The sequence below is a fragment of the Rhizobacter sp. genome (assembly GCA_021153565.1).
In the GTDB taxonomy this organism is placed as follows: Bacteria; Pseudomonadota; Gammaproteobacteria; order Burkholderiales; family Burkholderiaceae_C; genus Albitalea.
The window spans coordinates 1-51,015 of sequence record JAJKJU010000127.1 but is presented as its reverse complement, the minus strand read 5'-3'; the positions used below and the strand labels follow the sequence as shown (position 1 = coordinate 51,015).

Here is a 51,015-nt window from a genome sequence, read left to right as displayed (position 1 = left end):
GCTATGGCGAGCATTTGCAACGACGAGCAGGGGGCTTTTGGCGTGATGAGCGGGCATGATCGAAATACTCTCAGCCGCTGAGCACGGTCGGCGTCAACTTCGACGTCACCGAACGCGTGAGGGCACAGCAAGGACCCGCCGCCCTCAATGTGCAGATCGAGAGTCGCATCAAGGAGCGCAACGCGCAGCTCGTCACAGTCATGACGCAGCTCGCGAATGCGCGCGACGACGCCGAATCGGCCAGGCGAGCGAAGAACGAGTTCCTTGCCAACCTGAGCCACGAGATCCGCACGCCGATGAATACGATCCTCGGCATGACCGACCTTGCACTGCGCAGCGAAATGACGGCCCGGCAACGCAGCTATCTCAAGAAGGCCCGCACGGCGGCCGACTCCTTGCTGATCATCAGCAACGACATCCTCGACTTCTCGAAGATCGAGGCCGGCAAGCTCGACATGGAAGCCAGCGAATTCTCACTGCAAGCCGTGCTTGACCGCGTCACTGCGATCGTGGCCATGAAGGCGCAGGAGAAAGGACTCGAGCTGCTGCTGAACACCTCCGACGATGTGCCGCCCCGGCTCATCGTCGACTCGTTGCGGCTGGAACAGGTGCTGATGATCACCAGCGCCTTCGGGGCCGAAGCCACGGCACCTGCGCGTCACGGCGCATTGATCGACCTGGATGGCACACCGATGGTCTTGCGCGGGCGCCGTGTCCTGCTCGTTGAAGACAACGAGTTCAACCAGATCGTCGCCACGCAGCTGCTGTCGGATGTGGCCGGCATGGTGGTGGTCCTCGCCGTCAACGGCGAAGAAGCCGTACGGCGCATTTGGTCAGAGAGCTTCGATGCAGTGCTGCCGAGGCTCTGTCCGACGCGGCCCGCGACTTGCAACTCGCCATCGATGCCGGCGAAGGCTATCGTTTGTCTAATCTTGTCGATGTCTTTGCTCAACGCCACGCGGCTGTGGGCGTGGAATTAAGAGCGTACTTTGAGCACCAGAGAAGCGCGTGACCCAGGGGCTGAGAGGCCCCCCTTTCAAGGTCAGTATTGGCTCCTCTCCCCTCTGGGGAGAGGTTGGGTGAGGGGCTGCGGTGATGGCAACCCATGGCCTCATTCACCGCCCACAGCCCTCACCCCAGCCCTCTCCCAGAGGGATCCGGGAGGAATGGCGGCGGTGGTTGCTGAGCCGACGCCGGTGACAGGGTGTCGCCTGGGAATCTGAAGGGTTTTACGCTTGGCGTCGGAATTTTCTGAGGTTTGCGCTTAGAACCCCTTCGTGTTGTTCAAGGGCTTCCTCTTACCACATATTAAGGGTAGAGCTTCGTGCGATAGCCCTGCCGATAACCCCAGTATGGCGAATTGATCTGTTGGGGGTTTGGTATAGCGTCGGGATTCTCGCTATTCCGGTAATTGCTTCGCTTTTTCGCACATCAACAGCGCGCAGCTGCTAGAAAATACTGAAGTCGGCTCGCGCGTCCGATTGACACCAGGGCGGGCTTTTCGATTTCTACTCCATTGAGTTCCAGCAAGCATGGATTGGAAAGTCAATCGCGTGTGAATCCAGTTCTCTCCAGTTTTTAACACACGCAACATACCTAAAACCATAAACGTAAATCAAAATGTACAACCGAAATAGAATCCCAAGCGGTGGCCGTCCCGAAGCCTGGCAAGAGTCAGTGGTCAGCGACCGGGGGGGCGACGCGAGTAGTTCGGCACGATCACGTCCGTTCCCTTCTTCTTCGCTCCCTCCACGTCCGCCAGCTGCACGTCCGCCAGCTGCACGTCCGCCAGCTGCACGTCCGTCAGCTGCACGTCCGTCAGCTGCACGTCCGTCCACTTCAAATCCGTTTACTTCACGTCTGTCCGCCTCACATCCGTTCGCTGCACCTCTGCCCGCTTCAAATCCGTTTACTTCGCCCGCTTCAAATTCGATCGCTTCACGTCTGCGCGCTTCACGTCCGCTCTCTGCGCCAGGAGATGGATCTAGCAGTGACTCATACCACACTGCGAATAATGAGTTCGCAAGAGATGCAACAGCGCCATACGAATCGAGCGGCAGCTCGTCGACTGAATCGTCGTGCGATACATCCTGCCTGACGAGCGAGGAGGACGTCTCTGATCGAAAGAATGCGATGCGGGAATTGCGCGACTTACTTCGGGAGACAGGCTTGAATGTTTATCCGTGAACTCGCGCATCGACTGGCTGTCGAAGATCATTCTTGCGCCGGTTTCGGGATGACAGAGGCTTGAAGGGTCAAGTCGTCCAAGAGGGCGCCGATGGCTGTGTCGTGAGCCGGGTTGGTCATTGCTCTCATTGCTCTCAGCCTCGCCCACCTCGTCACGTCAAGCCTCATCCCTCCTGCTCATACAAGGCGTAAACCTTAAGTTCGGTGGATTGGGCTGCCTGCGCGGCCGATTGACGCGCAGGCTGCCTTTTCGCTACCTACTCCATTGAAGTTCCAATGAAACAAAGGGGTTTCCTCTCGTGTAGATCCATTCATTCGAGCTTTGAAATTCACGCGACCTCAAACAATAATTCTTGAATCTCATAAACCGCAGAAACATAGGCAGTAACCGCCCCTTGGATGCTTGGCAAGAGTCAGTGCTCAACGATCGGGGGGGGCAATGGCAATAGCTCGGGACGATCAAGGCCGTTTCCCTTCGAATGCGCTCCCTCCACGCCCGTTCTCTTCAAATCCACCTGCTTTGCAACCGTCTGTTTCACGTCCAGCCACTTCGCGTCCGCCTGGTTCACGTCTGCCGGCAAATCCGCCGCCTACTACGTCACGAGCGGCTCGGACTCGACATCAGACTCATCAGACACTGCCTCCAGCTGTACATCACTCTTTACCTCTGCGAGCAGTAATATTTATGAGGATGATGAGTTTGAGTTTTGGCAAAGGGTCGAGGTAGAAGGTGAGACCGTGCTTCAATACACACCTCCCGCACGGATTTGATTCTCTAGGGGTTCTAACCATATTTCGCTAGATCTCGGACTTCGTCGGCTTGCCTACCACAATTCAGTGGTTTCCGTCATGCAATCGCCCTGTGTCCACGGGCATGCAGGCGTTCGGCAATAGACACCTTTCAGGTCAACTGTGCCGCAAGCGCGCTGTCGCCCTCCATTTCACATGTTGAGTATGAAGAACGAGGTGCGACGGGGCGCCGCCTCATAGACATCGAGTACGGCCCGGCCAAGCGGACGTTTCAGCCCGCATGGGATGGCGTCCTCGTGCAGGCCTAAGCGGTGACGCCCACCCCTTTCTGCCGAACCACTTCAGGTTCGGAACCGGAGATGCAACCGATCGCTCCGTGGCAAACAGCGGTCGACTCGACGTGGTAGTCGAGTACCCGTTGGTTCCAAGCCTGCCCATCGTTGGCCCTGAGAAGACTCGGCGGTATCTTGCCGAAGGAATTTCGGTCGGCCGTCGCGGGCCAGCGCGGTGAAGTCAAAAACACCGCGAAGCAGCTGGCTGTCTTAAACCAGTCTTAAACCCCCTTACTGCGACCTGTGTCCGCTGCTATCCGAGGACATTACTTCTTCGCCCCCTGCAACTGCGCCTGCGTCGCCTTGCTGCTCGGCGGCCCTTTGGCCGTCTCCGCAGGCGAATGCGCCCCCGCAGCCTCCAAGGGTTTCGCCGCCGATGCCGCCGCCGACACATACGGGCCCGGGTCCGCACAAGCCGGTGTCGGTAAAGGCGCATGCGTCTCCTTGCCCGCACTCTTGGCCGTCTTGAAATAAGCCTGCACCGACCGATCCATCGCCTTGCACAACTGGTAGGCCGAGACCTTGTCAGTCCACGCCGCCTTTGCCTTCGCCTCGTCAGCCTTGATCTGCGCATCGGCGGACAAGGGCGGCAGCTTGGCAAGCGCAAACGGCGCGGCAGCGATGCACATCAGGACCGACGGGGCAAGCAACTTCATCCTGGGTTCCTCGCTAAGGCTGGATGGCGTGCGGCGCGGGCTGCGGTTCGGGCGTTCGCTGCGCAGGAATCTTGCCGTCGCGGATGTCGCGATACCAGAGCTCGTGGTGCTCCGCCGCCCATTCGTCATCGACGACACCGTCTCGCATCGCGCGGTATGCACCGCGCATGCCGATGGTGCCGATGTAGATGTGGCCGAGGAACATCGCAATCATGAGCACCGTGGCAACGGCGTGGATCATGTGCGCGACCTGCATGTCCGGCCGCAGGTAGTCAAAACCCGGCAGCAGCTTGTTCAGGAACAGGCCGGAGGCCACGGCGATGGTGCCCAGGAAGAACACGCCGCCCCAGAACACCACTTTCTCCCCGGCGTTGAAGCGGTGGGACGGCACTTCCTTGCCGCTCAGCATGCCCCCGAACTTCAGCAGCCAAACGATGTCTTCGCGGCGCGGAAAGTTGCTGCGCAAGAAGGTCAGGAAGACGACGAGCAACGATACCGCGAACACCGGTCCAAAGAAGTTGTGCGCCGTCTTGAGCACATAGGTCAGCCAGCCAAAGAGCAGGTGGCCGATGACGGGCAGCAGGAAGAACTTTCCAAAGGCCATCACGATGCCGGAGATGGCCAGCACGCTGAAGGCGATGGCGTTGAGCCAGTGCGCCGCGCGCTCGAAGTAGGTGAAGCGTTCGATGCGCCGCTCGCCCGTGTTGGAGGCATGGCCGATGGGACCCTTGGTGAAGAAAAAGAGCCCGAGCGCGACGATGACGATCAGCACCAGCGAGCCGCCGTAAGGAATGATCCACTGGTTGCGCACCTGCCGCCACGCTTCGCCGGCGTTGGTCATGCGCGAGCCGGGGTACTGCACGAGGGGTTGAACGAGCACGCCTTTTTCCGCGCCGGGGAGGCTGCTGATGCCGGGTTTTCTGCCGGAGTCTTGCACCTCACGCCAGAAGGGCGCGTTGTTGCGCGGCTGGGTCTTGGCGCGGGCGGCGTTGCTGTCTTTCGGGTCGGGCACTGGGGCCGCGGCAACGCTGGCCGGCGGGTCGAAGCGCGGGGCGGCGCTGTCCTGGGCCTGCGCCGTGGTGCACGCAAGAACGAACAAGCATGTTGCGATCAAGCTTCGCATGATCTCTCCTGCATCGCGTTCACTTGGTCTTCACGTATTCGTTCTGTGACTGCGCTCGGGCTCGGGATTGGTCGTCCCACGCAGCCTTGTCGCCCGCCTTGTACCCGGCGGCGGTGAACGTGTTGTCGTTCGATTGCCAGACCTTCTCGTCCGTCTTGCGCGGCGTGGCGGTTTGAACTTTCTCGGTGCAAGCAGCGAGCGGCGCCAGTGCGGCGACAGCAGCAATGAGCAGAACACGGTTCATGATTTTTTCGGCTCCTTGGGCACCGGTTGCGCGGGCATTCCTTGCGTCGGCTTGCCATAAGCCGTGCCCCATCCCCAGACCTCGCTGCCCTTGCCGCGGTTCAGCACGCGGGTGCGGAAGATGTCCGCCAGCACGTCCCCGTCGCCGCCCAACAGCGCCTTGGTCGAGCACATCTCGGCGCAGGCCGGAAGCTTGCCTTCGGACAGGCGGTTGCGGCCGTACTTCTCGTACTCCGCGTCGCTTCCGTTGGCCTCGGGGCCGCCGGCGCAAAAGGTGCATTTGTCCATCTTGCCGCGCAGGCCGAAGGTGCCATTCGTCGGGAACTGCGGCGCGCCGAAGGGGCAGGCGTACGAGCAGTAGCCGCAGCCGATGCACACGTCCTTGTCATGCAGCACCACGCCTTCGTCGGTGCGGTAGAAGCAGTCGACCGGGCACACCGCCATGCAGGGCGCGTCGCTGCAATGCATGCAGGCGACAGAGATGCTCTTCTCGCCCGGAACGCCGTCGTTGAGCGTGACGACACGGCGGCGGTTGACGCCCCACGGCACGTCATGCTCGGCTTTGCAGGCAGTGACGCAGCTGTTGCATTCGATGCAACGTTCGGCGTCGCAGATGAATTTCATTCGGGCCATGTTGGGTTCCTGCTAAATCTTTGGGCTGACGCCAACCTCACTTCGTTTGGGCTGATCCTTCGATACCTTGAGATAGGCACGCCCGCGGCGCATCGAAGCACACGATCGCCCTGAGGTATCGAAGGGTCGGGCTGAGGGCACTTCGATACCTCAGTGCGAACGGGTATTGAAGCCCACCTCTTTCCAGGTCTTCGCTCCCTCTCCCTCTGGTAGAGGGCTGGGGTGAGGGCCGTGGGCGGTGAATAAAGCCATGGGTTGCCATCACCGCAGCCCCTCACCCAACCTCTCCCCAGAGGGGAGAGGAGCCAATACAAGAGAGTATTCGCTCAACCCTTCTTGATTCGCTCGGCAAAGGTCTTCTTGAACTTTTCCACTTTGGGTGCCACAACGTAAGCGCAATAGCCCTGCTCTGGATTGTTGGCGAAGTAGTGCTGGTGATAGGCCTCGGCGCGGCTGTAGTTGGTCAGGGGTTTCAGCTCTGTGACGGCGCGGCCGTTGTGGTGCGCATTCACCTCGTTCAGCACCTCGTGCGACACCCTTTCCTGTTCAGGGTCTTCGAAGTAGATGCCCGAACGGTACTGCGTGCCGACGTCGTTGCCTTGACGGTTGAGCGTGGTCGGGTCGTGGATGACGAAGAAGATTTCCAGGATGTCGCGCAAGCCAATCTTCGCGGGGTCGTAGCTCACTCGAACCACTTCAGCGTGGCCCGTGTTGCCGCCGCACACCTGCTCGTAGCTCGGCCGCTCGACGTGGCCATTGGTGTAGCCCGATTCGACGGCCATGACACCGTCGACCTTCTCGTAAACGGCTTCCAGACACCAGAAGCAGCCGCCACCCAAGGTGATTGTTTCGGTATTCGCAGACATCGAGCGCTCCGGTCTTTGTTCGTCTCCAATGGAGAGATTTTCCGTGCGGAAGCCAAGCCCCCACACGCCTATCATCAGTCGCTCTCACTCAATGAGATTTACATCATGAAAGCAGCTTTTCAATGGGACGACGCGTTTCGTCTTGACGATCAATTGAGCGACGATGAACGGGCTGTGCGCGACGCAGCGCGCCAATATTGTCAGGATCGATTGCAACCGCGCATTCTGATGGCCGCACGCCATGAAAGGTTCGACCGCGAAATCATGAACGAAATGGGCGAGCTCGGCATGCTCGGTTCCACCATTGAGAGTTATGGCTGCCCAGGCGTCAACCATGTGAGCTACGGGCTGGTGGCACGCGAAGTGGAACGCGTGGACAGTGGCTACCGCAGTGCGATGAGCGTGCAAAGCTCGCTGGTCATGCATCCCATCCACGCGTACGGCTCGCAGGCGCAGCGTCAGAAATATCTGCCGCGCCTTGCCACGGGCGAATGGGTCGGCTGCTTTGGCCTGACCGAGCCGAATCACGGCAGCGACCCGGCTGGCATGTTGAGTCGTGCCAAGCCAGTCGACGGTGGATTCCATCTGCGCGGCAACAAGATGTGGATCACCAACTCGCCGATCGCCGACGTGTTCGTGGTGTGGGCGAAGCTGGAGAACGCGGACGGCACAGTTGGTGGGCAGGAAGCGATCCGCGGCTTCATTCTCGAGAAGGGCATGCAGGGCCTGTCGGCGCCAAAGATCGAAGGCAAGATGAGTCTTCGTGCCTCGATCACCGGTGAGATCGTGATGGACAACGTGTTCGTGCCGGCCGAGAACATCCTGCCCAACGTAAGCGGCTTGAAGGGCCCCTTCGGCTGCCTGAACAAGGCGAGGTACGGCATTGCATGGGGAGCGCTCGGCGCAGCGGAATTCTGCTGGCATGCCGCTCGTCAATACACACTCGATCGCCAGCAGTTCGGCCGGCCACTGGCGGCAAATCAACTGATCCAGAAGAAACTCGCTGACATGCAAACCGAGATCACGCTGGGCTTGCAAGGCTGTCTGCGCGTGGGACGTTTGCTTGATGAGGGCAAGGCTGCACCGGAGATGATTTCGCTCATCAAGCGCAACAGCTGCGGCAAGTCGCTGGACATCGCTCGCACGGCACGCGACATGCATGGAGGCAATGGCATACACGACGAATTCCATGTCATTCGCCACATGATCAATCTCGAAACGGTGAATACCTACGAGGGCACGCACGACGTGCACGCCCTGATTCTGGGACGTGCGCAGACGGGGATTCAGGCGTTCTGTTGAGCTTCATCGCGGCCATGCGCCGCTTGACCATCCAGCTTTCATCACTCAATAGTTCAGGTCGTCCTTCTCGCGATGCATGTGTGAGAAGCCATAGGCTTGGCCGCCACGTCTGGCAGACGCCGGGTACTTGCCGGAATCGGGGTACTCGGGCAAGGCCATCGAATGCCCTCTGGAAAATGCGACTCGCCGCTTGAAGCAAGCGGTGACGGCTCCGGCACAATCGCGACCCATTGGCCACTGCCTTTCTTCAGGACTCACGTGAATAGCCTGTTCGTTCTGCTTGGTATCGAATCATGGAAGCCCGTCCTCACCGCCCTGCTGCTGCCGCCGGTGCCCTTTCTCTTTCTGATCCTCATCGGGGCACGGCTGATCCTGCCAAGGCGGGGGCTGGGTTGGACCACCGTGGTGTTGAGCGTGGCGGGAATATGGATCACGTCGACCACCGGGTTTGGACGCGCCGTCGAACAGTTCGTCCTGCAGGTGCCGCCGGCCATCAAGATGAATCGCGTCAACGAACTCAAGGCGCAGGCCAAGGGCAATACGAACATGGCGATCGTCATTCTCGGCGGGGGTGTCGAGCCCTTTGCGCCTGAGTACGGCGTGAGCAATCTCGGATTCGCCTCGCTCGAGCGCTTGCGCTATGGCTTGTGGTTGTCGCGCGAAACCGGCATTCCGGTCGCATTCACCGGCGGACTGGGCTGGAATGCGGCGCAAAGCGCCCCCGAAGCCGAGGTCGCCAACCGCATCGCAACGCAAGACTTCAACAGACCTTTGCATTGGACAGAAGACCAATCGCGTGACACACGTGAAAACGCGCAGCGCACGATTCCGATGCTCAAGAAGGCCGGCATCACCCACATCCTGCTGGTGACGCACGGCTATCACATGCCACGCGCACGACGTGCATTCGAGGAGGCTGCACAAGACGGCGGCATCAAGATCGAAGCGGCACCGATGGGCATGGCCGCACGACTGGAGGGCCCAGCCCTCGATTGGCTTCCGACGGGCCTCGGCTACTTTCGGTCACGCAGTGCGATCCGCGAAGGGGTGGCACGCATGTTAGGTGCCTGACTTCACGCCTGCCGCCCTTCTTGGTGGTGGGCGTGTCGCCGAACTGCATGTCGCGCTGTGCCGAGCTTGAAGATCGACCGTCGCTCGGCAATACTGGGTCCCATGAAGCGAGTTTCCCTGCCGTCTGGAGAAACCGTTCCCGCAATGGGCCTGGGCACTTGGCAATTCGGCGAAGACTCGGAACGGCGCGAGGAGGAAATCGCCACGATCCGCCTCGGCATCGATCTCGGCCTGACGCTGATCGATACCGCCGAGATGTATGGCGACGGCCGCTCAGAGATGCTGGTCGGCGAGGCGATCGAAGGCCGGCGCGACGATGTCTTCATCGTCACCAAGGTCTACCCGCATAACGCGTCACGGCGCGCGATGCACACCGCCTGCAATCAAAGCCTGCAACGCCTGCGCATCGACGTGATCGACCTGTACCTCCTGCACTGGCCGGGCGAGGTACCTCTTGGCGAAACAGTACAAGCATTTGAAGATCTGCAGCGCGACGGCAAGATCCGCCACTGGGGCGTGAGCAACTTTGACCTGAAGGTGATGCATGCGCTGCAGTCGACACGGGGCGGCTCTGCGATTCAGACCAACCAGGTGCTCTACAACCTCGCCCGCCGCGGTATCGAATCGGACCTGCTGCCGTGGCTTCGCAAGCAGCGCATTCCCGTGATGGCGTACTCGCCGATCGAGCAAGGTCGGTTGCTGAAAGCGCGTGGGCTGGTCGAATTTGCAAAGCAGCATGCGATGACACCGGCCCAGGTGGCCCTCGCATGGCTGCTTGCGCAGGACGGCGTAATCGCCATCCCCAAGACCGGCAACCGCGAGCGGCTCAAGGAAAACGCCAGCGCCCTCGAGCACCCACTGTCGGCTGCGCACTTGCACGAACTCGATTCGTTGTTCCCGCCTCCGAAGGGTCCGAGCCCGCTCGCGACGATCTGAAGATCAGCCGGACAGCACCGGCTACGACCGTTGCCGCTCCCCCGCCAGCCCGCATCGCCGGTGGTCGCGGCCTGATGCACAGTCGGTGCACCCCGGTGCAACCCGGCACAAGCGCATCAGCCCAGGCTCATCTTCTTCGCGACAAGCCTGTCCTGAGTTTGTCGAAGGGCTCAGAGGCTGAGAGTTTTTCGAGCGTGTCCGAGCAGCGCGTCAAAAGGCGCCTGATCTAGACGCAAAGCGCAGCCATAGCCCGGGCTATGGCGAGCACTTGCAACGACGAGCAGGGGTCTTTTGGCGTGATGAACGGGCATGATCGAAATACTCTCAGCCTCTCAGTACGAATGGACTTTGATGTCGCCAAGGAAAACGCTCAGCCTCTTCAACCGACGTCGGGTTCAAGCGCCGGGACTGCAAGGCGGAGCGCATCGATTTCCGCGCAGGCAGTGTCGATCGCAAGAATTTTGGGCTAGCGCGTCTAGCCGATGCGGAAGCGGCGCGCACTCTCTCGACCTGCCGCCCACTCTCAAGCCGTCGCAGCGAGCCTTTGGCCTCGAGCACGCGTCGCTTGGTAGATAGAAGCCGAGAACACCGCCATTCCGCCAATGGCGAGCAAAGCGCCCACCCAGCCCGTGGCAGTCCAGCCCATACCCGCCGTGATGGCGACGCCGCCCAGCCAGGCACCGAGCGCATTGGCGACGTTGAAGGCAGAGTGGTTGAGCGCGGCCGCCAGCGTTTGTGCATCGCCAGCCACGTCCATCAAACGGATCTGCAAGGCTGGCCCGATCGCGACGATGGTGCCGACAAGAAAGACGTTGATCGAGATTGCCAGCGCATACGGCGCCGTGAACACGACGGCGCCGAGCACCAATGCGTCCCAGACAAGCAATCCTGCAATCGTGCGCATCAGCGACTTGTCGGCGAACCGCGAGCCGACAAGGTTGCCGGCCACCATGCCCAGGCCGAAGAGAGCAAGCACCAGCGGCACCGCACTGACTGGCATGCCCGTTACCTCGGTCAGCAGTGGTTTGATGTAGCTGAACACCGAGAACAAGCCGCCGAAGCCGATGGCACCGATGCCCAGCGTCAGCCACACCTGCGGACGTGCGAGTGCGCCCAGCTCGCGCAGCGGGCTGGCGCCATGGGCGGCCGGCAGATCGGGAACGAAGCGGCGAATCAGCCCGCATGCCATAGCGGCGATCGCACCGACAAGCACAAAGGCTGCGCGCCAGCCAAGGTGTTGGCCGAGCCACGCGGCGAGCGGCACGCCGACAAGCGTGGCGCTGGTCAATCCGAGCATCACGAGCCCCACCGCACTGGCGCGTCGATGAGGCGGCGCGAGCGAAGCAGCCACCAGTGCCGCCACTCCGAAATAGGTGCCGTGCGGAAAGCCGGCGGCAAAGCGGAGCAGTTTGAGCGAAAAGTAGCCGGGCGCCAGTGCGCTCGCGAGGTTACCAACGGCGAACAATGCCATCAGCGCGAACAGCAACGCACGTCGCGGCCTGTGGGCCGCAAGCACCGCCAGCATCGGCGCGCCAATGACGACACCGAGCGCATAGGCACTGATCACATGGCCCGCCTCCGGGATCGTGACATGCAGGTCGCGTGCAACCTCGGGCAGCAATCCCATGATGACGAACTCGCCGGTACCGATCGCGAAACCGCCGACGCCCAGCGCCGCGACCGCCGGTCCGAAGGCCCGATTGCCGGGCGCAATTGCCTGCGGGTCAGAATCGTTGGAAGAAGTGGCTGGGGTCGCAACAGAATTCATGTCACAGGCGAATGGAGGGTCTGGCGGGTCGATCGAATGATTGCGGCGCCAGATGTCAATCGCCGGGCGCTGCTGGTGAGATTGTGCTGCACGCAGCAATTCGTGCTGCGGTCCGGTCTTTCGAGAGGCAACGCTGGATCGCTGGTCGGCGCGAGTCCAACTCAGACGGCACCATCGCGAATGAACTTTCAAGGCGCACACGGCGGCCGCCGATGCAGCGGTGGCCGATCCGCTGGAGCGCACAGTGGCGACCCTGCAATCCAACGCTCATCATCAGCTCACCATCAGCTCGTCGTGCAGCCGGACGCGCCCCGGCGTGAACTGCGGCGACTACGCTTCTGGCCGATCGGACCTACGACGACGACGACGGCCTGCCGGTATCGCGCAAGGTCAAGCGCGCCGAGCACATGAGAAGCCGATTCAATTGCTCGAACGAGTCGGCTTGGCCGCAACTTCCCGGCGCAGTTGCATGCCTGATGAACGCAGGGGAGTCACTGACGGTCAATTTATGAGGTCAAGTTGGCTGACATGACGATGGCTGATTGTGGTCTGGCACATCGGCGCGGCATTCGACATGCGGTGTCACACAGAGTGATGTGATTGTCAGGATGAACCTGAGCAGCGCGCCAGTAGAAGATGAGACGGGGGGCGGGAACTGCTGCTGGCTCATGGCCGGTGACTGGCAGGTTCGGATATGCGACTGGGAGAGTCTACGCGAGACCAGAAATGGAAAAACCCCGGAAAGTCACGCTGGAGTTTCCGGGGTTTTTGGTTGGTGGGCCCTGAGTGACTCGAACACTCGACCAACGGATTAAGAGTCCGCTGCTCTACCAACTGAGCTAAGAGCCCGATTCTGTTTTTACTTGGGCCGTTGGTGGGTCGTGCGTGACTCGAACACGCGACCAACGGATTAAAAGTCCGCTGCTCTACCGACTGAGCTAACGACCCAGCAAGCTTAAGAGTATAGCTTCCTTTTTTCAACGATTGCAACCGTGTCAATCGACTTGCTCAAAGTTGCGAGCAGGTCCCCGGCGGCCACCATGCCGAAGGTCGCAGTGACGGCCACTGTTGAACCGTATCCGTGGCAGTTCAGGCTGCCATCTACGTTGCACGCTTCGGCGTCGGGCGGCGCTTTGACTTCCTCGCGAGAGAACACGCAGCGCACGCCTATGCGACCGCTGCGCGGCGCACCGTGCTGTTTGCGAAGACGCTGGCGCAGCGATGCGATCAAGGGGTCGTGCGTGACGTCGGCAATGTCCTCGACCTGTACGTCTTGCGCGCGCTGCTTGCCACCCGCAGCGCCGGACATCACCAGAGGCGTGCCGCAGGCGAGCGACCAAGCCGCGAGCGCCGCCTTGGCGCGCACGTGATCGCAGGCGTCAATGACAGCGTCGACGGGCTCGACCAGCAACCCGGGCCAGTTGTCCTCGTCGACGAACTCCTCGACCGAATGCACGACACAGCCGGGGTGGATGTCTGCGATGCGCTCGCGCAGCGCCTGCACTTTCGATTGACCGATGGTGGCGCCCAAGGCTTGTATCTGTCGGTTGACGTTGGACTCGGCCACGTGATCGAGGTCGATGAGGGTGAGCGACGCCACGCCGCTTCGCGCCAACGCTTCGACGGCCCACGACCCTACGCCGCCAAGCCCCACCACCGCCACGCGTGCCGCACGAACGCGCGCATAACCTGCATCGCCATAGAGGCGACGCAGTCCGCCGAAACGGCGTTCGATGTCGACGTTATCGAGCAATGCTTATTTCAAAGAAGCGAGCCGTTCGCGGCCTGCCTGGGCAGCTTCGGACTTCGGATAGATCTTGATCAGATCACCGATGGTCTTGCGCGCGCCCTTGGTGTCTTTCAGTTCGACCTGGCAGTTGGCGATCGACAGCAGCGCCTCGGGCGCCCGGACCGCGTCCGGATGCGCGTTCACGAAGGCACGGAAGATCGCGATCGCGTCCTTGAAGTCGCGCTTGCCGTAGTGCGCATTGCCCAGCCAGAACGTCGCCGATTCGTTGTAGCCACTCGCGGGGTAGCGCGCCTGAAACGTGGACAGAGCCGTTGCCGCCGCCGAAAACTCACCGCGGCGAAAGACGCTCATCGCTTCGTCGTACTGCCGCTTTTCGTCTGGGTCGACGGAAAATTCGCGGCCATCGAGGCTGATCTTCTGCGGCTCGAGCTTGCGCATGCGGTCGTCGACGCCCTGCTGCAAGTCCTTCACCTTCCGCTGAAGCTCGGCAACGTCGCGCGTCGTCTGCTCGTCCTGGCCACGCAGCTTGGCATTGTCGGAACGCAGCAACTCGATCTGCGCGTTCAGGTCGAGCAGGCTCCTCTTGAGTTGCGCGATCTGCTCGGCCATCTGGTTGTTGAGTTCGGCCTGCCGGACGCGCTGCGCCTCGTTGCTCTGCTCAAGCTTCTGACGCAAGTCCAGAATGGCCTTGCGGGCTTCATCGTCGTCGAAGATGCCCGCCTGGGCCACTGGTGCGAACAGGGCGCACGCCAGCGTGGCGGAACCTGCCCATCGTTGCAGAGTCATGACTGTCTCTATCAGCGATTGACGAGTTCGGCACGGCGGTTCTTCGCCCAGGCCGTTTCGTCACTGCCCTGAACTGCAGGGCGCTCCTTGCCGAAGCTCACGGCCTCGATCTGCTTGTCGTCGGCGCCCAGCAGCGTCAGCGACTTGACGACCGCTTCGGCGCGCTTCTGGCCAAGTGCAAGGTTGTATTCGCTTCCGCCGCGCTCGTCGGTGTGGCCCTCGACGGCGAGCTTCTTCTTTCGGTCAATGGCCAAGGCCTTGGCATTGGCATCAATGGTAGGTCGGAACTCGTCCTTCACCACGAAGCTGTCGAAGTCGAAATACACCACGCGAGGGAGATTCGAATCGGACGCGGTGCGGTTCTTGGTGGCATCGACCGGCGTGACTTGGGACTGTGCTGCATTGCCGGTGGTGGCTCCCGCATTGCCTGCATTCGAATCCTTGATGTCCTTGGAGACAACTGGCGGCTTGGTGTCGTCAAGCTTGACGCTCGAGCAGCCGGCGACGAGTGCCGACGCGGCAACAACCAGCAGGCTCGAATGAGCGATACGAATGAGTTTCATGGTTCTTTCCTCTCAGTGATGATGCGCCGGTCTGCAAGTTGCCGGCGCCTGTGCTTCAGAGTCTTTCGACCCCAACGAATATCCGGGGACTCTATCGCCCGTACGGCCCCCACACCGGTTCGCGCACGTCGGGCGTGGTGGACGCCAAGCGTGCCTTGATCTTGCCATCGAGCGTAGTGGTCATCAATACATCCCGCCCCGCGGCCCTCGTCGCGTAGATGATGAGTCGTCCATTGGGCGCAAAGCTCGGGCTTTCGTCGTCGCTCGTGTCCGTCAGCGCCTGGACCGCGCCGCTTTGCAGGTCGAGCGTGTGCAGGCGGAAGGTGTTGCCCTGGCGCGATATGAAGGCCATCGTGCGGCCGTCCGGGCTGATCGCGGGGCTGATGTTGTAGCTGCCCGTGAAGGTAACCCGATCGGCGGCCCCACCCGCAGCCGGCATGCGATAGACCTGCGGGCTGCCGCCGCGGTCGCTGACGAAGTACAAGGTGCGGCCGTCGGGCGCAAAGCAGGGTTCGGTGTCGATGGCAGAACTCGTGGTGAGGCGCCTGGGCGTTCCGCCGTTGCGGCCCACCAAATAGATCTGCGAGCCGCCTTCGCGCGACAGCGTGAGTGCCATCGTCTGCCCGTCGGGCGACCAGGCCGGTGCGCTGTTTGAACCGCGGAAGTTCGCAACGACGCGGCGCCTGCCGCTCGCCATGTCCTGCGCATAGACCACGGCCTTCTGGTCCTCGAACGACACGTAGGCCAGTTCCTTGCCGTCGGGCGACCATGTCGGCGAGATGATGGGCTCGGAGCTGTTCAACACGCCTTCGCCGCCCGGCTTGCCGCTCGGGTCGTAGCCGTCGCTGTCGGCCACGCGAAGCAAGAAGTTCGCCTTCCCGGCCTTGGCGACGTAGGCAATGCGCGTCGAGAACACGCCCTTCTCGCCGGTCAGCTTTTCATGCACATAGTCGGCAACGCGGTGTGCCGCGAGCCGCAGGTCGTTGGGATGCACGGTCGCGTTCTGCGCGCCGATCTCGCTGCCCTTGACCACGTCCCAGAGCTTTGCGCGGACGTCGTAGCGGCCATCAGCCAAGCGCGTGACAGAGCCGCCCAGAAGGGCGTCCGCGGCACGGGCTCGCCAGTCCGCCATTTGCGGTTGCGCCAACTCATCGAGCACGCCTGGCGCGTCGATGTTGCGAAAAAGACCGCTGCGCTCAAGGTCCGCACGGATGATGGAAGAGACTTGTTGCGTGGCCTTGTCTTCATCTCTGAATCTCGCCACAACCACCGGCACCTGGGTGGCGCCCACGCCCGAGATCTCGACTCGGAACTGGGCCATCGCAGGCGCGACGGAGATCGCGAATGCGAGGCAGGCAAGGCCGCGCAGAACGAATCGACGAGGAAGGAACGCAGGAGCACAGAGGTTCGCCATCGGCATGGGGCCTTGATATTCAATGAATCGTGGACAATCTGATGATAGAGGAGCGGTCGATCACGCCATGCCAGTGTCCCCCACGTTGACCGTTGTCATCGTCGCAAAGAACGAAGCTCGCAACATCGGCGAGTGCGTGCACAGCGCGTCCTTCGCCGACTCTGTACTGGTGCTCGACTCCGGCAGCACTGACGGCACACCCGCCCTTGCAGAGCACGCCGGTGCGCGCGTGGTACACACCGATTGGCCTGGCTACGGCCTGCAGGTGGCGCGCGGATTTTCCCTCGCCACCACCGACTGGGTCTTGTCGCTCGATGCCGACGAACGCATCACCGACACGCTTCGCGCGCAAGTGCAGGAGGCGATTCGATCGGGGGCACATGACGGTTATCGGATTCCTCGGATGTCGGAGTTCTGCGGCAAGTACATTCGCCACTCGGGCTGGCGGCCGGACCATACCTTGCGATTGGGCCGTCGTGCGCTGTCGGGGTTTACCGACCACTTTCTTCATGCACACATGACGGTCGACGGCAGCATTGGCGAACTCGAGGCCAGCCTCGTCCACTACAGCTACCCCGACATCAACGACGTGCTCGAGAAGCTCAACCGCTATTCGAGCGGCCATGCCCGCGACATGCAGGCACGCGGAAAGTCCGCGAGCGTACACCGCGCCGTCCTGGCGGGGTTGTTCGCATTTGTTCGAACATATTTTTTTCGTCTCGGACTTCTCGACGGACAGCACGGATTGATGCTCGCGATCTACAACGCTGAATACACCTATTACAAGTACATCAAATTGATGTTCCTGCAGAGTCCCGCTCGGCGGCCAGAGTTCCCCGCATGAGTGAAATTTCGACTGAAGGCGCCGATCGCGTTGGCGCTGTCGCCGCACGCACTTTGTTGCAGCGTGTAAAGCGCATCGTTCCATTCTTCGCGACTGCGCGGCGCGGTCTGCTGCTGGCCTTGATCGGCACCGTGATCACGGCTGCCACTGAGCCACTGGTGCCCGAGCTGCTCAGACAGTTGCTCGACCGCGGCTTCGCACAGCATCGCTTTCCACTGTGGCAGGTGCCACTTGCCGTGATCGGTCTCTTCGCAATCCGAAGCATTGCAGGCTTCGTCGCGCAATACGGCCTTGCATGGGCGTCCAACCGCGCCATGCTTGCGATGCGTCGGTCGATGTTCGGGCGCCTCCTGGATGCCCGGCCGGCCCTCTTTGCGCGCAACTCCGCGAGCAGTCTCGTCAATACCATCACGTTCGAGATTCAGAACGGGACACAGCAACTCGTCAACTCCGTGCAGACGCTGACGAGCGATTCGCTCAGGCTCGTCGCGTTGATGGCTTATCTGCTGTGGCTCAACTGGCAGTTGACGCTCTTCGTGGCCATCTTGTTCCCACCGGTTGCACTTGTCATGCAAGTGCTCAGCAAGCGGCTGCATCGCCTCACTGTGCAAGGCCAGCGCGCCGTCGACGACCTCGCCTATGTGGTCGAAGAGAACGTGCTGGCGTGGCGCATCGTGCGTCTGCATGCAGCGGAAGAGACGGAGAAGTCCCGCTTCCAACGCGCAAGCGAGCAACTGCAGCGCGTTTCCGTCAAGGGCGTCGTCTCAGCCGCCGTCATGACGCCGATCACGCAGATCGTTGCGGCCACTGTGCTGTCGGCGGTGATCGTCGCCGCGCTGTGGCAAAGCGGGCATGACCAGAACAGTGTGGGCACGTTCGTCGCGTTCGTGACGACGATGCTTCAACTCATCACGCCGATCAAGCATTTGTCCGAAGTGTCGGGGCCGCTCACACGCGGGCTCGCCGCACTCGACCGCGGCGTGAGCTTCATCGATGAATCGCCCGTCGAAACCGGCGGCAGCTTCGCGCCCTCTCGCACCGCTGGGCGCATCGAGTTGCGCGACGTGTCCTTGCGCTATCGCGACGACCAGCCGCCGGCGCTGGACGGCGTCAGCATGTCGCTGCAGGCTGGAGAAACGGTCGCTCTGGTCGGCCCGTCCGGCGCTGGCAAGTCGACGCTCGTGAATCTTCTGCCGCGATTCCTCGACCCGACGAGCGGTACCGTGTCCCTCGACGGCACGCCGATCCGCGAATGGGATGTCTACGCACTTCGCCGCCAGTTCGCACTCGTCAGCCAGGACGTCGTGCTGTTTAACGACACCGTCGCCGCCAACGTCGCGCTAGGCAACGGAGGCGATCCTGAACGCGTGCGTGATGCGCTGGCCGCGGCGAACCTGCTCGATTTCGTCGAAGGCCTGCCCAAGGGCGTGGACTCGATGATCGGCCACAACGGCAGCCAGCTCTCGGGCGGGCAACGCCAGCGCCTCGCCATCGCGCGGGCCATCTTCAAAGATGCGCCCATCCTCATCCTCGACGAGGCCACGTCCGCGCTCGACAACGAATCGGAGCGGCTCGTGCAGCAGGCGCTCGAGCGCTTGATGCATGGCCGCACCAGCCTTGTCATCGCCCACCGCCTGTCCACCATAGAAGGCGCAGATCGCATCGTGACCATGGACAACGGGCGCGTCGTCGAGCAAGGCACGCATGCGCAACTGCTGGCCCAAGGCGGGCTGTACGCTCGCCTGCATTCGCTGCAATTCAGGAGTTGAATCATGGTGATGCATCCCATCAGCCGCTTTCCCGAGGCCGAGTTGAGCAGCCTGCCGAACGACGAGTTCTACCTGATGGGCCGCGCGCCCAAAGCGGGCCGATGACGTCGCCTGCCAAGGCGAAACGCCGATGGTTGATCGTCTCGTATGCGTACAACGTGGACGGGCGGGCGGAGAGCGTCACCATCACCGACAAGATTCCGCACCTGCTCGCAGCGGGGATCGATCCTGTGGTGCTGAGCAGCGTGATGGGGCTGCCTGACGAAAGCGTTGAACATCGGCAACTGCTGCCTTGGGGCCCCGCCGGCATCCGATTCGACCTTCGGCACGTGCTGCTGCGCAAATGGGGACGAAGCCTCGCGTACCGCATCGTCACAATGCTGATGAGTGTTCTGCTGGCGCCCTTCATTCTGCTCGAGCGGCTGGCATCTGGTGTTCGCAGCCAGTGGTCCTGGGCCTTGCCGGCGGCATTTCATGGCAAGCGGCTCATCGACAAGGGCGATGTCGAACTGGTCTATACCACTGGTGGTGTGTTCTCGGCGCATCTGGCGGGCTATTGGCTCAAGCGATGGACCGGGTGCAAGTGGATTGCCGAAATACACGATCCACTGATCCTCCCAGGTGTTGCGCCACGCAACCGCCACGAGCGATTTCTTGCCAAACTCGAAGGCTACGTTTGCCGTCACGCCGATCTGGCGTGGTGGTTCACCGATGGAGCGCTGGCAGCGGCTCACAGGCGTCATCCAGAACTCGGCAAGCGAGGCATTGTCGTGCTGCCGGGTGCAGAGCCGCCGCTTGTGCGCACCGAACATGTCCGGGGGCCCCATTGCGTCTTTGGTCATTTCGGATCACTCTCGCCCACCCGCAGCTTGGCTCCTGCACTTCGCGCATTGGCGGCACTACTGGCACTGCGGCCCGAGTTGCGCGAGGTCGTGCGTCTGGAGATCTACGGCGGCTCGCTCGACCCGGAGGCTGCGCAGGTCATGCAAGCGCTGCAACTGTCCGAGGTCATCAAGCCCATGGGCCGACTCGAATTCGATCCGCAGACGCGGCTGTCTGGCCGCGCCCGTGTCATCCAGCGCATGCAGCAATGCGACGTTCTGTTGCTGATCCACGGCGAACTGTCGGATTGCCTTGAATACATTCCGTCCAAGCTTTACGACTACTTCTGGTCGCGCCGTCCAGTGCTGGCGCTGACCTACGCCAACCCGCAGCTCGACGCGCTGGTACTCGAACACGACGGCTTCGTCGCACCGAGCAAGGACCAGCCGGCCATCATCGCGGCCTTCGAAGCAGCCATCCAGCGTTGGCGCGACAACGCGCTGCCCGAGGTGACCGTACCGCCAGTGACCGTCGCCGATGCGGTTCGGCAGATCGTGGACGCCGCAAACCATGCCTGAGGCCAAGCGAGACTTCATGCTGGTGTGCAAGTCATACCGTGGCGATGCCGCGCGTGTGAAACGTCTGCTGGGCACGCTGGCTCGACACAATCCGCAGGCGATTCCGATCTTCATCATCGTGCCAAAAGGCGACGTGCCTGTCTTTCGCGAAGTGCTCGCTGGTGAACGGTATGAACTCGTCACAGATGAAGACGTGGTGCGCAGCCATCCGCAGGCCGCATCCGCGAACTTGCTGGATCGACTGAATCGAACGCCTGGCTATCGATCCCAGCAGGTGATCAAGGCTGATGCTTGGCGGCTGCTCGGCTGCGCCAGCTACCTCAGCGTGGATTCGGACACGGTGTTCCTGCGCGACATCGCTCGTGCGAATTTCCTGCACCCTGCGGGCCACCCATACACGCTCATGCACCAGTCGCGCGACTTGCTGCAGCTGGCCATCGACCGCGGGCATTCGAAAGTGGCCCAACATTTCCGCGAAGAAAGCGAACGCATGAAGTCGCTCTTCGAACGTGTCGGCCCCGATTACGACTTCGGACCGCAGCCGCTCATCTGGTCGGCTCGCGTCTGGAGCGACCTGCATGACCGCTTCTTCGCACCGCGCGGATGGACGTTATGGGACGCGATCGACCACATCCCGACCGAGATTCGCTGGTACGGCGAGGCCGTGCTCGCGTACCGCAGCATTCCTGTCGAGCCGATCGAGCCCTTGTTTCGCGTGTACCACCACGACTGGCAATGGCTGGTCATGCGGCGCTTGGGCGAGACGCCTGAGAAACTGGCCGAGCAGTTTCTTGGCGCGTGTTACCAGTCCAACTGGGAGTACGAACTCGACGCACTCGACAGCCGCTCGGCCTTGTCGCGCTTCGCACGACGCATCAAGCGATGGCGTCGTCGCATGGAAGCCATGCGGTGAGCACGGCCGCACCGTTTCTCTCGCTGGTTGTCTTGTCGTTCAAGCGTTTCGACACGACGACCGGGCCATGCCTTCAAACGCTGGCCGATGCGCCGTCGCATCCGCGGGTCGAGTTGATCCTGGTGGACAACAACTCGGACGATGGTGCTGCCGCGCGGTGTGCCGAGGCAGCGAAGAGCGATTCACGCATCGCCTTCCTGCCGCAAGCGAAGAACCTTGGTTTCGCCGGCGGAATGAACGCTGGCGTGGAAGCGGCACATGGCGAATGGGTGTGCCTCGTCAACAGCGACACTCTGTTTCCCCGGGGTGCGCTCGAATCCCTGCTCGCGACGCTTGACGCCGTGCCTGCAAAGGTCGCCATGGTAGGCCCCGTGACCAACGCCGCGGGCAATGGCCAACGACTTCCATTGCCCGACGTGCCGATGGACCGGGTCGCCAGCATCGGCGAAGCGGCCATGCGTTTGCCGACCCGCTTGATCACACCGACCTACCGCAGCGACTTCTTCTGCGTCGCAGTGCGCCGCAGCGTGTGGCAGCACCTGAACGGGCTCGATCCGATATTCGGGCTGGGCTATTACGAAGACTTTGACTTCAGCCTGCGGCTCGCGAAAGCCGGCTTCGACCAGGTGATCGCCGAGGACGTGTTCGTTGCCCACGTGGGCAGCGCCACGTTTTCGGGAATGGGGCGCGAGCAACATGAACTGATGCGCAAAAACCGCAAGCTGATTGCGGCCCGGCATCCCGACATCTGCTTTGAGCACGTGCGCGTGGGCAATGCTCGGGCACTTCGACACCTCATAGAACATGCAAGGCGCTCGGGCTGGACCACCGGCCTGCGCGAGCGCGCCGCTTGGCGATATGCCGCCATGCTATGGGACGAAGCCCGAAGCCCGTTCAAGCGCTGGCGCTGGCGTTGGCACACGCGAGACATTCGTCTTGCATTGGTCGCTGCCGGCATCGATCCGCAATTCCCCGCGCCATCTGCGAACCCCTGATATTTCACGGAGAACCCGATGCCTTCAGTTCCAGACCGGCACCTTGACCTCGGTTGCGGCCTGACGCCGCGAAATCCCTACGGTCGCCGCGCCCTTTGCGGCGTGGACATTCGCCCGCTCCCATCGACACCGCAAGCGGAGTTCCGCTGTGCCAACGTTGTGCTCGACCCTATCCCATACCCGGACAACCATTTCGGCTCGGTATCGGCCTACGATTTCATCGAGCACGTGCCGCGATTGCTGACCACCCCGGACGGCAAGGGGACGTGGTTTCCGTTCATCCACCTGATGAACGAAATCTGGCGCGTGCTGGCGCCGGGTGGTCGCTTGTATGCGTTGACTCCAGCGTATCCAAGCCCGGCTGCATTCGTGGACCCGACACACGTCAACATCATCACCGCGCATTCGCACGAATATTTCTCGGGCGATAAGCCGCTGGGGCACATCTACGGATTCGTCGGTGGGTTCAACGCCCTGCGAACGGAATGGGTGGTGTACCTCGACTCGCTGGCGCCCAAGCCGCTCAGCTGGCGGCAAAAGCTCAGGCTATGGAATCGCGGACGCAGTGGTAAGTTGACGCACTTCCTGTGGGAGTTGGAGGCGGTCAAGTAGCCGCATCCTCGGACTGATCAAGCGCGCAACGGGACAACATTGACTGCAAGCCGCAATGCACCTTCAAGGGCTCACCTGCACCCTGCAGAAAGCAAGCCCAGACTGTGAAGAGGGTGCAGGCATCACGCTTCACACAACTGACGTTCCTATCGGCCTCGCTTGCCCTGACCGTCATGAACGCTTCGCACCTGTGAGCCAGCCGCTGATCACCGCCAAGACGCCGCGAGCGTCATCATTGCAGCGGTTGCTGCCATTCACAGTGACGCAATGAATGGCAGGTTTCCTCCTCAGAGCGCTCGTTTCTCTCAAGCCTGCGACACGGCACGGCGGCCCGATGTCAGGACGCCTGCTCATCACAAGTAGACTCGCCTTGCGAGAGGAATCCGGGAGTGCTTCGAGCTTTCAAGAGCGCGCTAGTCGCGTGTCGCTTCGGCAGGCCTTCAATAGCGATGGCCAAACGACGCGCCAAGCTGGTGCTGATGGCACTTCCTATTCTCCACGTGTGGGAGCGAGCGGGAGCGTCTACGTGAATAAGCATGATCTGAGTGAACGGGACATCTGTACAAAATTCATCACTCCCGCTATCCGGGGCGCCGGGTGGCATCAGACTCAGTTCAGGGAAGAAGTTAGCCTCACAGACGGCCGCGTCATGGTGCGTGGCACGCTTGCCGCCCGCGTGCGTAACCCAGAAGCCAAAGGCGGGCCGAAGCGGGCAGACTACGTCCTCTATGCGCGGCCGAGCGTCCCCCTGGTGGTGGTTGAGGCCAAGCAAGCTCGCTTCCCGGTGGGGCACGGCATGCAGCAGGCGCTGGCCTACGCTGAGATGCTGGACGCCCCCTTCGCGATCAGCAGCAACGGCACTGCATTCTTGCTCCACGACCGAACTGGACTTACCACACCGACCGAGCGTGAAGTACCCCTGGACGCCTTCCCGACGCACGCCGAGCTTTGGGCGCTTTTTCAGCAGTGGAAGGGCCTGACCGAGCCCAAGGCCATCGCGCTCATGGAGCAGCCCTTCTACGCCGACGGCAGCGGCCGGGAGCCTCGCTACTACCAGCGTGTCGCCATCAACCGTGCCATTGAAGCCGTCGCCAAGGGCCAGCAGCGTGTGCTGCTGGTCATGGCTACGGGGACAGGCAAGACTTACACGGCATTTCAGATCATCTGGCGCTTGTGGAAGGCCAAGGCGAAGAAGCGCATCTTGTTCCTTGCCGATCGCAACATCCTGGTTGACCAGACGATGCAGCAGGACTTCGCCCCGTTCGGAGAGGTGATGCACAAGGTCACCAACCGCGAGGTCAAGAAGAACTACGAGGTCTACCTGGCCCTGTACCAGGCAGTGACAGGGCGAGAGGAGTGGAAGCAGATCTACCGGCAGTTTCCCGCCGACTTCTTCGACCTGGTGGTCATTGACGAGTGTCATCGCGGCAGCGCCGCAGACGACTCAGCTTGGCGGGACGTGCTGGACTACTTCAGCGATGCCACGCATCTGGGCCTGACAGCGACACCGAAGGAAACCAAGGAAGCAAGCAACTCCACCTACTTCGGTGACGCGGTCTACACCTACTCGCTGAAGCAAGGCATCGAGGACGGCTTCCTTGCGCCTTACAAGGTAATCCGCATCGCCACAGACGTGGATGCCATTGGCTACACGCCGGAGAAGGGCAAGGTCGACAAGCTCGGCCAAGCGGTGGAGCAGCGACAATACAGCACCAAGGATTTCGACCGCAACCTGGTGCTGGAAAAGCGAACCCGTCTGGTGGCGAGCAAGGTGTGGGAGTACTTGAAGGCCACCGACCCCATGGCAAAGACCATCGTCTTCTGTGACGACCAAGATCACGCCGAGCGGATGCGCCAGGAGCTGGTGAAGATCATCCCTGCCGCGGCCAGCAATCGCCGCTACGTCATGCGCATCACCGGCGATGACAACGAGGGAAAGGCGCAGCTGTCGTACTTCATCGACAACGACGAGCCGTACCCCGTCATCGCCACCACCTCCAAGCTACTCACCACGGGCGTGGATGCCAAAACCTGCAAGCTGATCGTGCTGGACCAGAACATTAATTCGATGACCGAGTTCAAGCAGATCATCGGCCGCGGCACCCGCCTGCGTGAGGACTATCAGAAGCTTTACTTCACCATCATGGACTTCAAAGGCGCCACACGCCTCTTCTCCGATCCTGACTTTGATGGTGAGCCGGTGGTGATCTACGAGCCCAAAGCTGACGAACCCGTGGTGCCGCCCGAATCTCCCCTGCGAACCGGAGAGAACGAGCCGCCCTACGCGGGCGCTGGCTCTCCTGGCGAAGAGCTGACCTCGTCTGGCCTCACCACGGGTGGAGGCGGAGAAGGCCGAGTCAAGTACGTCGTCGACGATGTCAACGTGCGCGTAGCTGTCGAGCGCTCGCAGTACTTGGACGCCGACGGCAAGCTCATCACCGAGGACTACCGCGTCTTGCTCAAGGACGATATCAAGAAGGCGCTGCAAGCCGAGTTCGGCAGCTTGACCGACTTTCTTCGGCGATGGAACAGCGCCGAGCGCAAGCAGGCTGTGCTCGACGAACTGGGTGAACACGGCGTTCCGCTTGAAGTCTTGCAGCAGGCCGTGCCCAATGGGGCCGAGCTCGACGTGTTCGACCTCGTTGCGCACGTCGCCTTTGACCAGCAGCCTCTGACCCGCCGCGAGCGGGCCAACAACGTCAAGAAGCGCGACGTGTTTGGCAAGTACGGAGAGCAGGCGCGCGCCGTGCTCGAAGCCCTGCTGGACAAGTTTTCCGACCACGGCGTACAGAACATCGAAGACGCCAAGGTGCTGGAGCTGCCACCGTTCGACCAGTTCGGCAGCAAGACGCAGATCCGCCGGGGCATCTTCGGCGGCATCGAGCAGTTCACCCAGGCCGTGCGGGCCCTGGAACAAGCCCTCTACGAAGAGAACGACAAGAAACAAGCCTGACCAGTTGGCAGGCCGCGTGATATGAGAACAACGAGATGAACCTCAGCAGCACCATCAAATCCATCCAGGACATCATGCGCAAGGACGATGGCGTCGACGGCGATGCCCAGCGCCTGGGCCAGCTCACGTGGATGCTTTTCCTCAAAGTTTTCGATCAGCGTGAGCAAGAGTGGGAAGACGACGCCAAAGAGAGAAAGAAGAAGTACAAGTCGCCTTTGCCCGAAGAGTACCGGTGGAGGAATTGGGCGGCATACTTGGCTGGCCAAGACGGGAAAACCAAGTCGCAGAAGGCCGGGAGTGAGCTGATCCCCTTTGTCAACAACGAGCTGTTCCCCAAGCTCAAGGAGCTCGACGCAAGCGTCAGCCCTCAGCACAAGGTGATTCGTGGTGTCTTCCGGGATGCCAACAACTACATGAAGTCCGGCACCCAGTTGCTGGCTGTGATCGAGAAGCTGGAAGAGGCCATCAACTTCCACGACTTCAAGACCCGCGCCAACCTGGGTGACGTGTACGAGCAGCTGCTCAACGACTTGCGCGGTGCTGGCAATGCGGGGGAGTTCTACACCCCGCGTGCCATCACCCAGTTCATGGCCGATCGGCTCAACCCCAGCCTGGCCAAACGCGAGATGGTGATGGACCCGGCCTGCGGCACCGGCGGCTTCCTGACTGCCGTCATCGACCACCTGCGGCACCAGGTCACGGGCAAGTCCAGCGCGGCGGAAAAGGCCGCGATCGAGGGCCTGATCCGCGGCATCGAAAAGAAGCAGTTGCCCCACCTGCTGTGCACCACCAATATGCTGCTGCATGGCATCGACGTGCCCAGCCAGATCGAGCACAAGAACACCTTGGGCATCCCCTGGAACGAGTGGGGTGCTCACGAGAAGGTCGACTGCGTCATCACCAACCCACCCTTCGGAGGCTACGAAGAGGATGGCGTGGGCAATACATACCAGGCCGACCTGCGCACGCGGGAAACCGCCGACATGTTCATGGCCCTCATCATCAAGAAGTTGCTGAAGCAAAACGGCCGCGCCGCGGTGGTGCTGCCAGACGGCTTCCTGTTTGGCGATGGCATCAAGGCCACACTGAAGAAGCTGCTGCTGCGCGACTGCAAGCTGCACACCATCGTGCGCCTGCCCAAGGGCGTGTTCGCGCCCTACACCACCATCAAAACCAACCTGCTGTTCTTCACCAAGGGCGCACAGGTGAACGACGGCGACGACCACTTCCACACCGACACCATCTGGTTCTACGAACACCCCTACCCGCCGGGCTACAAAAGCTACAGCAAGACCAAGCCCATTCGCATTGAAGAGTTCAAGCCCGAGCAGGACTGGTGGGGCAGCGAGGCCAATCACTTCGCCGACCGGGTGGAAAACGAGCTCGCTTGGAAAGTGGACTTCAAGACCAAGCGCGAGCAGGCCGAGGCCGCCGCCCAACCGCACTGGGTCCGCGCCGATCAGCTGAACAACCAGGCCAGCGCGCTGGAAGGCCAGATGCGCAGTCTGCGAGAGTCCGTCAAGGGTGTGAGCGATGCTCAACAGCGCAGAGCAGTTGAAGATGAAATTGAAATGCTGCGCCCGCAGAGCGAAGGGCTGCGCCTGCAAGCACGCGACGCCCAGGCCGCTGGCGACCGGCTCTACTGGCCCATCTACAACCTGGACTTGAAGAACCCCAACGCGCCAGAAGAAGAAACCCACGACCCCGACGTGCTGCTGGAAAAGTACAAGACCTTGCTTGGCCAGATCGAAGAGACAGAAAGCCAACTCAAGAGTGAACTCGCCGCCGCGTTGGCGCACCACTTCACCGCTGAGGAGCCTCAGGCATGAGCGGCACACCGGTCGAACCCACGCCACAGCTGCTCGGCGACATCCTCCAGCTCATCGAGCAAAGCCGCCACCAGTTGGCCAGTACGGTCAACAGCACGTTGACCTTGCTCTATTGGCACGTCGGCCAGCGCATCCGCACCGAGGTGCTGCAAGGCCAACGGGCGGGTTATGGCGAGCACATCGTCTCCGCACTGGCGAGACAGTTGGAGGCCGAGTACGGGCGCGGCTTTTCCGAAAAGAACCTGCGCCACATGCTGCGCTTTACCGAGGCCTTCCCCGACCCGAAAATTCTCTCCGCAGCGCGTAGACATTTGAGCTGGACGCACTATCGAGCCCTCATCTACATCGCCGAACCCCTCAAGCGCGACTTCTACCTGCAGATGTGCCAGCAAGAAGGCTGGAGCACCCGCACACTGCAAGAACGGATGGACTCTCAGCTCTTTGAGCGCACCGCGCTGTCGCGCCAACCTGCCGAGCTCATCACCCATGAACTGGCCGCCCTGCGCCAGACCGGCGAGCTGAGCCCCACGCTGCTGCTCAAAGACCCCTACGTGCTCGACTTTCTGGGCCTCAACGACCGCTACCTGGAGCGCGACTTGGAAGACGCCATCTTGCGCGAGCTAGAAGGCTTTCTATTGGAGCTGGGCACAGGCTTCAGCTTCGTCGCGCGGCAAAAGCGCATCCAGCTCGACCAGGACGACTTCTACATCGACCTGCTGTTCTACAACCGCCGCCTCAAGCGCCTGGTGGCCATCGACCTGAAGCTCGGCGACTTTAAGGCCGAATACAAAGGCCAGATGGCGCTGTACCTGCGCTGGCTTGCCAAACACGAGCAGGAGCCCGGCGAAGCCCCGCCGCTGGGCATCATCTTGTGCGGCGGCAAGAAGCGCGAGCAGATCGAACTGTTGGAGCTGGATGCCAGCGGCATTCACGTGGCCGAGCACCTCACGGCCCTGCCGTCCAAGGAAGTGCTGCAAGCCAAGCTGCACGAAGCCATCGCCCTGTCACGTGCGCGCTTGGAGAACCGCAACGGGGATGAAGCTTGATGGACGCTGCGCAGTTTCTGGCCGAGTTCGGCCACATCGCGAGTGCACCTGGGGGCGTGGCACGCTTGAGGGGGCTGGTGCTTCAGTTGGCGATTTCCGGACGCTTGACGCAACGCGTACCAGGCGACGTAGCTGCGGCCGATCTGATCGACGTGAACAGGCAACAGCAGAGAGCGCTGCTTGCAAAGAAAGCCCTCAAGCGGCAGCCCGATCCGTCAGTCGTCCAACCAAGCAATCACCCGTGGCTGTTGCCGGAGGGCTGGGCTTGGAGTCGTCTAGGCTATGTCACTAATTACGGCGATGCTCCCAAGATTGAATTCGAAGACGTATCCGAGGAGACGTGGGTGCTTGAGCTGGAAGATGTCGAAAAAGGGACATCGAGGCTCCTGTCGAAGGTCGTTGCTCGCGACCGTAAGTTCAAGAGCACAAAGAACGGATTCCCTGCTGGGGCCGTGCTGTACGGGAAGCTGAGGCCTTATCTCGACAAGGTGCTGATAGCTGACTCCCCCGGTGTCTGTACGACAGAAATCAGTCCGATCTCGTTCTTCGACCAGATCGAGGCTAGATATCTGCGTTGGTACCTCAAGTCCCCGTACTTCATCGCCTACGCCAACGGCTCAACCTACGGAATGAATCTGCCCCGGCTCGGGACTGACTCCGCCCGTGAGGCATTGTTTCCCTTCCCGCCTCAACGGGAACAATCCCGCATCGTCGCCAAAGTCGATGAGCTGATGGCTCTGTGCGACAAGTTGGAGAAGCAGCAGCAAGACCAACGCAAGCTGCAAAACGCCCTGCGCCAGTCCACCTTGCAGGCCCTCGCGAGCGCCGAAAGCCCGCACGAACTGCAAGAGGGCTGGCAACGCCTCCAGGCCAACTTCGCGCATTTGTTCCGTAAGCCAGGGGATGTGCGAGATTTCAAGGAACTGGTTCTCGACCTTGCGGTGAGTGGTCGCTTGTTGCCGACCCCAAGTGTCTCAACTCCTGCATCTGCGTTGATCGAAAAAATTGTGCGCGCCAGGGCTGAGTGGGCAGAGATCGCAGATGAGCAGGAGAAAAAGGAAGCGGTTGCCATGCTGAAGAAGCTGCGCACACAGCAGATAACCGTGCCCAGTGCGGCGGTGCCGAAACATTGGTGTTGGGCGTCATTGCTTCAAGTTTCCCAAGCCGTCGTCGATTGCCACAACAAGACGGCTCCCTATGTCCAGAAGGGCATTCATCTTGTCCGCACGACCGACATTCGTGATGGACAGATGGACTTGACCAAGACGCGGAAGATCTCTGAGGAGACCTATGCCTATTGGGCTCGGCGCATGCCTCCCAATTCTGGTGACATCTTTTTCACGCGGGAAGCGCCCATGGGGGAGGCCGCAATTGTTCCTGAGGGCGAGCGCGTCTGCCTAGGACAGCGAACCATGCTCATCCGGTTGTTTCCGAAGCTGTTCAGCAACCGGTACCTCTTGTATGTCATTCAAAGTCCTAGCTTCCAGTCTCGTATGACCGAGGCTGCAATTGGCATGACGGTGAAGCACCTCCGTGTTGGTGGCGTCGAAGACTTGGTTATCCCTGTTCCACCACGCGGCGAGCAGGACCAGATAGTCGAGATCGTGGATCGATTATTTGAGCTGTGCGACCACCACGCAGAACGTCTTGGCAGAAGCCTGCGAGTCGCAGCAAACCTTGCAACCGCTACCGTTGCTGCGCTCACCGGCGTTGCTGTCGGCGCAGAAGAGGAATCCCCAGTGAAACCCCCACAAACAGAACTGATCGCCCCGCTGCGCCTGGGCACTGCACCAGACGTCAAAGCCCAGGCCCCGCTCGCCACCTTGCTGGCCCGCAACAACGGCGAGATGTCGGCCCGCGACCTGTGGCAACGCTTCGGCGGCGAGATCGACGCTTTTTATGCGCAGCTGAAAACCGAGGTGGCGCATGGCTGGGTCACCGAACCCGAGGTGGCCGAGATGCGCACCAAGGCTTTGGAAAAAGCAGAGGCCTGAGCATGCAGTTGCGACATCTGGCGATCCCTAATTTCCGCAACCTGCGTGGGGTGGTCATCGACTTCGCTACGCATCTCGAACCCAGGTTGGGTTCCGCGAGCGCGGCGGCACCCAAGGCCATCCGCAGCCACGCGCTGATCGGCCAGAACGGTACCGGCAAGTCGAACCTGATTGAGGCGCTGATCACCGTCTTTCGCGACCTGGACCTGGACCGGGATGCCGCGTTCGACTACACGCTTGAGTATGAAATTCGCGGGCACGTCGTGCGTATCCAGGCCGATCTGGCCAAGCAGCGGCGGCCTTTTGTGTGGGTAGACGGCGACCGGGTCAGCCAAGACTATCTGAACAAGAACGACCCGCCGGAGAAAACACCACGCGACGAGCGCCGCGGCCCACGCCTGCTGCCCTCGCACGTGTTTGCCTACTACTCGGGCCGCAACGAGCGCATTGAGGGGCTGTTTCAAGAACACCAGAAGCGCTTCAACCGGCTGCAAGAAGTCACCACCGACGAAGTGTTGCCTGAGCAACTGCTGGCGAACTTCAAGGCCAGTGAAGCCGACATCCGCGCCATCGAAGAGGCCAAGCAGCGCCGCGAGACGCGGATTAAGCAGGCCGGAGACGACCGCCTGCGCCGCCTGTTTTATTGCCGCGGCGGCCACAGCCAGCTGGTATTGCTGGCCTGCCTGCTGTCAGACGATCCAGTGTTCCAGAAGGTGCTGAAGAACCTGCACATCGAATCGCTGGAGTCGGCCTTGTTCGTGTTGAAGGAGCCTTACCGCCTGCGCGAAAAGCGCCGCAATGGCAAGTTCGACGAAGTGGAGTTGAACGAGGGCGACCCGCGTTTCTGGTACGCACGCGGCAGCGTGGTGAGCGAGTTCATGAACAGCTTGTGGCAGGTAGCCTGGGCGCCCATTGAGCAGGAAGTCACTCAGCAGATCGACTTCCGCGGTCGCACAGAGAAGCAGCGCCAGCTGTACCTCTACGTGCCCACTCAGGCCAAGCTGCAGGAGTTGGGCCGTCTGGTGGGTGGCACCGACAGCTTCTTCCGCTACGCCGAGGGTGCCTACATCGGCGACCTGATCGAAGAAGTGCGCATCACCGTCAAGAAGCACGTGGAAGGAAACGATGGGCATGACGGCAAGGTGGGCTTCACGCAGCTCTCAGAAGGCGAGCTGCAAATGCTGACCGTGCTGGGGCTGATGCGGATCACGCGCGAAGACCACTGCCTGTTTCTGCTCGACGAGCCGGACACGCACTTGAACCCGATCTGGAAGCTGCGCTACTTCGACGATATCGAAGGGGTGCTGAGCCAAGATGGTGGCGCCTTGATGCAAGGAGCCTCGCAGGTGCTGATCACCACCCACGACCCGATGATGATCGGCAGCCTTCAGCGCGAGCAGGTGCACATTCTGCGCAGGCAGGCAGATCGCACGGTGGTGGAAACGCCTGACGAGCACCCGCAGGGCATGGGCGTGACGGGGTTGCTGAAGAGCGAGCTGTTTGGCCTGTCGTCCACGCTGGATATCGAAACCGAGCGGCGCCTGTTTCGCCGCAATGAGCTGTTTGTGAAGCAGCCACGCACGGCGGAGGAAGACGCCGAGTTGACCAGGCTGTCGGCTGAGTTGGCCGACCTTGGCTTCTCGACGGCCGATTTTCGCGACCCTGACTACGCCTTGTTCGTGCGCAAGATGGCGCAACACCGCAAGTTTCGAAAACCAACGCTCAGCCCGGAAGAGCAGGCTGAGCAGAACGAGGTGGCAGACGAGATCATTGAAGAGATCCTGCGCGAGGAGGCCGCCAAGTGATCTACATCGACCTGGAACACAAGAAGCCGACTGACAGCGACATACCTGGATGGAGGCCGTGGACTCAGGAGCAATGGGATGCTTGGCTCGCGAAGTCTGCGGGTTTAGTTACCGAGATGGCGGCTTTGCAGGCTGCGGGCAGGCGGGGTGAGCGCAATGCGCTGATCGATGCCAACAGTGCGCATTGGGGCGCGCTCAAGCAGTGGCTGCTGGCGCTGTCAGGCGGGAAGTGCTGGTTCTCTGAGGTCCGCGATCTCTACTCGCATTACGACGTCGAACACTTTCGACCCAAGAAGGCGGCTCGGACTTTGGACGGCACCGAGCGCGATGGCTACTGGTGGCTGGCTTTCGACTACATGAACTTTCGAATCTGTGGGAACGTCGGCAACCGCAAGAAGGGTGGCTGGTTTCCCCTGCAGCAGGGTTCGCTTTGTTCAGCGTTCGCTGTGCGCTGCGAGGAGTCTGAGGCCCCCTATCTGCTCGACCCGATTGATGACGACGATGTATCGCTGATCGCGTTCGATGAGGAGGGGAAGCTCATTCCGATGCCAGGCAGTTCTCAGTGGGAGAAAGAACGTGTTTGCGAGACGGTCAAGCGGCTCAAGCTCAACGAGCATGTGTACTTGGCGGAGGCACGCCGGAGTGTCTGGCAAAAGGTCGATGCACTGATTGAAGACTTTTTGACTGCGAAGGCCAAGTGCGCGGCTGGGAAGAACCCGGCGGCGAAGGCCAAACTTCTTGAGGTGCGTGCCAAGGTGCGCGAACTGACCCACAGGTCGGCAGAGCTATCCTCGGTGGCGCGATGGTGCCTCCAGGTTCGCAACGAGCCGCAGTTGTTGAAGCTCGTGGCTTGAGGAGAATGAGTGCCCATACATCACGCCGTTTGGCGGGTTGGCGATCAGCCGGCGCCACTGATGTCCAGCCGACCGTCCAGCGAGCAGCAGCTCGAAGACATGATCGTCAGGAACCCGAGGATTCTGTCCAGGGAGTGGATGTTGATCGGCCGCCAGGAGGTTACGTTGCACGGTGGGCTGTTGACCTGCTGGCGATTTCACTTGGCGCGTCTCAATGAGGGCGACGACGTCGGAGATCCCTGAAGAAGCGCTGAAACCCGGAATCGCCAGGATTCATGCGGGTTTGCGGGTGGCAATTGGGTCGGCGTGAGACGCCGTGAAACCTCACATCAGAACAATGTCGTAATGCTCCGGCGATCCCGTCGCCTCTGCCTGCAATGAAATCGGCTTGCCGATGAAGTCGCTCAAGCCCGCCAGATGCTGGCTCTCTTCATCGAGCAGCATCTCCACCACCGACGGCGCGGCAATGACTCGGAATTCCTTGGGATTGAACTGCCGCGCCTCGCGCAAGATCTCGCGCAGGATGTCGTAGCAGACACTGCGCGGCGTCTTCACCTGCCCCTTGCCTTCGCAGATCGGACACGGCTCGCACAGCATGTGCGCCAGGGATTCACGCGTGCGCTTGCGGGTCATCTCCACCAGACCCAGTTGCGTGAAGCCACTGACCGTGATCTTCGTGCGGTCCCTCGCCAACTGCTTGCGAAACTCCGCCAGCACCGCCGTCTGGTGCTCCTCGCGCGCCATGTCGATGAAGTCGACGATGATGATGCCGCCCAGGTTGCGCAACCGCAGTTGCCTTGCAATCGCACCGGCCGCTTCGAGGTTGGTCTTGAAAATCGTGTCGTCGAAATTGCGTGCCCCAACATAACCACCGGTGTTCACGTCGATGGTCGTGAGTGCTTCGGTCTGGTCGATGATGAGATAGCCGCCCGACTTCAGATCCACGCGCCGTGCCAATGCGCGCGCTATCTCTTCGTCAATGTTGTACAGGTCGAAAATCGGTCGCTCGCCCCTGTAAAGCTCGAGCTTGCTCACCGACGTGGGCGTGAAGGTTTCGCCGAAAGCCTTGAGCGCATCGAACTGCATCTTCGAATCGATGCGGATCGATTGCGTGTGATCGTGCGCCAGGTCACGCAGCACGCGCTCCATCAAGCTCAGATCCTGATGCAACAAGGTCCCAGCGGGCGACTTGAAGCTGCGCTCGCGAATCGACATCCAGGTCTTGCGCAGGTAGCCGATGTCATCAGCCAGTTCTTCGTCGGTCGCTTCTTCCGCGTTGGTGCGCAGAATGAAGCCGCCGCCCCCGCCATCTTGCGGCTTGCCCACGAGCACGGCCATGCGGCTTCGAAGCTGATCACGCAGTTCGGGCGAACCGATCTTTTGTGAGATGCCGATGTGGTCGTCCTGCGGCAGGAACACGAGCAGGCGGCCTGCAATGCTGATCTGTGTGGACAGCCGCGCGCCCTTTGTGCCGATCGGGTCCTTGATGACCTGCACGGTCAGCGTTTGGCCTTCGAATATGAGGCGCTCGATGGGGGTTTGTGGAGCCGAGCCCTGGTCTGCGCGCGGCGTGCCGCCGTTCACGTGGACGTCTGCCACGTGCAGGAAGGCCGCGCGTTCGAGCCCTATGTCAATGAAGGCGGACTGCATGCCGGGAAGCACCCGGGCCACTCGGCCAGCGTAGATGTTGCCGACGAGACCCCGCTCCAGCGTGCGTTCGACGTGAAGCTCTTGTATCGCGCCATTCTCGACGACGGCGACTCGGGTTTCCTGGGGTGCCCAGTTGACGAGGATGTCTTGCATCAGAAACGAACGTCCGCTTGTCTCATCAGTTGAGCCGTCTCGTACAGGGGCAAACCCATGATACCGGAGTAGCTCCCCTCGATGCGGCTGATCCACGCACCCGCCGCGCTCTGGATGGCATAGGCGCCGGCCTTGCCGAAAGGTTCGCCGCTCGCGATGTAGCGGGTGATGTCATCGTCTGTCAGCGGTGCGAAGTGCACACGCGAAACGTTCACAAGGATCTCCGTTCGCCCTCCCCAGGCGAGCGCGACGGCAGTGATGACTCGATGGCTACGATCGGAGAGCAGCGAAAGCTTGTTGCGGGCGTCATCGGCATCGGCGGGCTTGCCGAGGATGCGGCGGCCGATAGCGACAGTGGTGTCCGAACATAGGATAGGAGCCTGCGGCAACTTGCGGCGTTCAAGTCGCTTCCTGGCCGCGTCGAGCTTGGCGAGCGTCACGCGTTCGACGTAATGAATCGGCAGCTCGCCGTCGATCACGGCTTCTAACGATTCGGCATCTTCGTCGGGATCGGCGAGGAGTAGCGCATGGCGCACGCCGAGTTGCTCGAGCAACTGGCGGCGGCGTGGACTTTGCGATGCGAGGTAGATGAAGTCGTGGGTCATTCGCGGTGGTAGGGGTGATTCACCATCACGGTCCAGGCGCGATACAAGGCCTCGGCGAGCAGCACGCGCACGAACGCATGCGGCAGCGTGAGATCGGACAAGCGCATCGTTTCATCTGCCGTCGCCTTCAACTTTGCATCGAGCCCGTCCGGCCCGCCAACCAGCAGCACCGAGTCGCGCCCGTCGTTCATCCAGGCCTTCATGCGCTCGGCCAACTGCACGGTCGTGAGACGCGTGCCGCGTTCGTCGAGGACGATGCGGCGCGCCCCCTTGGGGATGCCGGCTTCGAGGCGAGAAGCCTCCGCCGCTATCAACTGCTCGGCAGTTTTCGACCCACGCGGTTCGGCCTTGACGGCCTTCAGCTCCAGCCGCATTTCCGGCGGAAAGCGCTTCGCGAAATCATCGTAGGCAGTGTCGGCCCAGGCCGGCTGGCGCTGGCCGACCGCGACCAGGAGCAGCTTCACGGCGGCGGTTTGCGCTTCACCAGAGCGTCAACCGCGAGACGAAGTCTTCTTCGCGGCGACTTTCTTGGCAGGCGCTTTCTTGGCAGGCGCTTTCTTGACCGGCGCTTTCTTGGCAGGCGCGTTCTTGGCAGGCGCCTTTTTGACCGGCGCTTTCTTGACTGGCACCTTTTTGACTAGCGCTTTCGCCGCAACAGTTTTTGCAGCAGTACTCTTCACGCCCACTGTGCGCGTCACGCCGCTCCGGCTGGTTGCAGCCTTCTTCGCGGTGGCCTTCTTCGCCGTAGCCTTCTTGGCAAGCGCCTTCTTGGCAGGCGCCTGCTTCGCCGCGGGTGCCTTCGAAGCCGACGCCTTGGCAGCAGCCGATTTCTTCGCCGTCGCCACAGGCTTCGAAGCCGGCTTCTTCGCCGCCGCCTTCTTGGCGGGTGCCGGCGCTTCTTCGGCCTTCACGAGCCTCACCGGCTTGTCGTCGATCTTCATCTTGACCGGCTTCTCACCCCAGATCTCTTCGAGGTGGTAGTAGTCGCGGATCGACGGCTGCATCAGGTGCACAACGGCGGCGCCACAGTCGACGATGATCCATTCGCCGTTTTCTTCGCCCTCGGTGCGCGTCACCCCGAAACCCTTGGTCTTGACGGCATCGCGTACGCTGGCAGCGAGTGCCTTGGTCTGCCGGTTGCTGGTTCCCGAGGCGATGATCACGCGCTCGAAGAGCGGCGACAGGTGCTCGGTATTAAAGACCACGATGTTCTGGCCCTTCACGTCTTCCAGACCATCGACGATGGCGCGTTGCAGTTTACGAATGTCCATTCAATTCCTGGGGATGCCTCGGTAGAGGTGGTGTCGATCAATATAGCTTGCGACGAGGTCGGGCACCATGTCGGTGTAATCCCGGCCCTCGTTGGCGTTTTGGCGGATGGCGGTGGCAGAGATGTCGATTCGGGGAAGTGGCAACGCAACGACACGGTGTGGTGTGGCGGTCACTTCCGCGCTCGCTTGGGGCCATTGTCCACTGCGGCTCGCGACGGCGATGGTCACACGTTGAAGCAACTCGGGCCAGTCGCGCCATGTGTGCAGGTTGGCGTACTGGTCCTGGCCAATGATGAGGAACCAATCGGCATGCTCGACCGCGTCGAGTTCGCACACGGTGTCGATGCTGTAGCTCGCGCCGGTGCGATCGAGTTCGCAGGTTTCGAGTTTGAAGCGGGGTTCGTCGGCGATGGCGAGTGCGACCATGGCCTTGCGGTCTTCCGCGTGGGAGATCTGGCGAACTTTCTGATAAGCCTGCCCGGTCAGCACCCAGCGCAACTCGTCGAGCTTCAAATGATCGAGCGCGACGCGGGCGAGTGCCACGTGTGCGTTGTGAGGCGGGTCGAAGCTTCCCCCGAAGAGTCCGATGCGCCTCACCTGCAAACCTCGCAGAGCGGGCAAAGCGAAGCCCGTGCATCGTGAGCCTGTCGAAGGAGCCCACGCGGACAGGAAGAATCCGTGGACACGATCCGCTTTGCCCATCCTGCCGCGAGCCGGTCAAGCATGCGCGGCCCAGTCGCGCGGGCGCAAGAAATCGCTGTACAGCTTTGCCTCGGGGGTTCCCGGCTCAGGATGCCAGTCATAGCGCCATTTCACGATCGGCGGCATCGACATCAGGATGGACTCGGTGCGCCCCCCCGACTGCAGGCCGAAGAGCGTGCCGCGGTCGAAGACGAGGTTGAACTCGACATAGCGCCCGCGCCGATACGCCTGGAAGTCACGCTCGCGCTCACCGTAGGGCATGGTCTTGCGACGATGCACGATCGGCAGGTACGCCGTCAGAAACGCATCGCCTACCGCGCGCATCATCGCGAAGCTCTGCTCGAAGCCCAGCTCCGAGAAGTCGTCGAAGAACACCCCGCCGATGCCGCGCGGTTCGTCGCGGTGCTTCAAGAAAAAATATTCGTCGCACCATTGCTTGAAGCGCGGGTACTTGTCGTCGCCGAAGGGCGCGAGCGCATCGCGGTTGGTGCGATGGAAATGTGCCGCGTCTTCCTCGAAGCCGTAATAGGGCGTGAGGTCCATACCGCCACCGAACCAGGTCACGGGCTCTCGATCGGCCGGCATCGCAGCAAGCAAGCGCACGTTCATGTGCACAGTGGGCACGTACGGGTTGCGCGGGTGGAACACGAGCGACACGCCCATTGCCTCGAAAGGCGCCCCCGCCAACTCGGGCCGATGCTGCGTTGCCGACGGCGGCAGCACCTTGCCCTTCACGTGCGAGAAGCTGCACCCACCGCGTTCGAGAAACGCGCTGTCTTCGAGCAGGCGCGACAAGCCCTCGCCTTCGAGCTTGCCGCCCGGCTCGCGCGTCCAGTGGTCGCTGCGAAATTTCGCGCCGTCTTCGGCCTCCATGGCCGCGACGATACGGCCTTGCAGGTCCAGCAGGTAGTCGCGAACTTGTTGAGTGCTCATGGGGTACTTTCGTGCTGCGCGTTCCGGGGGCGGCCCGGCGGGACATTTCATCAGCGCTTGATCGCCCGGTGGCCGATGTCTTGCCGATACTGCGCGCCATCGAAATTGACGCCCTGCAGGACCTCGTAGGCTCGCTGTTGCGCCAGCTTGACCGAGTCACCGAGGGCAGTCACGCACAGCACGCGACCACCCGAGGTCACCACGTCGTTGTCTTTCAAGGTCGTGCCGGCATGGAACACCATGGCGTCAGCCGATGCCGCCGGCAAGCCCTTGATGACATCGCCCTTGCGCGGATTGAGCGGGTAACCGGCTGCGGCCATTACCACGCCCAGGGCCACGCGTCGGTCCCACTTCAGATCGACCTGATCGAGCGTGCCATCGGTCGCATGCATCAGCACGTCAAAAAGATCGCTCTTCAGCCGCATCATGATCGGCTGCGTCTCCGGGTCGCCCATGCGGCAGTTGAATTCCACGGTGCGCGGGTCGCCGTTCGAATCGATCATCAGGCCGGCATAAAGGAAGCCGGTGAAGGGAATGCCGTCCTTCGCCATGCCCTGGATGGTCGGCATCACGATCTCGTGCATCACCTTCGCGTGCACATTGGGCGTGACGACCGGCGCAGGCGAATATGCACCCATGCCGCCGGTATTGGGCCCCTGGTCGTTGTCCTGCAAGCGCTTGTGGTCCTGGCTGGTGGCGAGCGACACCACGTGCTTGCCGTCACACAGCACGATGAAGCTGGCTTCCTCACCCTCGAGGAAATGCTCGATCACCACCCGGGCGCCACCGGCGTTGTGCGCAACGCCGAGCTTGTCGTCGAGCAGCATCCAGTCGATGGCTTCGTGCGCCAGTTCCAGCGTGGTGGCCACCACCACGCCCTTGCCCGCCGCGAGACCGTCGGCCTTGATGACGATGGGCGCGCCGTGCTTGTCGACATAGGCATGCGCCAGTTTCGCGTCGCTGAAGGTTTCATACGCGGCCGTTGGAATCTTGTGCCGCTTCATGAACTCCTTGGCGAAGGCCTTGGAGCTTTCGAGCTGCGCCGCAGCCTTGGTCGGGCCGAAGACGCGCAGGCCGCGCGCGCGGAAGACATCGACGACGCCGCCGGCGAGTGGCGCCTCGGGGCCCACCACGGTCAGCACGATCTTTTCCTTCTGGACGAAGTCGGCGAGTTCGTTGAAGTCCGTCAGAGGGACGTTGTGCAGGCGATTGTCGAGCGCGGTACCGCCGTTGCCGGGGGCCACGAACACGGTCTGAATCTTGGGCGAATCCAGCAGCTTCCAGGCCAGGGCATGTTCGCGCCCGCCATTGCCTATCACCAGGACCTTCATCCCGGCCTCCGATGATCTGCCTCTGGGTCGCCGTGGACGCCCTCGGGAGGCAGCGAACGAATATGAACATGGGGGCTCATTGGTCCATCTCGGCGTTGTGGAAAACGTCTTGCACGTCGTCCAGGTCCTCGATGACGTCCAGCAGCTTCTGCATGCGTTGCGCGTCTTCACCCGCGAGTTCGATGGTGTTTTCGGCCCGCATGGTCACTTCGGCCATGTCGGGCTTCAGGCCCGCGGCTTCGAGGGCCAATTTCACCTTCTCGAAGTCCGGCGGTGCGCACAGGACCTCGATTGCGCCGTCGTCGTCGGTCACCACGTCTTCAGCGCCGCCTTCCAGCGCCACTTCCATGACCTTGTCCTCGTTCGCGCCGGGCGCGAACACGAACTGCCCCACGTGCTTGAACTGGAAGGCCACCGAGCCTTCGGTGCCCAGGTTGCCGCCGTGCTTGCTGAAGGCATGCCGCACTTCGGCGACGGTGCGCACGCGGTTGTCGGTCATGCAGTCGACGATGATGGCCGCGCCGCCGACGCCGTAGCCCTCATAGCGGATTTCCTCGTAGTTCACGCCTTCGAGGTTGCCCGTGGCCTTGTCCACGTTCTTTTTGACCGTGTCGGCGGGCATGTTCGCGGCCTTGGCCTTGTCGATGGCCAGCCGCAATCGCGGATTCATGTTGGGGTCGCCGCCGCCCTGGCGAGCCGCAACCATGATTTCACGAATGATGCGTGTCCAGACCTTGCCGCGCTTCTCGTCCTGGCGGCCCTTGCGGTGCTGGATATTGGCCCATTTGGAATGCCCGGCCATATGACTCCTCTGGCACGGACCGCTCTGGCATCGGCCCGTCGTGTTGTTCGATAGACTGCAATTTTACTTGCCAGCTCACGGAGTTCTCATGGCCGACCCGATCCTGATCGCCAAGCACGACAAGTCGGAGGCGTTTTTGCTGCCTTCGCTCGCCAACAGACACGGGCTGATCACCGGCGCCACAGGCACCGGAAAGACCATCACGCTGCAGAACCTGGCGGAAAACCTGAGTCGCATCGGCGTGCCTGTCTTCATGGCCGACGTGAAGGGTGACCTCACCGGCATCACGCAGGCGGGCAAGATCAGCGACAAGCTCGCGGGCATCCTGAAAGAACGCGGACTCGACGCGCCCGAATCGGCCGCCTGCCCCACCACGCTGTGGGACGTCTTCGGCGAACAAGGCCACCCCGTGCGCGCCACCGTCAGCGACATGGGGCCGCTGCTGTTGTCGCGCATGCTCGCACTCAATGAAACGCAGCAAGGCGTGCTGCAACTCGTCTTCAAGATTGCCGACGACGCCGGGCTTCTGCTGCTGGACCTGAAAGACCTGCGCGCCATGCTGCAGCACGTGGGCGACAACGCGGCGGACTTCACCACCGAATACGGCAACGTCAGCGCGGCCAGCATCGGCGCCATCCAGCGCGGGCTCTTGCAGATACAGGAGCAAGGCGGCGACAAGTTTTTCGGCGAGCCGATGCTCAACATCGCCGACTTCATGCAGACCGACGGCGGCAAAGGCGTGATCAACATCCTCGCCGCCGACAAGCTGATGAACAGCCCGCGGCTCTATGCCACGTTTTTGTTGTGGATGCTGTCGGAGTTGTTTGAGCAACTGCCCGAAGTCGGTGACCTCGACCAGCCCAAGCTCGCCTTCTTCTTCGACGAGGCCCACCTGCTGTTCAACGAGGCGCCCAAGGCTCTGGTCGAGCGCATCGAATTGGTGGTGCGGCTGGTGCGAAGCAAGGGCGTCGGTGTGTACTTCGTGACGCAGAACCCGCTGGACATTCCCGATTCTGTGCTGGCTCAACTGGGCAACCGCGTGCAGCACGCCCTGCGTGCCTTCACGCCGTGCGATCAGAAGGCGGTGAAGGCGGCAGCAAGCACGATGCGGGCGAATCCCAAGCTGGACATCGAAACGGCCATCACTGAACTTGCGGTCGGCGAGGCGCTGGTGAGCTTTCTCGACGACAAGGGCCGACCGAGTGTGACTGAGCGCCTTTTCGTGCTGCCGCCGGGCAGCCAGATCGGGCCGATCACGGCCGATCAGCGCAAAGCCTTGATCGCGAACTCGCTGGTGGCTGGGGTGTATGAGAAGACGGTGGACCGGGAGTCGGCCTACGAAAAGCTGAAGGGCCGGGCGACAGCAACACCGCCGCAGGCACCTGCACCTTCGCGAGAATTTCCCACCGAACGCGGTCAGGCCGCGCCGGCCTCCACCACTTCGTCCGGCGGCAGCTGGCTGAGCGACGTTGCTGGTGGCCTTTTGCGCGGCTCAGGTCGAAAAGACTCGGTGCTGGAAACGGTGGCGAAGTCGGCAGCGCGCTCCATCGGCTCGACCGTGGGCCGCGAAATCATCCGCGGGGTGCTGGGAAGCATCCTCGGCGGCGGGACGTCCCGGCGTCGATAGAGCAATCGCGCATGGGCTGAAAGGCCCCGGCATGAGGGCCTGAGAGGCTGATGCCAACCCATACGTCCGGGTTTCACACACGCACGCTGCGAACTCCCACTTTTTTCCGGCGCGTCTGAAGCGTTGCCGGAAAAAGATTCTTCATTGACTGAAGGATCCCTAAAGACTACCCCTTTCAAGGTCTTGTATTGGCTCCTCTCCCCCCTGGGGAGAGGTTGGGTGAGGGGCTGCGGTGATGGCAACCCATGGCTCTATTCGCCGCCCCATGCCCTCACCCCAGCCCTCTCCCAGAGGGAGAGGGAGCGAAGACCTTGAAAGGGGTGCCCCTAAAGACTTCAGGCTTGCCCAGGAGTCTTTAGGGCAAGCCATTCCGGCACATCACGCGTGGAACTTTCCATCGAGCAGGCACGACCGTTGCCGAAGGAACTCGCCTTTAAAGGTGGACCACCGGGCAGCTCGTTTTTGAAGTAACCACCCCTTTTCGTTTTGGGAGTTCCGCTCATGAAGAACTTAAGGACATTGATGCCTTTGCTTGGACTTGCAGCAGCGTTGGCTGCTCCGCAAGCACAGGCAGCAGTTGGCGACGACTTCTTTGTTATGAACACTGGCGACCTCATCATCCGATTCGAGGGCTCGGATGCGGGCTACAACAGCCTGATCAGCGTCAACAGTTCGCCGGAGATCTTTCCTAACCACAGCACCCCCATCGGCACCGAATACAACCTCGGAAGCTTTGCGGCGGGGACAAGGCTTGACGTGGTGCTCCATGTGCTGAACACGGGGCTGTTCTTCCACACAGGCAATGGCATCGGCAACATCGACGCCATGGCGCATGCGAACGTGTTCACCGACCTCACCGGCCGTACCTTTGTGAGCTTCGAAGACCTGGCCGGCGGCGGAGATATGGACTTCAACGACCACATGTTTTCGTTCGCCACCGGCACCGTGGGCGTGATTCCCGAGCCCTCGTCGCTTCTGCTCACCTTGGCCGGACTCGGCGTTCTCGGTTTTCTGTTGACGCGCCTGCGGAACGAGGACTCCTGAGAGGCCTCGCGGAGCCGGGCGATGAAGCGCCCGGCTTTGTTGGTTGTTCACCGATCTGCGGGAACACACGAACACGCGTTGATCCTTCCGGGTTGAGCGACACTTCCTTTTCGCCGATCCACGCTATCCGTACAGGCTGGGTTCGTCTCCCCTGGGAAAGGGAGCAACACAAGGTCACGGAAGGACCGTCATCTGGATCGCCGGCCTCGACATCACCCGCGCCTGCGCATCCACGCTTGTCACGATCCCGCTCGCCACGAAGCTGCTTTGCGTGTCCGGCTCCATCGCTGCGACCACAAGGTTCGCCAAGGGCTGCTCCAAGGGCACGTAATACCCACCGGCTTTCACCTCCATCAATGCCGGCACGGTCTGCACCTTCACGCGCACCACCGCGCCGCCATCGGAAATCGTGCCCCTTACGTCTTGCCTCACGCCCGACTCCCGCGAAATCTCGCGGTAAGCCTCTGCCCGCAAGTCGCCGTCGTCGTCCAGTTGCTGCACCGTCACGCCCAGCCCGCGCAGGCGCATCACCGCCTCGGTTTGATCAGACGACAGCCAGTAGCCGCAAGGCCTCAGGCGTTTCTTCACCTTGCGCAATTCCAGGGCCGAGTCCCAGGCCACATTCAGCGGTTTGTCAGCGCCAGTCTGCGGGTCGAGCATCTGCAGCACATATTCACTTGGCGTGGCCGCCGCCTCGACGACCATTTCGCCCTGGCAGGCCTGGGACGCCACGTCCTGCTCGACGAAGGCACGCAGCTTCGCGAGGTCGGCACCGCGCGTCGCCGTGCTTTGCAGGATGCTGGTCACTGCCGTGATGTGGGTGAACACCCGGCGCTTCAAATGCAGCCGCCCGATACCCGCGCCGCGCGTCTCGATCAGAAAACTTACCGCATTCCTCAGCCCGTTGACGTTGCGGGCCGTGTCTGGTTGAACGCCACCCATTGACACATTCTTGTCGTTCAGGTCGGTGGAGGTCGTGTAGTACCACTCGCTCGTCAGTCCTTCGGCTTTGAGGCTTGCCAGCAAAGGCTGCCTGAACCACTCCTCGGATGCCTTGGTGATGAAGGGCGGCAGGTTTGCCGTCATCGCGTACTGCACCAGCGCGTCGAACTTCTGCACCGCAGCGAACTTCTGCATGTAGCGTCCGACCACCGAGTACTCGTGCAAATCGACCACCACTGCCGGGTGGTATTCGCGATTGAGCTGTGCCTGCGCCTGCGCCTCGGGCGTCTTGAGCAGCAGGTGGTCGCGGTTCATGTCGATGCCACTGGCTGTCAGGCGATTGCTGTCGCGCGCACCGTCCGGGTTGGCGCGCGGCAGCAAGACCACGTTGATGTGATCGAGCAGTCCCTCGAGCTTGCCGCGCGCGAGCTCTTGCGCGACGACGAGCAATGCTTCGCTGCCCGCAGGTTCGTCGCCGTGCTGCTGGCCGACAAGCATGACGGTGGGCCGGTTTGACTTGGCGACCGCGACAGCGTCGGTGTCTGCAAGACGCGTGAAGAGCAGAGCCTCGATCGGCACGCCGGTTTGCGAAGTGTCGAGATGCAACAAGCGGATCGTCGCGCGGTCGTCGCGACCGTCACGCACGAGGCTGCGCAAGAGGGTTTGGATTTCAGCGTTGGTCGTGAAGCCGGGATGGCCTGGCGCGAAGGCGGGCGTTGGCAGGCCCCCCACAGGATCGGGAAACCGCGCCGCCACTGCTGCCGAGTACGGCATCGGCTCTGCAGGCGGCGCCGAAGGCGCTGGCGGTGCATCGGGCACCACCGGTGCGATGGGCGCGATGGGCGCGATGGGCGCGATGGCCACGGTGTGCAAAGGCCGCACCGGGAGCATCGGTGCCGGATCGCGCATGGGCTCGGCACAAGCGAGCAGAGTGCTCGACAGGCCGAGCAACACCAACCATCGCGTGCGGAAAGACAAAGCGAAAGACACCATCACCGAACTCCCTGGCCGGGCACGACTTGCACGGGCTGGCAATATAAGCCTCCGGGGTGCTGACATCCCCGGGGTTTCTCCCGGGCAGCGCGTGACGTTCACGTCGCCATGCACACGCTCCACGATCAAATTCGACGTTTCATCGCACGGCAGCGGCGCCGCGAAGGGCCGAGGGGCACAGTTCACCCATCGAGTGACCCTCCAAGGACTCCGCCATGCTGACCCAAATCATCCAACACGCTCCCACCTGGGTGTGGGCCCTTCTCGCCGGGCTCATCGCTCTGGGCATCTCACAAACCTTCCCGCGCTCGATGACGATCCGCCGCGCGACGATCATTCCGGTCGCGATGGTCGCCCTATCGGTCTTCGGCGTGACCTCGGTCTTCGGTGCGCACGCTGTCGCCACGGCAGCATGGGCCGTCGCCCTGGCGACCGCTGTCGCACTCTCAGCCGCCGTCGGCGCTTGGCGCGGCATCGCCTGGTCTGCTCAAGACCAGCGCCTGCAAGTCCCTGGAAGCTGGTGGCCGCTGATGCTGATCCTCGGCATCTTCACGACCAAGTTCGGCGTAGGCGCGACAATCGCCATGCACCCGGCCTTGGCCCATGACCCGCTCTTCGGCGCGGTGGCAGGCCTCGCCTACGGCAGCTTCGCCGGGGTCTTCCTCAGTCGAGGCGTCGCGATGTGGAAAGTGGCTCACGAGGCTTTGACCGCAAGCGCCTGAGAGGCTGAGAGGCTGAGACAGAATTGCCCCGATGCTTCCCACCGACGTCTTGCCCCGTCGCGACCGCCGCCTGCAGCGCTTTCTCTTTCGCGGCGCGCGCAGCATGGTCATCGGCCTCTTCATCGCGGGCATCCTGACCCTCGTCTATCACCACAACTTCTGGCCGACGCTCATCTACTCGCTGTGCATTGCGCTGGGCTGCTGGTTCTTCATCGATTCGGGACGCGTCGCGGTGGCAGGGTGGGTGCATCGCAAGCAACCCGAACACGGCGCCTACGGGCAGTGGCCAGGGTGGATCTGGATGATCCTCATCATCCCCATCGGCACAGTCATCGGCTACACCTGCGGCAACGCGCTCGGCAACTGGATCACGGGGTATGACAACCAGGGCATCGTGGACCTGCGCGGGCATGGCGACAAGTTGCCTGTGAGCAGGATTTACGCGCATCTCTTCAAGGCGATGTAGGCCGCAACGACCATTCCATCGAAACCCGCGCACGCCGCCGCGTCCGCAGGAAGATCGCATTCGCCATCCATGCCTTCGTGTTCGTGATGATGGTTATCGTGGCGATCAGCGCGGCGTTCCCGCTGTTCCTGATCGCCCGCCAAAGGCGCATAAAAAAGCCCGGCTGAAACCCGGGCTACAAACACAAGACTCCCTCTCCCCCGTGCCGTGAGAGGGTTGGGGGTGAGAGGGTCGCTGCGTTCACCCGCCGTCCATTGCTCCCATCAAACTTCGATCAATGGCGACGACGACTCCGATCGTCTCCACGTCCGCCACGATCCCCATCCCAGCGGCGATCACGCCACTCATGCTCATGCCAGCCGCCATGATGGCGGTACCCCGTCCGGTAGTACCCACCGGCATAGACCACCGGCGCCGGCGGGTAGTAGGCGGGGCCTTGAACCACCACTGGCACCGGCCGGTAAACCACCCGCGGGGGCGGCGGGGCGTAGTAAACCGGCTCTTGCACATAAGCCGGAGGCGGCGGGGCGTAATACACCGGGGCCGGCGCATACGCCGGCGCGTTGGAAATCACTGTGCCCACCGGCGGCGCATTGATGCCAACCGACCAGTAAACATTGCTTGCTGCCTCTGCCGCAGTGCCAGCCAAGGCGCAACCAAGGGCTGCAAGGGCAATGGCGATTTGCTTTTTCACGGTTTGCTCCATTTCCGCGCAAGCTTGGCGCGTCTCCCTCCAAACGCCGACCCGGGTGTGCGCCGTTGACGCCCCGAGCCTGTCACAAGGTAAGGGAGCGTTTCAGCTGTGAAGGTTCAGCCCTTCGCGCGAACATCCGCGCGGGCGCCCTGATCGACCCATGCGCCGATAGAATGGCCCGCACTCCCCGAAGCCCCCCTCTGCAAGGGTCTCACACAGGCCTCTTCCCCATGAATTCACCCAAGAACAGCGCGAGCGCCGCCGAGCCGGAGCACAAGCCCAGCAACTTCCTGCGCCAAGTCATCGAGCGCGACTTGGCCCAAGGCACCTACGCGAGCCGTAAATGGGGCGGCCAACCTGGCGATGCAGCGCATCATGAACAAGGTCAACCCGACCCGGCCAAGATCCGCACGAGGTTCCCGCCCGAGCCCAATGGCTATTTGCACATCGGCCACGCCAAGAGCATATGGCTCAACTTCGGGCTGGCCCAGGAGTACGGGGGCGTGGGCCACCTGCGCTTCGACGACACCAACCCCGAGAAAGAAGAGCAGGAATACGTCGACGGCATCATCGAAGTGGTGAAGTGGCTGGGTTACGACTGGAACGTCAATGGCACCAGCCACCTGTACTACGCCAGCAACTATTTCGACTTCATGTACCGCGCGGCCGAAAGCCTGGTCGAAGCCGGCCTGGCCTACGTGGACGAGCAAACGCCCGATGAGATGCGCCACAACCGCGGCGACTTCAACACCCCGGGCACCAACAGCCCCTTCCGCGACCGCTCGCCGCAGGCCAACCTCGAACGATTCCGCGAAATGCGCGACGGCAAGCACGCCGATGGCGCGATGGTGCTGCGCGCCAAGATCGACATGGCCAGCCCCAACATCAACCTGCGCGACCCGGCCATCTACCGCATCAAGCATGCAGAGCACCACAACACCGGCAACAAGTGGTGCATCTACCCGATGTACACCTACGCGCACCCGATCGAAGACGCGCTGGAAAACATCACCCACAGCATCTGCACGCTGGAGTTCGAAGATCAGCGGCCCTTCTACGACTGGCTGCTGGAGCGACTGGCCGACCTGGGCCTGCTGAAACACCCGCTGCCCAGGCAGTACGAGTTTGCTCGGCTCAACCTCACCTACATCGTGACCAGCAAGCGCAAGCTCAAGCAGCTGGTGGACGAAGGCCATGTGAGCGGCTGGGACGACCCGCGCATGCCCACCCTCGTCGGCCTGCGCCGCCGCGGCTACACACCCGAGAGCCTGAAGCTGATGGCCGAGCGCAGCGGCGTCAGCAAGGCCGGCGGGTGGATCGACTATTCGTCGTTGGACATCGCGCTGCGCGATGACCTGGAAAGCAAAGCGCCGAGGGCGATGGCGGTGCTGGACCCGATCAAGATGAAGCTCACCAACTGGGCGGATGTGTTTGGAAGCGAAGCGCATCACGAGGCGTGCAGTGCGCCGGCGCATCCGCACCTGCCGGAGTTGGGTGTGCGGCAGTTCAGCCTTGGGCCTGAGGTGTGGATCGAGCGTGATGACTTTGCAGAAGTGCCGGCGAAGGGATTTTTCCGGCTGTTCCCGGGGAACAAGGTGCGACTGAAGTACGGGTACGTGGTCGAGTGCACGGGGGCTGAGAAAGACGCATCGGGTGCAGTGACGGCCGTGCTCGCGAAACTCGTGCCCGACACGAAAAGTGGCACACCTGGCGCGGATGCGGTGAAGGTCAAGGGGACCATCACGTGGCTGGGCGTTCACGACGCGCTGGCTGCGGAGATTCGGCTGTATGACCGCTTGTTCACCGAAGGGCAACCAGATGCGGGCGGGCGGGATTTCTTGACGGTGTTGAACCCCAATAGCAAGAAGATAGCGGCGGGGTTTGTGGAGCCTTCGTTGGCGTCAGCGGAAGCGGACGCCAAGTTTCAGTTCGAGCGACACGGATACTTTGTGGCAGATCGGAAAGATCACGTCAGAGGCAAGCCAGTGTTGAATCGAGTGACAGCGTTGAAAGACAGTTGGGCGAAGTGAAGCGCGGCACTTCACGTCGCACCTCCAGGTAGAAGCACACTGCGTTCAACTTCCGACCGGCTCGCGCATGGTCACGAACTCCTCAGCTGCCGTCGGATGCACGCCGATGGTCGCGTCGAACACCGCCTTCGTTGCGCCGGCTTTCAGCGCCACCGCGAAGCCCTGAACAATTTCTGCGGCTTCGGCGCCGACCATGTGCAAGCCGACGACTCGATCGGTCGCATCGTCGACCACCAGCTTCATCAACGTGCGCTCGGCGCTGCCCGACAAGGTGTGCTTGAGGGATCGGAATTCGCTCAGGTAAGTGCGCACGACGCCGTGCCGTTCGCGCGCCTCGGCTTCTGTGAGCCCGACGGTGCCGATGCTGGGGTGGGTGAACACCGCCGTCGGAATGAAATCGTAGTCCATGGTGCGGCGGCCATGGCCGAACAACTGGTCGACCACCACCATGGCTTCGGCCAAGGCCACGGGCGTCAATTGCACGCGATCAATCACGTCGCCCACGGCGTAGATGGATGGCACGCTGGATCGGTAGTGCGCATCGACCACCACCTCGCCGCGCAAGCCCAGCTTGACGCCAAGGTCTTCGAGGCCCAGACCGCCGGTGTTGGGAGCGCGGCCGGTGGCGTAGAGCAAAGTGTCCGCATTGAGCATGCTGCCGTCGTGCAGGCTCACGCGCAAGATGCCACTCTGCTCGCGCTCGATGTGCTGGAGGTGAGTAGCGAGTCGCACGTCGACACCCTTCTTCTCCATCTCGACCGCGACAAAGGCAGCGATGTCCTCGTCGAAGCCGCGAAGAAGCCGTGATCCACGCACGAGCTGCGTGACCTGGGCGCCCAAGCCGCGAAAGATCGATGCCATCTCGCAGGCGATGTAGCCCCCTCCGACGACCACCAGCCGCGTCGGAAACCTTTCCAAGTCGAACATCTCATTGGAGCTCACCGCGTGTTCGCCGCCCGGCACCTCGGGAATGGTGGGATGCCCGCCGGTCGCCACGAGGATGTGTTTTGCAGCAAAGTGCTGACCGTTCACCTCCACCTCGTTCGGCGTCACGATCCGCGCCCTGCCCCTCACCAAGGTCGCACCTGCAGCTTCGAGTACGGCGCCGTATGTCATGTTGAGCCGCGAAATCTCCTTGGCCCGGTTGGCCTTGAGCGTCTCCCATTCGAACTTTGGCGCCTGCACCGGCCAGCCGTAGCCGTGCGCCTCGTCGAAGGATTCCGCATAGTGCGCGGCATAGCTGTAGAGCTTTTTCGGGATGCATCCGAGGTTCACACAGGTGCCGCCCAGCGCCGCCACTTCGGCGATCGCCACCTTGGCGCCCCGCTGCGCAGCCAGGCGCGCGGCCCGCACGCCGCCGCTGCCGGCGCCGATGACTAATAAATCAAGTTCCTGTTCTGGCATGTAGCTTCTCCTGAGAGGCTGGGAGTATTTCGAACGTGTCCGAGTAGCACGTCAAAAGGCGCCTGATCGAGTGTCGCGTCAAGCCACAAATGCCGGCTGCTCGCTTGCTCTCGAAGCGCATTGCGGCGTTGCGCCTCCTCGCCATAGCGACGGCTGCACTAAACCGCTGAGGCGGTAGCCCTGCCGCCCAGGCCGGGGCCGCTTGCATGGCGCGGTAGTCCTGGCGCTCCGGTTGGAGAACGATAGAGAGGC

43 protein-coding genes and 2 tRNA genes are annotated in these 51,015 nt (G+C 62.0%); 21 read left to right on the top strand and 24 right to left on the bottom strand.

Annotated elements, in window-relative coordinates; translation table 11 throughout:
- Positions 1-149: 149 nt before the first annotated feature.
- Positions 150-980, top strand: a complete 831-nt coding sequence (locus tag AC30NL_RS07925) for a histidine kinase dimerization/phospho-acceptor domain-containing protein (RefSeq protein WP_489463462.1) — start codon at positions 150-152, stop codon at positions 978-980.
- A 701-nt stretch (positions 981-1,681) separates the two neighbouring features.
- Here AC30NL_RS07925 and AC30NL_RS07920 read toward each other — a convergent pair.
- The 6 genes from AC30NL_RS07920 to msrA all read right to left on the bottom strand — a co-directional run bounded on the left by AC30NL_RS07920 (position 1,682) and on the right by msrA (position 6,790).
- Positions 1,682-1,843 carry a hypothetical protein gene (locus AC30NL_RS07920; RefSeq protein ID WP_489463461.1) on the bottom strand — a complete coding sequence of 54 codons (162 nt, stop codon included), beginning with the start codon at positions 1,841-1,843 and terminating at the stop codon, positions 1,682-1,684.
- Positions 1,844-3,535: 1,692 nt separating this feature from the next.
- Positions 3,536-3,925: a hypothetical protein gene (locus AC30NL_RS07915; RefSeq protein WP_489463460.1), complete on the bottom strand. Its 390-nt coding sequence runs from the start codon at positions 3,923-3,925 to the stop codon at positions 3,536-3,538.
- 13 nt (positions 3,926-3,938) lie between these two features.
- Positions 3,939-5,051, bottom strand: a complete 1,113-nt coding sequence (locus tag AC30NL_RS07910) for a formate dehydrogenase subunit gamma (RefSeq protein ID WP_489463465.1) — start codon at positions 5,049-5,051, stop codon at positions 3,939-3,941.
- 16 nt (positions 5,052-5,067) lie between these two features.
- Entirely contained in the window at positions 5,068-5,292 is a 225-nt protein-coding gene (locus tag AC30NL_RS07905; protein ID WP_489463459.1) for a hypothetical protein, read from the bottom strand.
- A complete protein-coding gene (fdh3B, locus tag AC30NL_RS07900; RefSeq protein ID WP_489463458.1) occupies positions 5,289-5,924 on the bottom strand; it encodes a formate dehydrogenase FDH3 subunit beta in 636 nt (211 codons plus the stop codon). The genes AC30NL_RS07905 and fdh3B overlap by 4 nt, the downstream gene beginning before the upstream one ends.
- Positions 5,925-6,250: 326 nt before the next feature.
- On the bottom strand, positions 6,251-6,790 hold the full coding sequence (gene msrA, locus AC30NL_RS07895) for a peptide-methionine (S)-S-oxide reductase MsrA (protein WP_489463457.1): 540 nt from the start codon (positions 6,788-6,790) through the stop codon (positions 6,251-6,253).
- Between the two features lie 105 nt (positions 6,791-6,895).
- Here msrA and AC30NL_RS07890 point away from each other — a divergent pair, with 105 nt between their 5' ends.
- From AC30NL_RS07890 to AC30NL_RS07880, 3 genes are all read left to right on the top strand, one after another.
- Complete coding sequence (locus AC30NL_RS07890; RefSeq protein ID WP_489463456.1) at positions 6,896-8,092, top strand: acyl-CoA dehydrogenase; 1,197 nt, start codon at positions 6,896-6,898, stop codon at positions 8,090-8,092.
- A gap of 258 nt (positions 8,093-8,350) precedes the next feature.
- The gene (locus AC30NL_RS07885; RefSeq protein ID WP_489463455.1) at positions 8,351-9,163 is read left to right on the top strand and encodes a YdcF family protein; all 813 of its coding nucleotides are present in this window, start codon (positions 8,351-8,353) and stop codon (positions 9,161-9,163) included.
- Positions 9,164-9,265: 102 nt separating this feature from the next.
- Positions 9,266-10,099 (top strand): aldo/keto reductase, encoded by an 834-nt coding sequence (locus AC30NL_RS07880; RefSeq protein ID WP_489463454.1) that lies wholly within the window; start codon positions 9,266-9,268, stop codon positions 10,097-10,099.
- 523 nt (positions 10,100-10,622) lie between these two features.
- Here AC30NL_RS07880 and AC30NL_RS07875 read toward each other — a convergent pair.
- The 7 genes from AC30NL_RS07875 to tolB all read right to left on the bottom strand — a co-directional run bounded on the left by AC30NL_RS07875 (position 10,623) and on the right by tolB (position 16,386).
- The gene (locus AC30NL_RS07875; RefSeq protein WP_489463453.1) at positions 10,623-11,867 is read right to left on the bottom strand and encodes an MFS transporter; all 1,245 of its coding nucleotides are present in this window, start codon (positions 11,865-11,867) and stop codon (positions 10,623-10,625) included.
- Positions 11,868-12,640: 773 nt separating this feature from the next.
- Positions 12,641-12,716: transfer RNA gene (locus tag AC30NL_RS07870), tRNA-Lys, on the bottom strand.
- Positions 12,717-12,739: 23 nt separating this feature from the next.
- A tRNA-Lys gene (locus tag AC30NL_RS07865) sits at positions 12,740-12,815 on the bottom strand.
- A 7-nt stretch (positions 12,816-12,822) separates the two neighbouring features.
- Positions 12,823-13,620, bottom strand: coding sequence for a tRNA threonylcarbamoyladenosine dehydratase (locus AC30NL_RS07860; protein WP_489463452.1), 798 nt, complete (start codon positions 13,618-13,620; stop codon positions 12,823-12,825).
- A gap of 3 nt (positions 13,621-13,623) precedes the next feature.
- Positions 13,624-14,403, bottom strand: coding sequence for a tol-pal system protein YbgF (gene ybgF, locus AC30NL_RS07855; RefSeq protein WP_489463451.1), 780 nt, complete (start codon positions 14,401-14,403; stop codon positions 13,624-13,626).
- Between the two features lie 11 nt (positions 14,404-14,414).
- Positions 14,415-14,966, bottom strand: coding sequence for a peptidoglycan-associated lipoprotein Pal (gene pal, locus AC30NL_RS07850; protein ID WP_489463450.1), 552 nt, complete (start codon positions 14,964-14,966; stop codon positions 14,415-14,417).
- A 91-nt stretch (positions 14,967-15,057) separates the two neighbouring features.
- On the bottom strand, positions 15,058-16,386 hold the full coding sequence (tolB, locus tag AC30NL_RS07845) for a Tol-Pal system beta propeller repeat protein TolB (protein ID WP_489463449.1): 1,329 nt from the start codon (positions 16,384-16,386) through the stop codon (positions 15,058-15,060).
- Positions 16,387-16,447: 61 nt separating this feature from the next.
- Between tolB and AC30NL_RS07840 the strand changes: the two genes are divergently transcribed.
- The 12 genes from AC30NL_RS07840 to AC30NL_RS07785 all read left to right on the top strand — a co-directional run bounded on the left by AC30NL_RS07840 (position 16,448) and on the right by AC30NL_RS07785 (position 33,394).
- Positions 16,448-17,224: a glycosyltransferase family 2 protein gene (locus AC30NL_RS07840; RefSeq protein WP_489463448.1), complete on the top strand. Its 777-nt coding sequence runs from the start codon at positions 16,448-16,450 to the stop codon at positions 17,222-17,224.
- Positions 17,221-18,993, top strand: a complete 1,773-nt coding sequence (gene msbA, locus AC30NL_RS07835) for a lipid A export permease/ATP-binding protein MsbA (protein ID WP_489463447.1) — start codon at positions 17,221-17,223, stop codon at positions 18,991-18,993. The genes AC30NL_RS07840 and msbA overlap by 4 nt, the downstream gene beginning before the upstream one ends.
- Before the next feature lie 101 nt (positions 18,994-19,094).
- The gene (locus tag AC30NL_RS07830; protein ID WP_489463446.1) at positions 19,095-20,393 is read left to right on the top strand and encodes a glycosyltransferase family protein; all 1,299 of its coding nucleotides are present in this window, start codon (positions 19,095-19,097) and stop codon (positions 20,391-20,393) included.
- Positions 20,386-21,306, top strand: a complete 921-nt coding sequence (locus AC30NL_RS07825) for a DUF6492 family protein (RefSeq protein WP_489463445.1) — start codon at positions 20,386-20,388, stop codon at positions 21,304-21,306. Before AC30NL_RS07830 ends, AC30NL_RS07825 begins: the two co-directional genes overlap by 8 nt.
- Positions 21,303-22,301, top strand: a complete 999-nt coding sequence (locus AC30NL_RS07820) for a glycosyltransferase family 2 protein (RefSeq protein WP_489463444.1) — start codon at positions 21,303-21,305, stop codon at positions 22,299-22,301. The genes AC30NL_RS07825 and AC30NL_RS07820 overlap by 4 nt, the downstream gene beginning before the upstream one ends.
- 18 nt (positions 22,302-22,319) lie before the next feature.
- Complete coding sequence (locus tag AC30NL_RS07815) at positions 22,320-22,913, top strand: methyltransferase domain-containing protein (protein ID WP_489463443.1); 594 nt, start codon at positions 22,320-22,322, stop codon at positions 22,911-22,913.
- A 526-nt stretch (positions 22,914-23,439) separates the two neighbouring features.
- Complete coding sequence (gene hsdR, locus AC30NL_RS07810; RefSeq protein ID WP_489463442.1) at positions 23,440-25,866, top strand: EcoAI/FtnUII family type I restriction enzme subunit R; 2,427 nt, start codon at positions 23,440-23,442, stop codon at positions 25,864-25,866.
- Between the two features lie 35 nt (positions 25,867-25,901).
- Positions 25,902-27,695: a type I restriction-modification system subunit M gene (locus AC30NL_RS07805; protein WP_489463441.1), complete on the top strand. Its 1,794-nt coding sequence runs from the start codon at positions 25,902-25,904 to the stop codon at positions 27,693-27,695.
- Positions 27,692-28,741, top strand: a complete 1,050-nt coding sequence (locus AC30NL_RS07800; protein WP_489463440.1) for a PDDEXK nuclease domain-containing protein — start codon at positions 27,692-27,694, stop codon at positions 28,739-28,741. The genes AC30NL_RS07805 and AC30NL_RS07800 overlap by 4 nt, the downstream gene beginning before the upstream one ends.
- On the top strand, positions 28,741-30,735 hold the full coding sequence (locus AC30NL_RS07795; protein ID WP_489463464.1) for a restriction endonuclease subunit S: 1,995 nt from the start codon (positions 28,741-28,743) through the stop codon (positions 30,733-30,735). Before AC30NL_RS07800 ends, AC30NL_RS07795 begins: the two co-directional genes overlap by 1 nt.
- 2 nt (positions 30,736-30,737) lie before the next feature.
- On the top strand, positions 30,738-32,540 hold the full coding sequence (locus tag AC30NL_RS07790) for an AAA family ATPase (RefSeq protein WP_489463439.1): 1,803 nt from the start codon (positions 30,738-30,740) through the stop codon (positions 32,538-32,540).
- On the top strand, positions 32,537-33,394 hold the full coding sequence (locus AC30NL_RS07785) for an HNH endonuclease family protein (protein WP_489463438.1): 858 nt from the start codon (positions 32,537-32,539) through the stop codon (positions 33,392-33,394). Before AC30NL_RS07790 ends, AC30NL_RS07785 begins: the two co-directional genes overlap by 4 nt.
- A gap of 324 nt (positions 33,395-33,718) precedes the next feature.
- On the opposite strand, the gene rng is transcribed toward AC30NL_RS07785, so the two are convergent.
- The 8 genes from rng to AC30NL_RS07745 all read right to left on the bottom strand — a co-directional run bounded on the left by rng (position 33,719) and on the right by AC30NL_RS07745 (position 40,841).
- On the bottom strand, positions 33,719-35,200 hold the full coding sequence (gene rng / locus AC30NL_RS07780; protein ID WP_489463463.1) for a ribonuclease G: 1,482 nt from the start codon (positions 35,198-35,200) through the stop codon (positions 33,719-33,721).
- Positions 35,197-35,802: a Maf family protein gene (locus tag AC30NL_RS07775; RefSeq protein ID WP_489463437.1), complete on the bottom strand. Its 606-nt coding sequence runs from the start codon at positions 35,800-35,802 to the stop codon at positions 35,197-35,199. The genes rng and AC30NL_RS07775 overlap by 4 nt, the downstream gene beginning before the upstream one ends.
- Entirely contained in the window at positions 35,799-36,266 is a 468-nt protein-coding gene (gene rlmH, locus AC30NL_RS07770; protein WP_489463436.1) for a 23S rRNA (pseudouridine(1915)-N(3))-methyltransferase RlmH, read from the bottom strand. The genes AC30NL_RS07775 and rlmH overlap by 4 nt, the downstream gene beginning before the upstream one ends.
- Positions 36,267-36,293: 27 nt before the next feature.
- A complete protein-coding gene (rsfS, locus tag AC30NL_RS07765) occupies positions 36,294-37,073 on the bottom strand; it encodes a ribosome silencing factor (protein ID WP_489463435.1) in 780 nt (259 codons plus the stop codon).
- Positions 37,074-37,775 (bottom strand): nicotinate-nucleotide adenylyltransferase, encoded by a 702-nt coding sequence (gene nadD / locus AC30NL_RS07760; RefSeq protein WP_489463434.1) that lies wholly within the window; start codon positions 37,773-37,775, stop codon positions 37,074-37,076. It abuts the gene before it with no gap.
- Positions 37,776-37,790: 15 nt separating this feature from the next.
- On the bottom strand, positions 37,791-38,708 hold the full coding sequence (hemF, locus tag AC30NL_RS07755) for an oxygen-dependent coproporphyrinogen oxidase (protein ID WP_489463433.1): 918 nt from the start codon (positions 38,706-38,708) through the stop codon (positions 37,791-37,793).
- A 50-nt stretch (positions 38,709-38,758) separates the two neighbouring features.
- Entirely contained in the window at positions 38,759-40,039 is a 1,281-nt protein-coding gene (purD, locus tag AC30NL_RS07750) for a phosphoribosylamine--glycine ligase (RefSeq protein ID WP_489463432.1), read from the bottom strand.
- A 76-nt stretch (positions 40,040-40,115) separates the two neighbouring features.
- On the bottom strand, positions 40,116-40,841 hold the full coding sequence (locus AC30NL_RS07745; RefSeq protein WP_489463431.1) for a YebC/PmpR family DNA-binding transcriptional regulator: 726 nt from the start codon (positions 40,839-40,841) through the stop codon (positions 40,116-40,118).
- An 88-nt stretch (positions 40,842-40,929) separates the two neighbouring features.
- Here AC30NL_RS07745 and AC30NL_RS07740 point away from each other — a divergent pair, with 88 nt between their 5' ends.
- Positions 40,930-42,468 (top strand): helicase HerA-like domain-containing protein, encoded by a 1,539-nt coding sequence (locus AC30NL_RS07740; protein ID WP_489463430.1) that lies wholly within the window; start codon positions 40,930-40,932, stop codon positions 42,466-42,468.
- Between the two features lie 501 nt (positions 42,469-42,969).
- Complete coding sequence (locus tag AC30NL_RS07735; protein WP_489463429.1) at positions 42,970-43,512, top strand: PEP-CTERM sorting domain-containing protein; 543 nt, start codon at positions 42,970-42,972, stop codon at positions 43,510-43,512.
- Between the two features lie 174 nt (positions 43,513-43,686).
- On the opposite strand, the gene AC30NL_RS07730 is transcribed toward AC30NL_RS07735, so the two are convergent.
- The gene (locus AC30NL_RS07730) at positions 43,687-45,447 is read right to left on the bottom strand and encodes a M14 family metallopeptidase (RefSeq protein WP_489463428.1); all 1,761 of its coding nucleotides are present in this window, start codon (positions 45,445-45,447) and stop codon (positions 43,687-43,689) included.
- A gap of 215 nt (positions 45,448-45,662) precedes the next feature.
- Between AC30NL_RS07730 and AC30NL_RS07725 the strand changes: the two genes are divergently transcribed.
- Positions 45,663-46,169 carry a DUF6622 family protein gene (locus AC30NL_RS07725; protein ID WP_489463427.1) on the top strand — a complete coding sequence of 169 codons (507 nt, stop codon included), beginning with the start codon at positions 45,663-45,665 and terminating at the stop codon, positions 46,167-46,169.
- Positions 46,170-46,200: 31 nt separating this feature from the next.
- Positions 46,201-46,635, top strand: coding sequence for a hypothetical protein (locus AC30NL_RS07720; RefSeq protein WP_489463426.1), 435 nt, complete (start codon positions 46,201-46,203; stop codon positions 46,633-46,635).
- Positions 46,636-46,909: 274 nt separating this feature from the next.
- On the opposite strand, the gene AC30NL_RS07715 is transcribed toward AC30NL_RS07720, so the two are convergent.
- Positions 46,910-47,329 (bottom strand): hypothetical protein, encoded by a 420-nt coding sequence (locus tag AC30NL_RS07715; protein WP_489463425.1) that lies wholly within the window; start codon positions 47,327-47,329, stop codon positions 46,910-46,912.
- Between the two features lie 230 nt (positions 47,330-47,559).
- Between AC30NL_RS07715 and AC30NL_RS07710 the strand changes: the two genes are divergently transcribed.
- Positions 47,560-49,359 (top strand): glutamine--tRNA ligase/YqeY domain fusion protein, encoded by a 1,800-nt coding sequence (locus AC30NL_RS07710; RefSeq protein WP_489463424.1) that lies wholly within the window; start codon positions 47,560-47,562, stop codon positions 49,357-49,359.
- Positions 49,360-49,404: 45 nt separating this feature from the next.
- On the opposite strand, the gene gorA is transcribed toward AC30NL_RS07710, so the two are convergent.
- Complete coding sequence (gorA, locus tag AC30NL_RS07705; RefSeq protein WP_489463423.1) at positions 49,405-50,763, bottom strand: glutathione-disulfide reductase; 1,359 nt, start codon at positions 50,761-50,763, stop codon at positions 49,405-49,407.
- Positions 50,764-51,015: the final 252 nt, after the last annotated feature.

Excerpts from the sequence above, each read along its gene's own strand:
- AC30NL_RS07890 (WP_489463456.1), top strand. The coding sequence starts at position 6,896 with ATGAAAGCAGCTTTTCAATGGGACGACGCGTTTCGTCTTGACGATCAA.
- AC30NL_RS07830 (WP_489463446.1), top strand. The coding sequence starts at position 19,095 with ATGACGTCGCCTGCCAAGGCGAAACGCCGATGGTTGATCGTCTCGTAT.
- AC30NL_RS07795 (WP_489463464.1), top strand. The coding sequence starts at position 28,741 with ATGGACGCTGCGCAGTTTCTGGCCGAGTTCGGCCACATCGCGAGTGCA.
- AC30NL_RS07730 (WP_489463428.1), bottom strand. The coding sequence starts at position 45,447 with ATGGTGTCTTTCGCTTTGTCTTTCCGCACGCGATGGTTGGTGTTGCTC.
- AC30NL_RS07735 (WP_489463429.1), top strand. The coding sequence starts at position 42,970 with ATGAAGAACTTAAGGACATTGATGCCTTTGCTTGGACTTGCAGCAGCG.
- rsfS (WP_489463435.1), bottom strand. The coding sequence starts at position 37,073 with ATGGACATTCGTAAACTGCAACGCGCCATCGTCGATGGTCTGGAAGAC.
- fdh3B (WP_489463458.1), bottom strand. The coding sequence starts at position 5,924 with ATGGCCCGAATGAAATTCATCTGCGACGCCGAACGTTGCATCGAATGC.
- AC30NL_RS07775 (WP_489463437.1), bottom strand. The coding sequence starts at position 35,802 with ATGACCCACGACTTCATCTACCTCGCATCGCAAAGTCCACGCCGCCGC.
- purD (WP_489463432.1), bottom strand. The coding sequence starts at position 40,039 with ATGAAGGTCCTGGTGATAGGCAATGGCGGGCGCGAACATGCCCTGGCC.
- AC30NL_RS07725 (WP_489463427.1), top strand. The coding sequence starts at position 45,663 with ATGCTGACCCAAATCATCCAACACGCTCCCACCTGGGTGTGGGCCCTT.
- ybgF (WP_489463451.1), bottom strand. The coding sequence starts at position 14,403 with ATGACTCTGCAACGATGGGCAGGTTCCGCCACGCTGGCGTGCGCCCTG.
- msrA (WP_489463457.1), bottom strand. The coding sequence starts at position 6,790 with ATGTCTGCGAATACCGAAACAATCACCTTGGGTGGCGGCTGCTTCTGG.
- AC30NL_RS07840 (WP_489463448.1), top strand. The coding sequence starts at position 16,448 with ATGCCAGTGTCCCCCACGTTGACCGTTGTCATCGTCGCAAAGAACGAA.
- AC30NL_RS07800 (WP_489463440.1), top strand. The coding sequence starts at position 27,692 with ATGAGCGGCACACCGGTCGAACCCACGCCACAGCTGCTCGGCGACATC.
- hemF (WP_489463433.1), bottom strand. The coding sequence starts at position 38,708 with ATGAGCACTCAACAAGTTCGCGACTACCTGCTGGACCTGCAAGGCCGT.
- AC30NL_RS07710 (WP_489463424.1), top strand. The coding sequence starts at position 47,560 with ATGAATTCACCCAAGAACAGCGCGAGCGCCGCCGAGCCGGAGCACAAG.
- AC30NL_RS07805 (WP_489463441.1), top strand. The coding sequence starts at position 25,902 with ATGAACCTCAGCAGCACCATCAAATCCATCCAGGACATCATGCGCAAG.
- AC30NL_RS07745 (WP_489463431.1), bottom strand. The coding sequence starts at position 40,841 with ATGGCCGGGCATTCCAAATGGGCCAATATCCAGCACCGCAAGGGCCGC.
- AC30NL_RS07720 (WP_489463426.1), top strand. The coding sequence starts at position 46,201 with ATGCTTCCCACCGACGTCTTGCCCCGTCGCGACCGCCGCCTGCAGCGC.
- pal (WP_489463450.1), bottom strand. The coding sequence starts at position 14,966 with ATGAAACTCATTCGTATCGCTCATTCGAGCCTGCTGGTTGTTGCCGCG.
- gorA (WP_489463423.1), bottom strand. The coding sequence starts at position 50,763 with ATGCCAGAACAGGAACTTGATTTATTAGTCATCGGCGCCGGCAGCGGC.
- AC30NL_RS07825 (WP_489463445.1), top strand. The coding sequence starts at position 20,386 with ATGCCTGAGGCCAAGCGAGACTTCATGCTGGTGTGCAAGTCATACCGT.
- msbA (WP_489463447.1), top strand. The coding sequence starts at position 17,221 with ATGAGTGAAATTTCGACTGAAGGCGCCGATCGCGTTGGCGCTGTCGCC.
- AC30NL_RS07740 (WP_489463430.1), top strand. The coding sequence starts at position 40,930 with ATGGCCGACCCGATCCTGATCGCCAAGCACGACAAGTCGGAGGCGTTT.
- AC30NL_RS07815 (WP_489463443.1), top strand. The coding sequence starts at position 22,320 with ATGCCTTCAGTTCCAGACCGGCACCTTGACCTCGGTTGCGGCCTGACG.
- AC30NL_RS07875 (WP_489463453.1), bottom strand. The coding sequence starts at position 11,867 with ATGAATTCTGTTGCGACCCCAGCCACTTCTTCCAACGATTCTGACCCG.
- AC30NL_RS07915 (WP_489463460.1), bottom strand. The coding sequence starts at position 3,925 with ATGAAGTTGCTTGCCCCGTCGGTCCTGATGTGCATCGCTGCCGCGCCG.
- nadD (WP_489463434.1), bottom strand. The coding sequence starts at position 37,775 with ATGGGCAAAGCGGATCGTGTCCACGGATTCTTCCTGTCCGCGTGGGCT.
- AC30NL_RS07880 (WP_489463454.1), top strand. The coding sequence starts at position 9,266 with ATGAAGCGAGTTTCCCTGCCGTCTGGAGAAACCGTTCCCGCAATGGGC.
- AC30NL_RS07790 (WP_489463439.1), top strand. The coding sequence starts at position 30,738 with ATGCAGTTGCGACATCTGGCGATCCCTAATTTCCGCAACCTGCGTGGG.
- AC30NL_RS07905 (WP_489463459.1), bottom strand. The coding sequence starts at position 5,292 with ATGAACCGTGTTCTGCTCATTGCTGCTGTCGCCGCACTGGCGCCGCTC.
- tolB (WP_489463449.1), bottom strand. The coding sequence starts at position 16,386 with ATGCCGATGGCGAACCTCTGTGCTCCTGCGTTCCTTCCTCGTCGATTC.